This window comes from Streptomyces sp. NPDC058373 (assembly GCF_042723275.1).
Taxonomy (GTDB): domain Bacteria; phylum Actinomycetota; class Actinomycetes; order Streptomycetales; family Streptomycetaceae; genus Streptomyces.
The window spans coordinates 1-57671 of sequence record NZ_JBHXJE010000015.1; the positions used below are offsets into that span (position 1 = coordinate 1).

Annotated in this window: 36 protein-coding genes; 19 read left to right on the forward strand and 17 right to left on the reverse strand. The window is 75.1% G+C overall.

The genetic code is table 11. The features are described from left to right. Window positions 1-54: 54 nt before the first annotated feature. Window positions 55-444 carry a peptidoglycan-binding protein gene (locus ACFWMZ_RS11865; RefSeq protein ID WP_383178889.1) on the reverse strand — a complete coding sequence of 130 codons (390 nt, stop codon included), beginning with the start codon at window positions 442-444 and terminating at the stop codon, window positions 55-57. Between the two features lie 732 nt (window positions 445-1176). Between ACFWMZ_RS11865 and ACFWMZ_RS11870 the strand changes: the two genes are divergently transcribed. From ACFWMZ_RS11870 to pepN, 3 genes are all read left to right on the forward strand, one after another. After that, window positions 1177-4497, forward strand: coding sequence for a S8 family serine peptidase (locus ACFWMZ_RS11870; RefSeq protein ID WP_383178892.1), 3321 nt, complete (start codon window positions 1177-1179; stop codon window positions 4495-4497). A gap of 414 nt (window positions 4498-4911) precedes the next feature. Next, window positions 4912-5940 (forward strand): aspartate-semialdehyde dehydrogenase, encoded by a 1029-nt coding sequence (locus tag ACFWMZ_RS11875; protein WP_383178895.1) that lies wholly within the window; start codon window positions 4912-4914, stop codon window positions 5938-5940. Between the two features lie 149 nt (window positions 5941-6089). Continuing rightward, window positions 6090-8666 (forward strand): aminopeptidase N, encoded by a 2577-nt coding sequence (pepN, locus tag ACFWMZ_RS11880; protein WP_383178898.1) that lies wholly within the window; start codon window positions 6090-6092, stop codon window positions 8664-8666. 87 nt (window positions 8667-8753) lie between these two features. Here pepN and alc read toward each other — a convergent pair whose 3' ends face one another. The 5 genes from alc to ACFWMZ_RS11905 form a co-directional block, all read right to left on the reverse strand. Continuing rightward, on the reverse strand, window positions 8754-9914 hold the full coding sequence (alc, locus tag ACFWMZ_RS11885; protein WP_383201091.1) for an allantoicase: 1161 nt from the start codon (window positions 9912-9914) through the stop codon (window positions 8754-8756). Window positions 9915-10319: 405 nt separating this feature from the next. Next, entirely contained in the window at window positions 10320-11243 is a 924-nt protein-coding gene (locus ACFWMZ_RS11890; protein WP_383178904.1) for a LysR family transcriptional regulator, read from the reverse strand. Between the two features lie 724 nt (window positions 11244-11967). Then, window positions 11968-12198, reverse strand: coding sequence for a hypothetical protein (locus tag ACFWMZ_RS11895; RefSeq protein WP_383178907.1), 231 nt, complete (start codon window positions 12196-12198; stop codon window positions 11968-11970). A gap of 20 nt (window positions 12199-12218) precedes the next feature. Then, complete coding sequence (malQ, locus tag ACFWMZ_RS11900) at window positions 12219-14513, reverse strand: 4-alpha-glucanotransferase (RefSeq protein WP_383178910.1); 2295 nt, start codon at window positions 14511-14513, stop codon at window positions 12219-12221. Window position 14514: 1 nt separating this feature from the next. Further along, complete coding sequence (locus ACFWMZ_RS11905; protein WP_003948082.1) at window positions 14515-14865, reverse strand: hypothetical protein; 351 nt, start codon at window positions 14863-14865, stop codon at window positions 14515-14517. A gap of 352 nt (window positions 14866-15217) precedes the next feature. On the opposite strand from ACFWMZ_RS11905, the gene ACFWMZ_RS11910 reads away from it, so the two are divergent. Next, window positions 15218-18250 carry a beta-N-acetylglucosaminidase domain-containing protein gene (locus tag ACFWMZ_RS11910; protein WP_383201094.1) on the forward strand — a complete coding sequence of 1011 codons (3033 nt, stop codon included), beginning with the start codon at window positions 15218-15220 and terminating at the stop codon, window positions 18248-18250. A 22-nt stretch (window positions 18251-18272) separates the two neighbouring features. Here the strand turns inward: ACFWMZ_RS11910 and ACFWMZ_RS11915 are convergent, their stop codons facing one another. Together ACFWMZ_RS11915 and ACFWMZ_RS11920 are read right to left on the reverse strand one after the other, a co-directional pair. Further along, window positions 18273-19835: an alpha/beta hydrolase family esterase gene (locus ACFWMZ_RS11915; protein ID WP_383201097.1), complete on the reverse strand. Its 1563-nt coding sequence runs from the start codon at window positions 19833-19835 to the stop codon at window positions 18273-18275. Between the two features lie 474 nt (window positions 19836-20309). Further along, window positions 20310-20888 carry an HNH endonuclease gene (locus tag ACFWMZ_RS11920; RefSeq protein ID WP_383178919.1) on the reverse strand — a complete coding sequence of 193 codons (579 nt, stop codon included), beginning with the start codon at window positions 20886-20888 and terminating at the stop codon, window positions 20310-20312. 393 nt (window positions 20889-21281) lie between these two features. Here ACFWMZ_RS11920 and ACFWMZ_RS11925 point away from each other — a divergent pair, with 393 nt between their 5' ends. The 11 genes from ACFWMZ_RS11925 to ACFWMZ_RS11975 all read left to right on the forward strand — a co-directional run bounded on the left by ACFWMZ_RS11925 (window position 21282) and on the right by ACFWMZ_RS11975 (window position 37829). Further along, window positions 21282-22346 carry a mechanosensitive ion channel family protein gene (locus tag ACFWMZ_RS11925; RefSeq protein ID WP_383178922.1) on the forward strand — a complete coding sequence of 355 codons (1065 nt, stop codon included), beginning with the start codon at window positions 21282-21284 and terminating at the stop codon, window positions 22344-22346. Window positions 22347-22517: 171 nt separating this feature from the next. Continuing rightward, the gene (locus ACFWMZ_RS11930) at window positions 22518-23813 is read left to right on the forward strand and encodes an ROK family protein (protein WP_383201210.1); all 1296 of its coding nucleotides are present in this window, start codon (window positions 22518-22520) and stop codon (window positions 23811-23813) included. Between the two features lie 91 nt (window positions 23814-23904). Beyond that, complete coding sequence (locus ACFWMZ_RS11935) at window positions 23905-25170, forward strand: 6-phospho-beta-glucosidase (protein WP_383201100.1); 1266 nt, start codon at window positions 23905-23907, stop codon at window positions 25168-25170. Then, window positions 25161-26138, forward strand: coding sequence for an N-acetylglucosamine kinase (locus ACFWMZ_RS11940; protein ID WP_383201102.1), 978 nt, complete (start codon window positions 25161-25163; stop codon window positions 26136-26138). The genes ACFWMZ_RS11935 and ACFWMZ_RS11940 overlap by 10 nt, the downstream gene beginning before the upstream one ends. A gap of 453 nt (window positions 26139-26591) precedes the next feature. Beyond that, entirely contained in the window at window positions 26592-28064 is a 1473-nt protein-coding gene (locus tag ACFWMZ_RS11945) for a hypothetical protein (protein ID WP_383201105.1), read from the forward strand. An 11-nt stretch (window positions 28065-28075) separates the two neighbouring features. Further along, window positions 28076-29083, forward strand: a complete 1008-nt coding sequence (locus tag ACFWMZ_RS11950) for a glutamate ABC transporter substrate-binding protein (RefSeq protein ID WP_383201107.1) — start codon at window positions 28076-28078, stop codon at window positions 29081-29083. A 111-nt stretch (window positions 29084-29194) separates the two neighbouring features. Beyond that, the gene (locus tag ACFWMZ_RS11955; RefSeq protein ID WP_383201110.1) at window positions 29195-30517 is read left to right on the forward strand and encodes a hypothetical protein; all 1323 of its coding nucleotides are present in this window, start codon (window positions 29195-29197) and stop codon (window positions 30515-30517) included. Further along, window positions 30514-33147, forward strand: coding sequence for a tetratricopeptide repeat protein (locus tag ACFWMZ_RS11960; protein WP_383201113.1), 2634 nt, complete (start codon window positions 30514-30516; stop codon window positions 33145-33147). The genes ACFWMZ_RS11955 and ACFWMZ_RS11960 overlap by 4 nt, the downstream gene beginning before the upstream one ends. Window positions 33148-33150: 3 nt before the next feature. After that, window positions 33151-34836 (forward strand): PP2C family protein-serine/threonine phosphatase, encoded by a 1686-nt coding sequence (locus tag ACFWMZ_RS11965; protein WP_383201116.1) that lies wholly within the window; start codon window positions 33151-33153, stop codon window positions 34834-34836. Between the two features lie 168 nt (window positions 34837-35004). Further along, window positions 35005-36369: a VWA domain-containing protein gene (locus ACFWMZ_RS11970; RefSeq protein WP_383176860.1), complete on the forward strand. Its 1365-nt coding sequence runs from the start codon at window positions 35005-35007 to the stop codon at window positions 36367-36369. A gap of 230 nt (window positions 36370-36599) precedes the next feature. Further along, a complete protein-coding gene (locus ACFWMZ_RS11975) occupies window positions 36600-37829 on the forward strand; it encodes an FHA domain-containing protein (RefSeq protein WP_383201119.1) in 1230 nt (409 codons plus the stop codon). 75 nt (window positions 37830-37904) lie between these two features. Here ACFWMZ_RS11975 and ACFWMZ_RS11980 read toward each other — a convergent pair whose 3' ends face one another. Next, complete coding sequence (locus ACFWMZ_RS11980; RefSeq protein ID WP_383176854.1) at window positions 37905-38849, reverse strand: methyltransferase domain-containing protein; 945 nt, start codon at window positions 38847-38849, stop codon at window positions 37905-37907. A gap of 445 nt (window positions 38850-39294) precedes the next feature. Here ACFWMZ_RS11980 and ACFWMZ_RS11985 point away from each other — a divergent pair, with 445 nt between their 5' ends. The 4 genes from ACFWMZ_RS11985 (at window position 39295) to ACFWMZ_RS12000 (ending at window position 47062) form a co-directional block, all read left to right on the forward strand. Next, a complete protein-coding gene (locus tag ACFWMZ_RS11985) occupies window positions 39295-39702 on the forward strand; it encodes a globin (RefSeq protein ID WP_383176852.1) in 408 nt (135 codons plus the stop codon). A 218-nt stretch (window positions 39703-39920) separates the two neighbouring features. Next, the gene (locus tag ACFWMZ_RS11990) at window positions 39921-43235 is read left to right on the forward strand and encodes an FtsX-like permease family protein (protein WP_383201122.1); all 3315 of its coding nucleotides are present in this window, start codon (window positions 39921-39923) and stop codon (window positions 43233-43235) included. 1 nt (window position 43236) lies between these two features. After that, window positions 43237-45981 (forward strand): ABC transporter permease, encoded by a 2745-nt coding sequence (locus ACFWMZ_RS11995; protein ID WP_383201125.1) that lies wholly within the window; start codon window positions 43237-43239, stop codon window positions 45979-45981. 79 nt (window positions 45982-46060) lie between these two features. Next, window positions 46061-47062: an ATP-binding cassette domain-containing protein gene (locus ACFWMZ_RS12000; protein WP_383176841.1), complete on the forward strand. Its 1002-nt coding sequence runs from the start codon at window positions 46061-46063 to the stop codon at window positions 47060-47062. Between the two features lie 143 nt (window positions 47063-47205). On the opposite strand, the gene ACFWMZ_RS12005 is transcribed toward ACFWMZ_RS12000, so the two are convergent. From ACFWMZ_RS12005 to ACFWMZ_RS12040, 8 genes are all read right to left on the reverse strand, one after another. Continuing rightward, window positions 47206-47346, reverse strand: coding sequence for a hypothetical protein (locus ACFWMZ_RS12005; protein ID WP_383176838.1), 141 nt, complete (start codon window positions 47344-47346; stop codon window positions 47206-47208). Window positions 47347-47467: 121 nt separating this feature from the next. Continuing rightward, window positions 47468-48181 (reverse strand): hypothetical protein, encoded by a 714-nt coding sequence (locus ACFWMZ_RS12010; protein WP_383201127.1) that lies wholly within the window; start codon window positions 48179-48181, stop codon window positions 47468-47470. Further along, entirely contained in the window at window positions 48178-48648 is a 471-nt protein-coding gene (locus ACFWMZ_RS12015; RefSeq protein ID WP_383176832.1) for an acyl-CoA thioesterase, read from the reverse strand. Before ACFWMZ_RS12015 ends, ACFWMZ_RS12010 begins: the two co-directional genes overlap by 4 nt. A gap of 5 nt (window positions 48649-48653) precedes the next feature. Then, window positions 48654-50318, reverse strand: a complete 1665-nt coding sequence (ettA, locus tag ACFWMZ_RS12020) for an energy-dependent translational throttle protein EttA (protein ID WP_383176829.1) — start codon at window positions 50316-50318, stop codon at window positions 48654-48656. Window positions 50319-50627: 309 nt separating this feature from the next. Continuing rightward, window positions 50628-52040 (reverse strand): Cys-Gln thioester bond-forming surface protein, encoded by a 1413-nt coding sequence (locus ACFWMZ_RS12025; RefSeq protein WP_383201130.1) that lies wholly within the window; start codon window positions 52038-52040, stop codon window positions 50628-50630. Window positions 52041-52560: 520 nt separating this feature from the next. Further along, window positions 52561-53451 carry a single-stranded DNA-binding protein gene (locus ACFWMZ_RS12030; protein WP_383201133.1) on the reverse strand — a complete coding sequence of 297 codons (891 nt, stop codon included), beginning with the start codon at window positions 53449-53451 and terminating at the stop codon, window positions 52561-52563. A gap of 151 nt (window positions 53452-53602) precedes the next feature. Next, window positions 53603-55552 carry a GTPase gene (locus tag ACFWMZ_RS12035; protein WP_383201135.1) on the reverse strand — a complete coding sequence of 650 codons (1950 nt, stop codon included), beginning with the start codon at window positions 55550-55552 and terminating at the stop codon, window positions 53603-53605. Window positions 55553-55554: 2 nt separating this feature from the next. Then, the gene (locus tag ACFWMZ_RS12040) at window positions 55555-57183 is read right to left on the reverse strand and encodes a dynamin family protein (RefSeq protein WP_383201138.1); all 1629 of its coding nucleotides are present in this window, start codon (window positions 57181-57183) and stop codon (window positions 55555-55557) included. Between the last annotated feature and the right edge of the window lie 488 nt (window positions 57184-57671).

Genomic DNA, 57671 nt, shown 5'->3' on the forward strand with positions numbered 1-57671 from the left:
CCGCCCCACCCCGTACGGGGTGGGGCGGCGGGCCCGTCGGTCTGCCGGGCGGGATCACTTGCGGTAGCCGCGCAGGGCGTCCCAGGTGCGGGGACCGGCGATGCCGTCGACGGCGGAGGCGCCGATGTACTTCTTCTGGAACCAGCGGACCGCCGACTGCGTCCCCGCGCCGTAGATCCCGTCCACGGCGAGGGCCTTGCCGTGCGTCTGGTAGTAGGTGGTGGTGCCGTTGATGAGGGCCTGGATCTCCTTGACGTGGGCGCCGGTGGAGCCGCGCTCGGCCCAGGTCTTGCCGTAGTGGTAGTGGCAGGTGAGGCCGATGGTGGACTGGGTGTAGCACTTCTTCGGGGCGGCGGCGGTGGCGGCGGGTGCGGCGGTCACGGCCCCCGCGAGGAGGGCGGCGGAGGCGGTCAGCAGGGCGAGGGTGCGGCGGCGGAGCGTCATGGTGTCCCCATCGGATCGGTGTGGCGTGCGGTGACTGCCCCGTCAGACTCCGGGAGGCGGACCTGCGGTGGCCAGCGTTCCGGGCGCGGGTGGGAGATCGTGGGCCGTCCCAGGGGCTGACCTGCGGGGATGCGAGGGGGAGGGAGGGTCCCGGGGGCCGGGTGGGATGGACCGCCGGTGCGGCGCGGGCGATACGGCGTACCGGTGGCTGTGGTGGGTGTCGCGGGTGGCGAGGGCTGTGGTGGCGGAGCCGTGGGTGCCGCCGTCGTGGCCCCCAGACCTCGGTGCCGCAGGGGAGGTTCTGCCACATGCGGTCGTGGCCGTGGCGGAGTGGGGCGGGGGGAGGGGGGAGGGACCGGTGCGAGTGGCCGGGAGACTGCGGGGGCGGCGGGGCCGAGGGGCGGTTTTCAGCCTCGCCCGGCCGTACTCGCGGGGGGCATGACACCACGGCCCGGCCCGGCGGCCCAGCGGTTTCCCGTGACCCCTCCACCCCCCTCACGGAAGCGGCACATGTGGACCGCCGGGACCGTCCGAGGGAGCGGAAGCGACCGTTCCCCCTGACGTGGACCTGTCCATCTATGGGCGGGTAAGGCGTCGATGACGCATGGCGGAATCCCGCCAGCTTCCCCACCAGGCCCGGGCAACTCTCCCCAAACAACGGCCACTTACGCAAAGCTGACCGGTCATCCGGCACCGAAATCCGGACCCTTTCTTCCACATACAGGGATGCTGATGACCTCCGAATCCCCGCAGGTGCCCATATCGGGCGCCAGACGGGCCGCACGCGTCGCCGTGGCGGCCGGCCTGGTGGCCGCCCTCTGCGCCGGCGCACCGCTGCCCATGGCCTTCGCCTCCGACGAGCCGGCCCCCGCGCCGACCGTCAAGAGCGCCGCCGACAAGCTCGGCTCCGCCGACGCCGAACGCCTCGCCGAGGCCAAGGCCGACGGCGACAAGAACGTCACCATGATGATCGCCACCCAGCCGGGGAAGACCACCGAGGTCGCCGGCAAGCTGAAGGCGGTCAAGGGCGGGTCGGTGGGCAAGACCCACGACAAGCTCGGGTACGTCCGGGCGACCGTCCCCACCGGCCAGGCCGACGCCGCCATCAAGGCGGCGGCCAAGCTCTCCGCCGTCCACGGGATCGACCTGAACCAGGAGATCCAGCTGGACGACCCGACGCCCGCGGGCGACCGGGCCAAGGGCGCCAAGAGCGCCGCCGGCGACAGCGACGACTTCTACGGGGCGCCGGGCGCGAAGACCCCGGCGAAGAACCCGTTCAACCCGTCCTTCGAGACGGGCGCGGTCGAGTTCGTCGAGAAGAACCCGAAGGCGGACGGCCGGGGCATCACCATCGGCATCCTCGACTCGGGCATCGACCTGGGCCACCCGGCGCTGCAGAAGACCACCACGGGCGAGCGCAAGATCACCGACTGGGTGACCGCGACGGACCCGATCGTGGACGGCGACAACACGTGGCGCCCGATGGTGGACGCGGTCTCCGGGCCGGCCTTCACCTACAAGGGCCGTACGTACAAGGCCCCGGCCGGTTCGTACAGCGTGAGCCTCTTCGCGGAGGCGGCCTCCAAGGGCGGCGACGCCGACGGCGACCTCAACCGCGACGGCGACACCACGGACACCTGGGGCGTGCTCTACGACGCCAAGACCGGCACGGTCCGCGTCGACCTGAACGACAACGGCGACTTCACCGACGACGAGGTGCTGCGGCCGTACAAGGACAAGTTCCAGGTCGGCTACTTCGGCAAGGACGACCCGAAGACCGACGTGGTCGAGCGGATCCCCTTCGTGGTGGAGCTCCGCAAGGGCGTCCCCATGGACCCGTACGGGGGCAGCTGGGTCGGCAAGAAGGCCGACTTCGTCAACATCGGCATCATCGAGGGCTCGCACGGTACCCACGTCGCGGGCATCACCGCGGCCAACTCGCTCTTCGGCGGCAAGATGAACGGCGCGGCGCCCGGCGCCAAGCTGGTCTCCTCGCGCGCCTGCACCTGGAGCGGCGGCTGCACCTCCGTCGCGCTGACCGAGGGCATGATCGACCTCGCCGCCAACCGCGGCGTGGACATCATCAACATGTCCATCGGCGGCCTCCCGGCGCTCAACGACGGCAACAACGCCCGCGCCGAGCTGTACACCCGCATCATCGACGCGTTCGGCGTGCAGCTCGTCATCTCGGCGGGCAACAGCGGCCCCGGCGCCAACACCATCGGCGACCCCAGCCTCGCCGACAAGGTCATCTCCGTCGGCGCGACCATCTCCAAGGAGACCTGGCTCGCCAACTACGGCTCCGAGGTCCGCAAGCCGTACGCGATGATGCCCTTCTCCTCACGCGGGCCGCGTGAGGACGGCGGCTTCACGCCGACCCTCTCCGCGCCCGGCGCGGCCATCAACACCACCCAGACCTGGGTCCCGGGCGGCCCGACGCTGGAGGCCGGTTACGACCTCCCCGCCGGCTACTCGATGCTCCAGGGCACCTCGATGGCCTCCCCGCAGGCCGCCGGCGCCTCCGCGCTGCTGCTCTCCAAGGCGAAGCAGCAGGGCATCGACCTGACCCCGGCCAAGCTGCGCTCCGCGCTCACCTCGACCGCCACCCAGATCGACGGCGTCCAGGCGTACGAGCAGGGCGCCGGCCTGATCAACATCGTCGACGCCTGGAAGCAGATCAAGAAGCAGGACGGCGACACACACGAGTACACCGTGCGCGCCCCCGTCGACACGGCCATCGACGAGCTGCTGAAGGACCCGGGCCACGGCACCGGCGTCTACGACCGCGAGGGCGGCCTGAAGGTCGGCAAGAAGCGGCTGTACGACATCACCGTGACCCGCACCACCGGTCCCAAGAAGGCCGTCACCCACAAGCTGGGCCTGCTCAACAACCACGACGAGACGTTCAAGCTGGTCGGCGGCAAGAAGGTCGACCTCAAGCTGGACAAGCCGGTCACCCTGACGGTCTCCGCCAAGGCGGCCACCAAGGGCCTGCACTCGGCGATCCTGACCGTGGACGACCCGTCCACCCAGGGCACCGACCAGCAGATCATGACGACCGTGGTCGCCGCGGACGAGCTGGCCAAGCCGTCCTTCACGGTGAAGAAGTCGGGCGAGGTCGACCGCAACGAGACCCGCTCCTACTTCGTGGAGGTGCCCGAGGGCGCCAAGTCGCTGGAGGTCTCCCTCGGCGGCCTCTTCGGCAAGAGCCAGGTCCGGTTCATCGCCATCCACCCCTACGGCGTCCCGGTCGACTCGACCTCGACCCCGGACTGCTACAACAACTACAACGACGGCAACGGCTGCCGCCCCGACCTGCGCTCCTACACCGACCCGGCCCCCGGCGTCTGGGAGATCGAGGTCGAGGCGCGCCGCACCTCGCCGCTGCTGCGCAACCCGTACCAGCTGGAGGTGTCGCTGCTCGGCGTCGCCTTCGACCCGGCGGTCCAGACCGTCCCCGAGGCCAAGGTCGGCACCCCCGCCCCGGTCGAGTGGACGATCACCAACGAGAACGCCGCGCTGGAGGGCAAGCTCAAGGGCGGCCCGCTCGGCTCCTCGCTGAGCAAGCGCCCCGAGATCAAGAACGGCGAGGCCCAGACCAGCGAGATCACCGTCGGTGAGGGCGTCGAGCGCCTCGACATCGCCATCGGCAGCGTCTCCGACGTCGCCGCCGACCTGGACCTGGCCCTCTACGACGAGGAGGGCAACCAGGTCGCGCAGACCGCCGACGGCGACTCCGAGGAGGCCCTGTCGGTCGCCAAGCCGAAGCCGGGCACGTACACCGTCGAGGTCTACGCCTACTCGGTCCCGGCCGGGACCACCGCGTACGACTACCGCGACGTGTACTTCTCCGCCGCCCTCGGCGAGGTGAAGGTCGACACGTCGAAGACGGTGAAGCTCGCCACCGGCGCCTCCGCCCAGATCGCCGCCGAGGTCCTGGTCGCCGCTCCGGCGCCCGAGGGCCGGAAGTTCTTCGGCGAGGTGCAGGTGCTGAACGCCAAGGGCACCGCCGCGGGCAGCGGCAGCGTCGAGATCGGCAAGGTCACCGAGTGACCCCGGGCCGCCGGCGACGCGCCCCCACCCACCCGGGCGCGGCACCGGCGGCCACCGCCCGCACCGCCGGAGAGGCCGCGTGAACGGCTGAGCCCGGTGCACGCGGGCACGGGATCGGGGCGGGTTCCCCCGGGAGCCCGCCCCTTCCGCGTACCCGGCGCCCCTCCCCCTTCGGACTCCTGCGGCCGAGTGGGACATGCGTCACAGAAAATCGGGACGAAAGCGGGCAGGATGGCAGATCGACCCGGCCGTGCCGCCCACCAGGCGGACGATCGCGTCCCATCCCCCGGACAAAGGATTGGACAAGAGTGTCCTGGTCATACGCATCATGGGCAGGCTGTCGCATCATGGGCGGGCTGCCCACTTCGTACGTCCGGCGGGCGCCCGCCGGTGAGCCAGACTGAAGGAGTCACAGTGCGGGTCGGAATCGTCGGAGCCACCGGTCAGGTCGGCACGGTCATGCGCAGAATCCTCGCCGAGCGGAACTTCCCCGTCTCCGAGCTGCGGCTGTTCGCCTCGGCCCGCTCCGCCGGCTCGACGATCGAGTGGCAGGACAGCGAGGTCACCGTCGAGGAGGCCTCCACCGCCGACTACTCGGGCCTGGACATCGTGCTCTTCTCGGCCGGTGGCGCCACCTCCAAGGCGCTCGCCGAGAAGGTCGCCGCCCAGGGCCCGGTCGTGATCGACAACTCCTCCGCCTGGCGCCGCGACCCCGAGGTCCCGCTGGTCGTCTCCGAGGTCAACCCGCACGCGATCGCGGACCGCCCCAAGGGCATCATCGCCAACCCGAACTGCACCACCATGGCGGCCATGCCGGTACTGCGCCCGCTGCACGACGAGGCCGGTCTCGAAGCCCTCGTCGTCGCCACCTACCAGGCCGTCTCCGGCTCCGGCCTGGCCGGCGTCGCCGAGCTGCACGGCCAGGCGCAGAAGGTCGTCGCCGAGGCCGACCAGCTCACCCACGACGGCGCCGCCGTGGACTTCCCGGAGCCGGGCGTGTACACCCGCCCCATCGCCTTCAACGTGCTGCCGCTGGCCGGCGCGATCGTGGACGACGGCTCCTTCGAGACCGACGAGGAGCAGAAGCTCCGCAACGAGTCCCGCAAGATCCTGGAGATCCCCGAGCTGAAGGTCTCCGGCACCTGTGTGCGCGTGCCGGTCTTCTCCGGCCACTCCCTCCAGATCAACGCCCGTTTCGCCCGCCCGCTGAGCGTCGAGCGCGCCACCGAGCTTCTGAAGGGCGCCGAGGGCGTCGAGCTCTCCGAGATCCCCACCCCGCTCCAGGCCGCCGGCCAGGACCCGTCCTACGTGGGCCGCATCCGGGTGGACGAGACCGTGGAGAACGGCCTCTCGCTCTTCGTCTCCAACGACAACCTGCGCAAGGGCGCCGCGCTCAACGCCGTCCAGATCGCCGAACTGGTCGCCGCCGAACTGAAGGGCTGACGCCGCCGCGCGGGCCTGCCGCGCGCCGCGTACCGCTCGCCGGAGGGCGGGCACCGATATCCGGTGCCCGCCCTTCCCCGTACCCGGGCCGCCCGTGGAAGGATGAGCGAAACGTCACCATCGGCGTACCCATCGAAGGAGATGACCGCGTGCCTGGCACGAATCTGACCCGTGAAGAGGCGCAGGAGCGGGCGCGCCTGCTGACCGTGGACGCGTACGAGATCGAGCTGGACCTCTCGGGCGCCCAGGAGGGCGGCACGTTCCGCTCGGTGGCCTCGGTGCGCTTCGACAGCGCCGAGGCCGGTGCCTCGACCTTCGTCGACCTGATCGCCCCGGCCGTGCACGAGGTCGTCCTCAACGGCACCGCGCTCGACGTCGCCGCCGTCTTCCGCGACTCCCGGATCGCCCTCGACGGCCTCCTCCAGGGCCGCAACGAGCTGCGGGTCGTCGCCGACTGCGCCTACACCAACACCGGCGAGGGCCTGCACCGCTTCGTCGACCCGGTGGACGAGCAGGCGTACCTGTACACCCAGTTCGAGGTGCCGGACTCGCGGCGGGTCTTCGCCGTCTTCGAGCAGCCCGACCTCAAGGGCACCTTCCGCTTCACCGTGACGGCGCCCACCGGCTGGACGGTGATCTCCAACTCGCCGACGCCCGAACCCGACGGCGACGTCTGGCGGTTCGAGCCGACCCCGCGCATCTCCTCGTACATCACCGCGCTGATCGCCGGTCCGTACCACGCGGTCCACTCGGTCTACGAGAAGGACGGGCAGCGCGTGCCGCTCGGCATCTACTGCCGCCCCTCGCTCGCCGCGCACCTCGACGCCGACCACATCTTCGACGTCACCCGGCAGGGCTTCGACTGGTTCCAGGAGAAGTTCGACTACGCCTACCCGTTCGCCAAGTACGACCAGCTCTTCGTCCCGGAGTTCAACGCGGGCGCGATGGAGAACGCGGGCGCGGTCACCATCCGCGACCAGTACGTCTTCCGCTCCAAGGTGACCGACGCGGCGTACGAGCGGCGCGCGGAGACCATCCTCCACGAGCTGGCCCACATGTGGTTCGGCGACCTGGTCACCATGGAGTGGTGGAACGACCTGTGGCTGAACGAGTCGTTCGCCACCTTCACCTCGGTCGCCTGCCAGGCCGCCGCGCCCGGCTCGCGCTGGCCGCACTCCTGGACCACCTTCGCCAACGCCGAGAAGACCTGGGCGTACCGGCAGGACCAGTTGCCCTCCACGCACCCGATCATGGCCGAGATCAACGATCTCGACGACGTGCTCGTCAACTTCGACGGCATCACCTACGCCAAGGGCGCCTCGGTCCTCAAGCAGCTCGTCGCCTACGTCGGCGAGGACGAGTTCTTCGCGGGCGTGCAGGCGTACTTCAAGCAGCACGCCTTCGGCAACACCAAGCTCACCGACCTGCTCGGCGCCCTGGAGAAGACCTCCGGCCGCGACCTGTCGACCTGGGCCAGGAAGTGGCTCCAGACCGCCGGGATCAACGTGCTGCGCCCGGAGATCGCCACCGACGCGGACGGCACGGTCACCTCCTTCGCGGTCCGCCAGACCGCGCCCGCGCTGCCCGCCGGCGCCAAGGGCGAGGCCGTGCTGCGTCCGCACCGCATCGCCATCGGCTCCTACGACCTGGACGAGGCGGGCCGCCTGGTGCGCACCGGCCGGACGGAGCTGGACGTCGACGGCGAACTGACCGAGGTCCCGGAGCTGGTGGGCGCCCGCCGCCCGGCCGTCTTCCTCCTCAACGACGACGACCTGTCGTACGCCAAGGTCCGCCTCGACGAGGACTCCCTCGCCGTCGTCACCGCCCACCTGGGCGACTTCGCCGAGTCGCTGCCGCGCGCCCTGTCCTGGGCCTCCGCCTGGGACATGACCCGCGACGGGGAGCTGGCCACCCGCGACTACCTCGACCTGGTGATCTCCGGCATCCCCAAGGAGAGCGACATCGGCGTGGTCCAGTCGCTCCAGCGGCAGGTCCGGATGGCGATCGAGCAGTACGCCGACCCGGCCTGGCGCCCGGACGGCCTGGCCCGCTGGACCGAATTCGCCCTGGAGCAGCTGCGCGCGGCCGCCCCGGGCAGCGACCACCAGCTCGCCTGGGCCCGGGCCTTCGCCGACACCGCCCGTACCGACACCCAGCTCGACCTGCTGGAGGCGCTGCTCGACGGCGGCGAGACCATCGAGGGGCTCGCCGTCGACACCGAGCTGCGCTGGGCGCTGCTGCACCGCCTGGCCGCGACCGGCCGCGCGGACGAGGGCGCGGTCGACGCGGAGCTGGCCCGGGACCGCACGGCCGCCGGTGAGCGGCACGCCGCCTCGGCGCGCTCGGCCCGGCCGACCGAGGAGGCCAAGGCCGCCGCCTGGGCGTCGGTGGTGGAGTCGGACAAGCTGGCCAACGCGGTCCAGGAGGCCGTCATCGGCGGCTTCGTCCAGTACGACCAGCGTGAGCTGCTGGCGCCGTACACCGCGAAGTACTTCGCGGCCGTCAAGGACGTGGCCGCCAGCCGCAGCCACGAGATGGTCCAGCAGATCGTGGTGGGGCTCTACCCGGCGCTCCAGGTCTCCCAGGAGACGCTGGACGCGACCGACGCCTGGATCGCGGCCAACGACCCGACCCCGGGCCTGCGCCGCATGATCACCGAGTGCCGGGCCGGCGTCGAGCGCGCCCTGCGCGCCCGCGAGGCGGACGCGGCGGCCGGCCGCGCCTGACCGCCTCTCCCCCGCCGTACGCGAACGGTCCCGCCCGCCCCTTGTCGCAAGGGGCGGGCGGGATCGTCGTCCGTACGGGGAGCTGCCTCAGCCGGCCAGGCGCCGGAACCGGTCGGCGAGGGCGGCGGCCCCGGCCTCGGTCAACTCGCCGTGCAGCCGCATCCGGGCGACGCCGCCGTCGGGGAAGGCGTCGAGGCGGACGTGGGTCGCGGTGGCCGGGGCGGCCAGGCGGAAGCGGTGCGGGGTGTCGGGCTGGAGCCGGGTGCGCGGCAGGATCTCGTACCACTCGCCGTCCTCACCGTCCCGGGCGCTGAGCGCGACCCAGCCGGCCGAGTTCCCCTTGAGGTAGGCGGTGTCGATCTCCACGGCACGGATCACGCCCTGCGCGGCCAGCCGGAACCGCACCCAGTCGTTGGTCTCGCGGACACGGCGGCGCCGGTTCTCCCAGCCGTCGTCCATCTTCCGCGAGGTGCCCGGGAGGATGATCTGCGTCGGCGAGGAGTAGAACCGGTCGGAGGCGTCCTCGTACACGCCGCCGTTGAGTACGGAGGCGAGGTCCACGGTGCCGAGCAGGCCGAGCCACTCCGGGTCGGGGACGACCTCGCCGTAGACCCGCAGGCGGGCGATGCCGCCGTCGGGGTGCTGGCAGAGGCGGAGGTGGGTGAAGCGGCGCTCCACGCCGAAGGCGAAGCCGTTGGCGGCGTGGCCGAGGACCGGGGTGGGCGGCAGCAGCTCCTCCCACTTCACGTCGGAGGCGAGCAGCTCCTCGGGGCCGGGGTTGCCCTCGACGGCGGTGGCCTGGAGGGAGACGCGCTGCGGGTAGTTGCCCCGGAAGTGCGCGGTGTCGACCACCACACCCTTGACGACGCCGGGCGCGCCGAGCCGGATCAGCGCCCAGTCGTGCTCCTCGGGCGCCGGGAACGGCGTGTCCGGGCCCGCGCCGCGCCGACGCCGGGTCTCCCACCCGTCCATGACCTTGCCCTTGTGCCCGAAGTGCTCCGGGTCGAAGACGGCCCGCTCCCGCACCAGCAGGTTCTCCCGCTGCGCGAAGAACTCGTCGTTGGCCGCGATCACCCCGGCCCCCAGCCGCCGGTCGGCGAGATCGACCAGATCGGTGGCGGAGAAGTCGACTCCGTGGGTGCGGTAGTCGCCGTACGGGTCACCGCCGGGGTACGGGGCGGCGTCGTTGGCGTGCGGGTCGTCGGCTTGGGCGTCCTGGCTGTCCGGGGTGGCGGGGTGTGTGGTCATGCGTCGACTGTGGCAGGGAATGAATGCTCGCGTCCATCGAAACTTTCCGATGGGAATATTCGGCTGAACTGAATGGTCGCGGTGGTCTCTGACGAGCCTCTCGGCGCGCACCCCTCTGACGAGGCTGTCCAGGGCGCGGCCCAGGAAGTAGCCCGCGCCCGAGCGAATACGCCCCTGCCGCCCGAAGCGGATGGCTCGCGACCGGCCCTCATGGGCCCGCCACCTCATCCGCGAGCAGGGCCCTCAAGCGCCTCACCTCCACGACCAGGCGTGGCACGGCCTCCCGCGCCATGGCGATGAAGGACGCGTTCTCGTCCCGACTCCCCCTGCGCGGCGCCCTGCCTGCGCCCCCATACGGTGTGCGGTGCCCGGGTGCCGCCTTCCGGCCGGGGAGCGAACGGAGAGTCAGGCCGCCTCGCCGGTACTCGCGCGCAGCGCGGCCAGGACGCGGGCGACCGCGCCGCCGCCCTGTTCGGCGCCCCGGCGGACGGCGGCGATGACGTGGCGGCGGGGCCGGTCGGCCTCCAGCGGGCGGATGACGACGCTCCCCGGGGTGTGCTCCGAACTGACCATGCGCGGCACCAGGGCGACGCCGAGACCCGCCCCGACCAGCGCCAGGATGGCGGGCCAGCCCGTCGCGGTGTGGGCCTGCTCCGGGCGGAACCCGGCGGCCTCGCAGGCGGCACGGGTGATGTCGGACCAGGGGCCGTCGGCGCCGTAGATCCAGGGTTCGGCCGCCAGGTCGGCGAGGCGGAGGTCCGGTGCGTCGGCCAACGGGTGGGTGCTGGACAGCGCCACGTCCAAGGGGTCGGCGAGCAGCGGGACGCGGGTGAAGCGGGAGTCGCGGACGGTCGGCGCGTGGGCGGCCAGGGAGAGCGCCAGGTCGACCTCACCGGCGGCGAGCAGGTCGTACGCCTCCCCCGCCTCGGCCTCGCGGACGCGGAGTTCCAGGCCAGGGGCCTCCTCGCGCAGGCGCGTGACGAGGGGGACGACGAGGGCGGCGACCGCCGTGGAGAAGGCGCCGACCCGGACCTGGCCCGCGTCGCCGCGGACGTGGGCGGCGAGGTCGGCGTCGGCGCGCTCCAGCTGGGCGAAGACCTCGTCGGCGTGGCGCAGGACCAGGTGGGCGGCGTCCGTGAGGCGGACGCGGCGGCCGTGTGCCTCCAGGAGCGGGACGCCCAGTTGGCGGGCGAAGTTCGACAGCTGCTGGGAGACCGCCGACGGCGCCATCAGCAGGGCTTCGGCTGTCGCCGTGACCGTGCCGTGCTGGTGCAGGGCACGCAGAATTCTCAGTTTGCGGAGGTCCCATTCCGGGGCGGGCGGCGCCATGTCCGGCACCTTACGCCTGGCCTCCCCTGCCGCCGGGCTGCCCTTCTGCCTGGGCGCCGCTCGCCCGTGCCAGTCACCGATTGGCCTCAAACGCCGGCCGGGCTATGAGTCTCGCGGTTCGTCCCCCGCGTGGGGCGGGCGGGGCCGCACCGGGGTACCTCCTCACAAACTGCAAGGTGCGGGGTCAGTCGCCTCAAGGCGGCCGAGTGTGCAGTTTGCTGCGGGGGCACCCCGGCACGACCCCGCCCTCCCGTCTCGTCGGCGTCGTCCCGCCGGTGGGAAGGAAAGACACGGCCGTCACTCATTGATCTCTGTGACCAGCAGGAGCGACGACCGTGGTGACTGTGGAGGACCGAGTTATCGGGGACGGCCCCATCCCTCCTCCGGCGGTTGGCCGCGTACGAGACCGTGGGGTGGGGTCGTGCCGGGGTGCCCCCGCAGCAAACTGCACACACGGCCGCCATACTCCGACTGGCCCCGCACCATGCAGTTTGTGAGGAGGTACCCCGGCGCGGCCCCACCCCACCCAGGCACCGGAGAAACCGCGAACCTGACAGCCCGGCCGGCGCTTGAGGCCATCGGTGACCGGCACGGTCGAGACGGGCAGAAGCCAAAACACAGCCCGGCCGGCGCTTGAGGCCACCGACAGGCGCCGCCGGACGAGGCGCAGCAAAAGACCAGCCCGGCCGGGGCGGAGGCCACCGAGCCGGGCCGGCAAGTGAGGTCAGGAACTCTTGCGGGACTTGTCCGTGACCATGACGAGCCCGGCGATCACCAAGAACAGCACGATCGGCAGGGCGACGTAGAGCCCAAGGGTCTCCACCACGCTCAGACCGGCACCGGGGTCGTCCCCGTCATCGCGCGTCAGCGCGAGCGCGGGGGACGTCATGAGCAGCGTCGTCAGCGTCGTACCGGCGACCACCGCACCGGCGCGCAGAGAGTTCTTCTTGTCCACGGTCCCAACGTAGCGAACGCCTAGACGGGCCGCGCGTCCGGGGGTGCCGTACGGGCCACCGGGGCCGGTGCCTGGTCCTCGGTGGCGACGGTGCGCAGCAGGCGGGCGAGGCGTGGTGAGGCGGTGAGCTGCTCCAGGGTGACGGGGCGCCCCTGGGCGTCGGCGATCGGCAGCCGCCAGTTGGGGTACTGGTCCCAGGTGCCCGGGAGGTTCTGCGGGCGCCGGTCGCCGGTGCCGTCGGGGAGCCAGACGCCGACCATGCGGGCCGGGGTGCGGAGCAGGAAGCGGTGGACGGCGAGGACGGCGGCCTCCTCGTCGGGGGCGGCGCCGGGCGCGTGGGCGCCGGGGGCGGCGCCCATCAGGCCGAGGCCGTCCAGGACGGTGAGCCAGGTGGCGGTGTCGGCGGCGGCCTCGGCCTCCTCCTCGGCGAGGGGCCGGGTGAGCAGCCCGAGCCGGTGGCGGAGGCGGACGTGGTCGCCGGTGAGGCGGGAGGCGGTGGAGGGCAGGTCGTGGGTGGTGGCGGTGGCGACGCAGGAGGCGCGCCACGCCTCGGCGGGCAGCGGCAGACCGGAGCCGTCCCAGTCCCGCTCGAACCAGAGCACGGAGGTGCCGAGCACGCCGCGCCGCTGGAGCGCCTCGCGGACGCCCGGCTCGACGGTGCCGAGGTCCTCGCCGATGACGACGGCGTCGGCGCGGTGGGCCTCCAGGGCGAGGACGGCGAGCATCGCCTCGGCGTCGTAGTGGACGTAGGTGCCGTCGGTGGGCGGGGCGCCGACGGGCACCCACCAGAGCCGGAAGAGGCCCATGACGTGGTCGATGCGCAGGGCGCCGGCGTTCCGCAGCAGGGAGCGGAGCAGGTCGCGGTAGGGGGCGTAGCCGCTCTCGGCGAGGCGGTCGGGGCGCCAGGGTGGCAGGCCCCAGTCCTGGCCGAGGGCGTTGAAGGCGTCGGGGGGCGCGCCGACCGACATGCCCGCGGCGAAGACGTCCTGCTGGGACCAGGCGTCGGAGCCGTCGGGGTGGACGCCGACGGCCAGGTCGTGGACGAGGCCGACGGCCATCCCGGCGTCGCGGGCGGCGCGCTGGGCGTCGGCGAGCTGGGTGTCGGCGTACCAGACGAGGCGGCGGTGGAAGTCGACGCGGGGGGCCAGCTCGGTGCGGGCGGCGGCGGTCTGCGGGGAGCGCGGGTCGGCGAGCGGGGCGGGCCAGTCGGACCAGCGCGGGCCGTGGCGTTCGCTGAGGGCGGCCCAGGTGGCGTGGTCGGTGAGGGCCTGGCCATGGGCGGCGGTGAAGTCGTCGAAGGCGGCCTGGCGGCCCGGCGAGAGCGGTACGGCGCAGAGGTGTTCGAGCGCTTCGCGCTTCAGCTCCCAGACGGCGTCGCGGTCGATGAGGGCCTCGCCGGACAGGACCTGGGCGCGCACCTCGGCGGCGCGGCGCAGCAGCCCGTCGAGGTGCGGGCGGACGTCGGCGGTGAGCGCGGTGTACTCCTCGATCGCCTCGACGCGCAGGTGGACCGGGTCGGGGAAGCGCCGGGAGGACGGACGGTACGGCGAGGGGTCGGTGGGGGCGCCGGGGACGGCCGCGTGCAATGGGTTGACCTGGACGAAACCGGCCCCGTGGACGCGCCCGGCCCAGGCGGCGAGGTCGCCGAGGTCGCCGAGGTCGCCCATGCCCCAGGAGCGGTGCGAGAGCAGCGAGTAGAGCTGGACGAGCAGACCCCAGGTGCGGCCCTCGGGGCCTCGGACGTGGTCCGGGGCGATGACGAGGTGGCTGGTGGCGGTGCGGCCGTCGGGGGTGGTGGCCTCGACGCGGTGGACGCCCAGCGGTACGGCCCACAGGACGTCGGCGGCCGGGGGGAGGGCGCTGTTCGGCGGGGGCGGCGGCGCGGTGGCGGCCGGGACCAGGGGGACGGTCCAGTTCCAGGCGGGCGGTGGCGCGTCTCCGGCGGGGGCGGCGCGGCGGGCCGCCGCGCCCGCGTCCCGGCCGCCCGCGGACGCGGGGCGGGCCGGGACGGGACTCGGGTCGCGGGTGAGGCGGACCCGGGTGCCCGGGGGCAGGGCCGCCAGCTCGGGTGCGGTGCGGGGGTCGGCCGACGGGGCGGCGGACCGGAGCACCACGGTGGGCGGCAGCAGGCGGGCGGCCTGTCCGGCTTCGGCTTCCTCCAGGGCGGTCCGGATCGCTTCGGGGCTGCTCGCGTCGACGCCGAGGGCGGCCAGGGCGGCCACGACGGCGGATTCGGCGGCCGGAACGGTGCGGTCCGGAGAGGGGGAGTAAGAGGTGGCGACACCATGGAGCTCGGCGAGCCGGGACAGGGCCAATTCAGCCTCCTGAGGAAACCGCTCCGAGCAGGGCGTCCTCCGCGACGACGGCGGCGGCCGCGGCCGGCTCGCTGGTCAGCGGGGCGGTGTCGGGCAGGGGTGGTTCGCTGGTGAGCGGCGCGGCGTCGGCCAGCGGCGGCTCACTGGTGAGGGGCGGCTCGGAGAGTCCGTAGGCGCAGGAGCCTTCGAGGCCGGAGTCGGGGTGGGACACCAGGGAGTAGTCGACGGTGTCGGGGTCGAAGGGGTCGTCGGGTCGGCCGGCGAGGGTGGTGGGGCTGGGAATCGCCGGGAGGTCGTGCAGTTCCGGACGTTTGGAAAGGGCGGACAGAAGCAGGTGTGCCGATGCGGCCACGGGGGCCTCCTTGGTCGCGGGTGCGAAGCACGGTCACGGCAGCCCTACCCAACTTGTCCCGACGCAGACGTGCGCGTTCGGCCAACGTGTTCCGGGTCACATTGTGCGCGGTGGGCGGGAGATCGCGAGGGGGCGCGCCCGGGGGACGCACAATGGACGGGCCGCCGGGGCACGCCGGGGGCCGGTTTCGGCCGTTGACACCGTCCGCCGGGAGTGATGGGCTTCCTTGCCGTCCGGTGCTCCGCCGGAACACGCTTCCTGATTACGCGTGCCCCCTCGAGCCCGCGCCACACCTCGCGCGCCATACTCCTTCTGGCCCCGCCCGTCCCCGCCGCCCGTTGGGAGAGGACCCGTGCAGCTCCGCCGCAGGAAGACCGCCGCCGCTCTGGCGGTGGCCGTGATCGCCGGAGCGCTGGGGGGCGCCCCGGGCGCCCTGGCCGCTCCGCCCGCCCCGGACCCGGCCACCGCGGCCGACGAGACCCCGGACGACGCCGAGGGCGAGGCCGCCGGGCTGCCCGCCGTATGGCCGCGCCCGCAGTCCGTGCGGGCCGCCGACGGCCGGGTGGCGCTGGGGACGCGGGTGGTGCTGGTGGCACCGCCGGGCACCGACCCGTCCGCGCTGGACGCGCTGCGGGAAGTGCTGCGCGAGGCCGGTGTCCGCGACATCGCCGAGGCCGGCACCGAGGACGAGGTGCCCGCCGGGGCCACGCCCGTGGTACGGGTCGGCGGCGACGCCTTCGCGAAGCCTGGCGCGAGCGCCCCCGGGCTGGAGAAGTCCCTGCGTGAGCTGGGGGCGAGCGCCCGCGACGATCCGCCGTCCGGCGGCTACCGGCTGGCGGCGGGTCAGGCCGGGGGCAGGCCGACGGTGGCGATGGCCGGGGTGGGCGAAGATGGCCTGTTCCATGCGGTGCAGACGCTGCGTCAGCTCGTCCGCGACGGCGTGGTGCCGGGTGTGGTGGTCCGCGACTGGCCGGGCACGCCGGTGCGTGGCCTCTCCGAGGGCTTCTACGGCACGCCGTGGTCGACCGCCCAGCGGCTGAGCCAGCTGGACTTCCTGGGCCGCACCAAGCAGAACCACTACCTGTACGCGCCGGGCGACGACACCTACCGCCAGGCCCGCTGGCGCGAGCCGTACCCGGCCTCGCAGCGGGCGGCCTTCCGCGCGCTGGCGGAGCGGGCCCGGGCCAACCACGTGACGCTCGGCTGGGCGGTGGCGCCGGGGCAGGCGATGTGCCTCTCCTCCGAGGACGACGTGAAGGCGCTCAACCGGAAGATCGACGCCATGTGGGCGCTGGGGGTGCGCGCCTTCCACCTCCAGTTCCAGGACGTGTCGTACAGCGAGTGGCACTGCGGTGACGACGAGGCGGAGTTCGGCTCGGGCCCGGCCGCCGCGGCCCGCGCCCAGGCGCGGGTGGCCAACGCGGTCGCCGCGCACCTGGCGGAGCGCCACCCGGGTTCGCGGCCGCTGGCGCTGATGCCGACGGAGTACTACCAGAAGGGCGCGACCGAGTACCGGCGCGAGCTCGCCTCCGAGCTGGACGCCGACGTGCAGGTGGCGTGGACCGGGGTCGGCGTGGTGCCCCGCACCATCACCGGCCGGGAGCTGGCGGGCACCCGCGAGGTGCTCGACCACCCGCTGGTCACCCTGGACAACTACCCGGTCAACGACTACGCGCAGGACCGCATCTTCCTCGGCCCCTACACGGGCCGCGAACCGGCGGTCGCGACCGGCTCGGCGGCGCTGATCGCCACCGCGATGGAGCAGCCCGCCGCCTCCCGCATCCCGCTCTTCACCGCGGCGGACTACGCGTGGAACCCGAAGGACTACCGGCCCCAGGAGTCCTGGCAGGCCGCCATGGACACGCTCGCCGGGGACGACCCGAAGACCCGCGAGGCGGTCCGGGCGCTGGCCCGTAACACCGCCTCCTCGGTGCTGGGCGCCGACGAGTCGGCCTACCTGCGGCCGTTGCTGGCGAAGTTCTGGGCGACCCGCGCGGACGCGGCGCGGGCGGCCGGGCGGCCCGGCACCGAGGCCGGGGACGGGGCCGCGCGCGCCGCCAAGGAGCTGCGCGCCGCCTTCTCGGTGATGCGGGCGGCCCCGGACCGGCTCGCCGACGGCGCCCCCGCCGGCCTCGGCGACGAGGTGCGGCCCTGGTCGGAGCAGCTGGCGCGGTACGGGCAGGCCGGGGAACTGGCGGTCGACCTGCTGGCGGCCCAGGCGCGCGGTGACGGCACCGCCGCCTGGCACGCCGAGCGGGCGCTGCGGGCGGTCCGCGCGGACACCGCGCAGAGCAAGGTGACAGTCGGCGAGGGCGTCCTCGACCCCTTTCTCGACCAGGTGGTGAAGACGGCCGACAGCTGGCACGGCACGGTCGGCGGCGACGGCGAGAAGGTCGCGGACACCGGCTCCGCGTACACGGTGGCGCTGCCCCGGGTGCGGCCGCTGGCCGGGGTGACGGTGCGGACCGACCCGGGCGTCTCCGGGGTGGTCGAGGCGCGGGTGCCGGGCAAGGGCTGGCAGCCGGTGACCCGGCTGGAGCCGGGCGGCTGGACCGACGTGGAGAGTTCGGGCCTGCGCGCCGACGCCCTGCGGGTCTCGGGCCCCGAGGCCGAGCGGGTCGACCGGCTGGTGCCCTGGTACGAGGACGGCGCCGAGGCGGGTCTGCGCCTCGGCCGGGGCGAGGCGGACGCCGAGATCGGCGGCCGGGTCAGCGAGGTGACGGCGCGGCTGACGGCCCACCGGCCGGGCACCGTGCGCGGCGCGCTGCGCGCGAAGACCCCGAAGGGCATCGAGGTCTCCGCCCCCGAGGAGTCCGTGCTGCCGCGCGGCACCGAGGTGCGCATCCCGGTGTCGGTGCGGGTCGCCGAAGGGGTGCGCCCGGGGAGCTACGAGGTGCCGGTGGAGTTCGGCGGCCGCTCGGCGACGCTGACGGTCCGGGCGTTCCCGCCCACCGAGGAGACGGACCTGGTCCGCTCCGGCAAGGCGTCCTCGTCGGCCGACGAGACGGAGGACTTCCCGGCCGGGGCGGCGGCCGACGGCGACCCGGAGAGCCGCTGGTCCTCCCCCGCCGAGGACAACGCCTGGTGGCAGACGGAACTGCGCGAACCGGCCCGGGTCGGCCGCGTGGAGCTGCACTGGCAGGACGCGTACGCCGCCGCCTACCGCGTGCAGGTCTCGAAGGACGGCCGGGTCTGGCGGACGGCGGCGACGGTGAAGGATGGCAAGGGCGGCCGCGAACGGGTCGGCCTGGACGCGAAGGACGTGCGGTTCCTGCGCGTCCAGGGCGACAAGCGCGCCACCGAGTACGGCTACTCCCTCTTCTCGGTGGAGGCGTACGCGGTCGCGGAGAAGGAGAAGGAGCAGCAGAAGCCCGGCCGCGGCTAGCAGGTCTCAGGCGGGCCCTCACTCACTCCCACTCGACGGTGAGCTTCGCCTCCGCCCCCGTACGCAGGAAGAGGTACGCGGTCGAGGCGGGCGCGTCGGCGAGGCGCAGCCGGAGCTGGGTCGGGCCGGTGCGGTTGACCTCGGTGAAGGCGGTCGAGTCGGCGCTGCCGGAGGTGAAGCGGGCCAGTTCGGCGGCGCCGGAGGCGGTGGCGGGCGCGGCCCAGTCGTCGGCGGCGGTGGCACAGCTCGCGCCGAAGCATCCGCTGCGCACGTCGATCAGCAGCCGGTTCCCGCCGGCCCACGGGTCACCGCTGCCACTGGCCCTGCTGACGGTGACGTAGGCCCGGGTGACGGTGGCGTCGTCAGGCACGGCGGAGGTGTCGAAGGAGAGCAGCGTCCGGTTGTGCTGCCCGTCGGTCCCCCGCCCGACGGCGGCGCCCATGGTCCCCTCCAACGCCCCGACGGCCGCCCCGGCCCCGCTCGCGGACGCCTTCACGTACCCGTCGTCGGCGGCGGTGCTGGGGATGACGGCCCGCTGGGCAGGGGTGCCCGGGTCGGTGCCGCCGCCGTCCTCGGCCAGGCCCCAGAAGTGCCCGATGTGGTAGGCCGCGCAGATGCCGGCGTCGAGGATGTACGCCCCGGCCGTGCCGCACTGTTCGCCGCCGCTGCCCGGGTCGACGGGCTGCCCGTGCCCCATCCCGGTGATCGTGTACGTCTCGACGACGGCCCGCCCGCCACCGTCCCGGTAGACGGCGTGCGGGAAGCCGCCCACGGTGTCGGTGGCGTCCGGCGTGGTGTCGGTGCCGTGCACGGCGGTCCACTGCTCGACGGTCTCGGTGAGGTTGGCCGGGACCACGGTGGTGTCCGCCGTCCCCTGCCAGACGGAGACCGTGGGCCAGGGCCCGGTGTGGCCCGGGTGGGCGTCGCGCACCTTGGCGGCCCAGGCGGCCGGGGTGAGGTTGCTGCCCGGGTTCATGCAGGAGTACGCGGCGACGACGCTGGTGGCGCAGGCGTAGGGCAGCCCGGCGACAGGGGCGCCGGAGGCGAAGACGTCCGGGTAGGCCGCGAGCATCACGTTGGTCATGGCGGCCCCGGCGGACAGCCCCGTGGCGTGCACCCGCGCCGGGTCGCTCCCCACGTCCGCCTTCATCCGGTCCGTCATCTGCTTGATCGACAGTGCCTCACCGGCATCCCGCCGGATGTCCCCCGCCTCGAACCAGTTGAAGCAGCTGTTCAGGTTGTTGGCCGACTGCTGCTGCGGCAGCACCAGCGCGAACCCCCACTGGTCGGCCCATTTCGTCCACCCGGTCTCGTCGTCGAACCCGCCCGCCGACTGCGTACACCCGTGCATCGCCACCACCAGCGGCCGCCCCGCGGGCAGGCCGTCGGGCACGTACCGGAACATCCGCAGGTTGCCCGGATTGCTCCCGAACCCGGTGACCTCGGTGAGCGAGGCGGCCCGAGCCGACGCACTGAACGAGACGGGCCCCACCACCCCCACCAGAGTGACCAGCAAGGCCCCCGACACCACCCCGACCAGCGACCGCCGGACCTCCCAGCGACCACGCACCCATGACAGCGACATCCCGGCTCCCTCGTCTCCCCCGCATCCCGGTGGGGCGGGTCCCTGCGGCTCTGGAAGTACTGACGAGCGACGCTAGGCCCCACACCACCCCCAGAGGGACAGTGCGGCACCCCATGAGAAGCAGGACCGCACTGGTCCACCACCCCATTTACGCCCGCCCCATCCCACCCACCACCGGCGGACAGCCGCCGACGAGACGGGACGGCGGGGACGTACCGGGGTACCCCCGCCCGCGCCACCCCGCGCACCTAAGAGCCCGGCCGGCGCTTGCGGCCATACCTTGGACCCGCGCGGTCAAAAGACAGCCCGGCCGGCGCTTGAGGCCATCAGTGACCGGCACCGGAAAGCGAGGCCCAGCCAAAAGACAGCCCGGCCGGCGCTTGAGGCCATCCCTGACCGGCACGGTCGAGCCGCGGCCCAGCCAAAAGACAGCCCGGCCGGCGCTTGAGGCCACAGCCAGCCGCCGACCCCAGGTCAGGCCCCGGCCCGAGCAGCCCGCACAGCAACACCCCCACCCTCCCCGCCAGCCCCTTCGATGCGCGCCAGCGCATCATCCCCTCCGAACGGCTGGAGATAAGGCAACCACCGCGGATCCCGGTGCCCGGTCCCGATGATCCGCCACGCCAGCCCGGTGGGCGGCGCCGGCTTGTTGCGCAGGCGCCAGCCCAGCTCCATGAGGTGCCGGTCGGCCTTGACGTGGTTGCACCGCCGGCAGGAGGCGACGACGTTGTCCCACACGTGCCGCCCCCCGCGGCTCCGCGGGATGACATGGTCGACGCTGGTGGCGACACCCCCGCAGTACACGCACCGCCCGCCGTCCCGGGCGAAGAGCGCCCGCCGCGTCAGCGGCACGGGCCCCCGGTACGGCACCTTCACGAAGCGCTTCAGGCGAACGACGCTCGGCGCGGGAACGGTGCAGCTCTCGCTGTGCAGAAAGGCGCCGGATTCCTCCAGGCAGACCGCCTTGTTCTCCAGCACGAGCACGAGTGCGCGGCGGAGCGGTACGACGCCGAGTGGCTCGTAGGACGCGTTGAGGACCAGGACGTGCGGCACGTGTGCCTCCTTGTACGCCGGCGGCGCGTGGCTCGCGCCGGGACGATCTGTTTCAGTTTCCCCTCACGCCTGGTGGAAGCGCCACCATGTCCGGGTAACGGGGTGAGGGGGTTTTTCCGCCACCGGACCCCGCGGGCCCCGGGAGACGGCGGTGACCTGCGGTGCGGGCGCGCGGACGGCCGGAGCGGGGACGCGGTGTGCCGTCGGCCACACCGATGGCGGGGCGCGCGGGCAGCGCCGCAGGCCGGGGGTGGTGCGCGGGCGGCGGAGGCCCGGCGCAGGAGTGAGGGGCCGTTAGTGTGGAGAGGCCGTCCACACCGTCTTCACCCCGCCGCACCACGCGGTGGGGCCGCGTACTCCCGTGGGCGGCCAGTCGTCGCCCGGAGGTACCCCGTGTTCCCATCCGCACCGGCCGCAGGCCGGGAGGACACCGTCACGCTCGAAGAGGCCCAGGAACGGGCCACCGACGCGGCGGGCTGGGTGTCGGAGAACTGGTCGACCTGGCTGGAGACCGGGCTGCGCATCCTGCTGGTCATCGTCGTGGCGGCGGCGCTGCGGGTGATGATCCGCAAGACGATCACCAACCTCATAGACCGGATGAACCGGACCGCCTCGGCGGTGGACGGCACGGCGCTCGGCGGGCTGCTGGTCAACGCGGAGCGGCGGCGGCAGCGGTCGCAGGCGATCGGCTCGGTGCTGCGGTCGGTGGCCTCGTTCCTCATCGTGGGCACGGCCGCGCTGATGATCCTCGACACCTTCAAGATCAACCTGGCGCCGTTGCTCGCCTCGGCCGGTGTCGCCGGTGTCGCGATCGGTTTCGGCGCGCGCAACCTCGTCACCGACTTCCTCTCCGGCGTCTTCATGATCCTGGAGGACCAGTACGGGGTCGGCGACACCATCGACGCGGGCGTCGCCTCCGGCGAGGTGGTCGAGGTCGGCCTGCGCGTCACCAAGCTGCGCGGCGACAACGGCGCCATCTGGTACGTCCGCAACGGCGAGGTCAAGCGGATCGGCAACCTCAGCCAGGGCTGGTCCACGGCCGCCGTCGAGGTCACCGTCCGCGCCGACGAGGACCTCGACAAGGTCCGGGAGACGCTGACCGAGGTGGGCGCGCAGATCGCCAAGGACGAGCCGTGGAACGAGCGGCTCTGGGGCCCGGTCGAGGTGCTGGGCCTGGACTCGGTCCTGCTGGACTCGATGGTGGTGGGCGTCTCCGCCAAGACCATGCCCGGCCAGGGTGTCTCCGTCGAGCGCGAGCTGCGCTGGCGGATCAAGAAGGCCTTCGACGCGGCGGGCATCTCCATCGTCGGCGGCCCCCTGGAGGCGTCCGAGGAGGCGGCGGCCGACCTGGCGGCCGGTGTCGCCGCGCCCTCCGCCTACGCCTCGGCGACCTCGCCCCAGTCGCTGGCCGCCTCCCCGATCCCGCCGCCCGTGGCGGGTCCGAAGCTCGGGAAGTAGTCCACCGCGCCCGCCCCGTCCCCGGTCTGGGGGCGGGGCGGCGGCATGTGCGGAGGGTTGCCCGGCGGGGCGCGGATCGGTAGGTTCCCCGACTGGCAGGAAAGTTTCCTGTCAGTCTTCCGGGTCGTGGACGGCCCGGCTCGGCGGACGGTTCCGGAGGCGGGCGGGCGGATGGTGGCGGGGACTCCCCGGGTACTGCGGGTGATGAACGAGCGGGCCGCGCTGGAGCTGCTGACCGAGCACGGCGCCCTCTCCCGGGCCCGGCTCGGCGCCCTGACAGGCCTCTCCAAGCCGACCGTCTCGCAGCTCCTGGCCCGCCTGGAGGCGGCCGGCCTGGTCGGCCCCGCGGGCACGGACGAAGGCAGGCCGGGCCCCGGCGCGCGGCTGTACGCGCTGCGCGGCGAGGTGGCGTACGTGGCGGCGCTCGACGTGCGCCCCGGACGGATCCGGGCGGCGGTCGCCGACGTCACCGGCACCGTCCTGGCCACCCACACGCTGGCGACCCCCGCCCGCCCCGGCCCCGGCGGCGTCGCGGCCCAGCTCACCGAGGCCCTGGACGGCGCGTCGGACGCCGCCGGGGTGGCGCGGGCGGCCCTGCGCCGGGTGGTGGTCGGCACGCCGGGCGCCTTCGACCCGCGCACCGGACGGCTGCGGTACGCGGGACACCTGGCCGGCTGGCACTCCCCGGGGCTGCTGCCCGAGGTGGCCGCCGCCCTGCATCCCGTACCGGTCGAGTACGAGAACGACGTGAACCTCGCCGCCGTCGCCGAGCGGCGCCTCGGCGCGGCCCGCGGCCACGAGGACTTCGTCCTGCTCTGGAACGGCACGGGACTGGGCGCCGCCCTGGTCATCGGCGGCCGCCTGCACCGGGGCTGGACCGGCGGCGCGGGCGAGATCGGCTTCCTGCCCGTCGCGGGGACGCCGCTGGTGCGCGGGGTGGCCCGGTCGGGCAGCGGCGGCTTCCAGGAGCTGGCCGGAGCGCAGGCGCTGGCCGGGCTGGCGCGAGAGCTGGGGGTACCGGTGCCCGAGGTGCCGGAGGGCCCCGACGGCGGCGGGCCGGACGGTGAGGCCGTCGCGGCGGCGCTGCTGCGGGCGGCCGCCGAGGCGTACGCGCGGCCCGGCGGCGGCCCGGTACCGGGTGGGGCCGGGGGCGATCCGGCCCCGGAGGCGTTCTCGGTGCATGTCGGCCCGGCGGCGCTGCTGCGGGCGTACGCCGTGCGGCTGGCCACCGGGATCGCCTCGCTCGTGGCGGTGCTGGACCCGGCGGTGATCGTGCTGACCGGCCGGGTGCTGGCCGCCGGGGGCGAGCCGCTGCTGCGGATGACCGAGGAGGAGCTGGCGGAGCTGGCGCCGTCCCGGCCCCGGCTGCTGGCGGGCGAGGTGACCGGCGACCCGGTGGTGCGTGGGGGCCTGGAGGTGGCGCTGGCCGCCGTCCGCGACGAGGTCTTCGACACCGGGGCGCTCTGAGCCCGCCGGGTCCCTGCCGTGGCGTACCCGGCGCGCGCCGTTCTCCCGATTCCCCGAGCTGGTTCACCGACGTACCGAAGGAGCGACAGCGATGAAGCTGACCGTCGTGGGTGGCGGGTCCACCTACACCCCCGAACTGATCGACGGGTTCGCCCGGCTGCGGGACACCCTCCCGCTCACCGAGCTGGTCCTGGTCGACCCGGACGCCGGACGGCTGGAGCTGGTCGGCTCCCTGGCCCGGCGGATCTTCGCCCGGCAGGGCCACCCCGGCACCATCACCACCACCGGCGACCTGGACGCGGGGGTGGAGGGCGCCGACGCCGTGCTGCTCCAGCTCCGGGTGGGCGGCCAGGCCGCCCGGCAGCGGGACGAGAGCTGGCCGCTGGAGTGCGGCTGCGTCGGCCAGGAGACCACCGGCGCGGGCGGGCTCGCCAAGGCGCTGCGGACCGTCCCCGTCGTCCTGGACATGGCCGGGCGGGTACGGCGTACCAACCCGGACGCGTGGATCATCGACTTCACCAACCCGGTCGGCATCGTCACCCGCGCCCTCCTCCAGGCCGGTCACAAGGCGGTCGGGCTGTGCAACGTCGCCATCGGCTTCCAGCGGAAGTTCGCCCGGCTCCTCGACGTGGCGCCCGCCGACGTCCACCTCGGCCACGTCGGTCTCAACCACCTCTCCTGGGAGACCTCGGTCCGCATCGGCGGCCCGGCGGGCGAGGACGTCCTGCCGCGCCTGCTCGCCGACCACGGCGACGCCGTCGCCGCCGACCTCCACCTGCCGCGCCCGCTCCTGGACCGGCTCGGCGTCGTCCCCTCCTACTACCTCCGGTACTTCTACGCCCACGACGAGGTGGTGAACGAGCTGCGCACCGGCCCGTCGCGCGCCGAGAAGGTCGCGGCGATGGAGCGGGAGCTGCTGGAGCTGTACGCCGACCCGGCACTCGACGAGAAGCCCGAGCTGCTGTCCCAGCGGGGCGGCGCCTTCTACTCGGAGGCCGCCGTCGACCTGGCCGCCGCCCTGCTCGGCCGCGGCGGCAGCCCCCTCCAGGTGGTCAACGCCCGCAACGACGGCACGCTCCCCTTCCTCCCCGACGACGCGGTGATCGAGGTCCAGGCCGAGGTCGGCCCCGAGGGTGCCCGCCCGCTCGCCGTCCCGGCCCTCGACCCGCTGCACGCCGGACTGGTCTCGCACGTCACCGCGTACGAGGACCTGGCCTTGCGGGCAGCGCTGGAGGGCGGCCGCGACCGCGTCTTCGCCGCGCTCCTCGCCCACCCGCTGATCGGCCAGTACGACCGCGCCGACACCCTCACCGACCTGCTGCTCGCCAACAACCGGGAGCACCTGCCGTGGGCGTGAACGGGGCGGTGCTCGCCATCGACGCGGGCAACAGCAAGACCGACGTGGCCGTGGTGACGGCCGACGGCGAGGTGGCGGGCACCGCGCGGGGCGGCGGCTTCCGGCCACCCGCGACCGGCGTCGAGCGTGCCGTGGACACGCTGGCCGAGGCGGTCGGGCGGGCACAGGAGGCCGCCGGGCACCTGCCGGTCGGGCAGGTGTCGGCGTGCCTCGCCAACGCCGATCTGCCGGTGGAGGAGGAGCAGCTTGCCGCCGCGATAGCCGAGCGCGGCTGGGGGGCGGCGGTCGAGGTCCGCAACGACACCTTCGCGGTGCTCCGCGCCGGCCTGCTGGAGGACGCCGAGCCGCGCGGCGTCGCCGTCGTCTGCGGCGCGGGCATCAACTGCGCCGGCATGCTCCCCGACGGCCGGACCGCCCGCTTCCCCGCCCTCGGCCGGATCTCCGGCGACTGGGGCGGCGGCGGTGGCCTCGCCGAGGAGGCCCTGTGGCACGCGGCCCGCGCCGAGGACGGCCGCGGCGAGCCGACCGCCCTGGCGAAGGCGCTGCCCGCGCACTTCGGACTGGGCTCGATGTACGCCCTGATCGAGGCGCTGCACCTGGGGCGCGTACCGGCGGCCCGTCAGCAGGAGCTGACCCCCGTGCTGTTCACCGTCGCCGAGGCGGGGGACGCGGTGGCGGCGGGGCTCGTCGGGCGGCTGGCGGAGGAGGTGGCCACCATGGCGACGGTCGCCCTGGACCGCCTCGACCTGCTCGGCACCCCGGCGCCGGTCCTGCTGGGCGGCAGCGTGCTGGCCGCGCGCAGGCCGGGGCTGGACGCCGGGGTGCGTGACGCGCTGGCCCGCCGCGCCCCGCACGCCGAGCCGCGTGTGGTGACGGCGGCGCCGGTGCTGGGGGCGGCGTTGCTGGGGTTGGACGCGGTGGGGGCCGGGGCGGGGGCTTATGAGCGGGTGCGGGAGCGGTTCGGGTGAGAGGGGAGGCCCCCTGGCGGCTGGTTGGGCTTCCCTCAGGGGAGTTGAGACTCCGGATGACAGGGGCCCATGGGACTTCCGGCCACCTTGCCGGACTCTCGGCAGCTGGCGGGAAGCGGTAGTTGGGCAGGGTGAATCCGCAGGTGAGGGAGGCTGCTCCCCCCGCGAGCCGGGACGCCCCCAGCCTCTCCCCCGACGCCCCCGCGTCGGTCAGCGCACCCGCCTGTGCGGCCCCCTGCCGCACCCTCGGGAACCGATCCCCCGCCCGGCGCGTATTGCAGGAGAAGCCCGTCAGCGCGCGACGCCTCACCGGGGCTGTGGGGGCAGGTGGGCCGACAAGATCGGGTGAACGCCGGTGTGGCCGGAGGGGAGTGCGGCCATACTGGCGGCCGAGCACTACGTTCCCCGGGGCAGGGGAAGGGTGTTCACCGACAGGACCGAGGGGGAGGTCGCGTGAGCAGTCAGCCGACGGGCGGTGCGCCGCCGGGCCCCGCCCTGCCCGCGCCCGCCGTCCCTGTGCCCCGCGCCCCCGCACCGGCCGGTCAGGCGGCCGGCCCGCCCGGTGAGCCGCCCGAGGAGAGCGGGCCCGGCCTCCCGGCGCGGCTGCGGGCGCAGGCGCGGACGGTGCCCGGTGGGCTGCGGGTGGTGGCGGGGCTGCTGACGGTGCTGATCGGGGCGTTCGGGGTGGTCGCCTCCTTCCAGATGGCGGAGCGGTCGGCCGCCGCCGAGGACGTGCTGCGCCGGTCGCAGCCGTTGAGTGCCGACGCCGCCGCCGTCTACCGCTCCCTCGCCGACGCCAACACGGCCGCGTCCAGCGGGTTCCTGGCGGGCGGTCTGGAGCCGGCGGAGGTGCGCGAGCGGTACGACCGGGACATCGCGACGGCCTCCCGGAAGCTGGTCACCGCCGCCGCGGCCACGGACGGCTCGGCCGAGTCGGCGGCCGAGATCGCCGAACTCAGCCGCCTGTTGCCGGTCTACACCGCCCGGATCGAGGCGGCCCGGGCCAACAACCGGCAGGGCCTGCCGCTGGGCGGTGCCTGGCTGCGCAACGCCAACGACCTCATGCAGGAGAAGATGCTGCCCGCCGCCGAACGGCTCTACCAGGCGGAGAAGGAGCGGCTGCGCACCGACTACGCCACCGCGCAGGGCTTCCCGTGGGCGGCGGTCGGGCTCGGGGTGCTGACGGTCGGCGCGCTGGGCGGAGTGCAGCACGCCCTGTACCGGCGCACCAACCGCCGTTTCAACGTGGGCCTGCTCGGCGCCACCGCCGCCTGCGGAACCCTGCTCCTGTGGGTGGCGGCCGGTCACACGCTGGCCTCCGGCGCGCTCTCCCAGTCGTACGAGGGCGGGGTGCGGTCGCTGAACGTCCTCAACGACGCGCGGATCAGCGCGCTGAAGGCGCGTGGCGGGGAGAACCTCACGCTGGTGGCGCGCGGCGCGGTGACGGTCCCGCAGGGGCGGAAGTTCGCGGGGCAGGACAGTTACGACGTGGCGTACCGGGCGGAGATGGCGCGGTTGCTCGGTCCGGCCGACACGGGCGAGAAGCGGGGCGGGCTGCTCGGGCAGGCGCTGGAGCTGGCCGACGACCCGCGGGGGCGCGACCCGGTGCGGGATGCCGCGGACCAGGCGGCCGAGTGGCGCGAACGCCACCTGAAGGCCCGTGAGTACGACGAGGCGGGCGACTACGACCAGGCCCTGAAGCGGGTGATCGGCGCCGAGCGGGACGAGGCGACCGGCGCCTCCTTCGACCGGCTGGACGCGGCGCTGGAGAAGGCCCTCGCCCACGAGCAGGGCGAGTTCGAGCGGGCGGCGGGGGACGGCGGGGGTGCGCTGACCGGCCTGGTGGCGGGCCCCCTGGTGCTCGCCGTGCTGGGCGCGGCGGGGGCCGGGACCGGCATCGCCCGCAGACTGGCGGAGTACCGGTGACAGGAGGCGCCATGAACCGTAGCGACCGTGAGCGGCGGCGCCGCGGCCCCCGGCTGCGCGGCTGGGGCGGGGTGACCGCCATGGCGGTGGCCTGCGTGCTGACGGCGGCGCTGGCGCTGCTGCCGCTCCAGCGGGTGACCGAGCTGGCGCTCGGCATCCCCGAGGGTGTGCCGCGCGGCCCGGCGGCCGCCGAGCCCGCCCGGGCGGAGGCGTGCGAGCGGCCGGAGGCGTCGAAGGCGCGGCCCTCGCGGGCGGAGGGCGCGACGCTCAAACGCATCAAGTCCCGTACCGACAAGCCGCGGAAGCTGATCGTCGGCATCGACCAGAACAGCTACCGGTGGGGTTACCGCGACCCGGCCACCGGCTCGCTGGAGGGGTTCGACATCGACCTGGTGCGGGCGATAGCGGCGGAGCTGATGGGTGATCCGGAGGCCGTGGTCCTCCGGGCGATACCCACCAACCAGCGGGTCCAGGCGATCGACAGCGGCGAGGTGGACATGGTGGTGCGCACCATGACCATCACCTGCGACCGGGTCAAGGAGGTGGCGTTCTCCACCGCCTACTTCGAGACCGGACAGCAGCTGCTGGTGCCCAAGGGTTCCGACATCACCGGGCACGACGCGTCGCTCAAGGGCCGCAAGGTCTGCGCGGCGGCCGGGTCGACGGCGCTGGCGGAGCTGGAGGCCGAGTCGCACGGCGCGGACATCTCCACCACCGTCCCCAACCAGCTCGACTGCCTGGTGCGGCTCCAGCTCGGCGAGGTCGACGCGGTCGTCACCGACAGCGCGCTGGCAGCCGGGCAGGCGGCGCAGGACCCGATGGTGGAGCTGGTGGGCGAGCCGTTCACCGAGGAGTTCTACGGCGTCGCGATGCACAAGGACGCCGACGACCTGGTGGCCCGGGTCAACCAGGTGCTGGTGGAGTACCGCAAGAGCGGCTGGGAGCAGTCGTACGACAAGTGGCTGGAGGCCGGCATGGGGAAGTCTCCCGGTCCGCCGCCCGCCACCTACCGGGACTGACCCGGCCCCGGCCCCGGCCGGGCGGCGGGACGGGGAGCGTACGGCGCGGGACGGGAAGCGGCAGCACGCCGCCGGGCACGCGCCCGGTGGCGCCACGGTGAAAGGGGAGCGATGGGTGTCGCGCGAGCGGACCCCGGGTCCGAGGGGCCCGGTGGTACGGCCGGTGGACCGGTGCTCGACAGGGACGAGGCGGACCGCGCGCTGGCGCGGCTCGACGCGGAGCGGGAGGCCGTCGAGAGTTCGCTGCTGGCCCTTCAGGACCACGCCGGGCGGCGGCTGCTGGAGGGCGCCGGGCTGACCGGTACGACGGCCGAGCGGTGGCGCGCCACGGAGGCGGACATCACCCGGCTGTGGGCGTACTTCGACGCGTACACGGCCGCCTTGGCCGAGGCCCGCCAGGTGCGGTCGCGGCGCCGCTGGCCGGGCCGGGAGGAACTGACGGCACTGACCGACCTGCTGTGCGGCCCCTCGGTGGCGGTGCCGGGCACGCCGGGTGGCGGCCCGGGCTCGGCGGTGCTGGCCGAACGGCTGTCGCTAGCCGAGCTGGTGGACCGGATGAACACGCTGTACGCCGACTCGCTGGCGGTGGTGGTGGCGGCCGACGCGGTCTGGTCGGCGCTGCCCGCCCGGATCGACCTGCTCGCCGCCGAGCAGCGCCGTACGCGGTCGCTGGCACGGTCGGTGGGGGTGCTGCCGGGCGAGCATCCGGCCGGGGGCGACCTGGAGCGGATCGGGCGGGTGCTGACGGTGCTGCGCGAGCAGGTGGTGTCGGACCCGCTCTCCTTCTGGGTGCCCGCCGACGGCGGCGGCACACCCGGCGCGGGGCGACCGGACACCCGGCGCTACGACCGGGAGGCGCGGGCTCTGGAGGAGGTCCGCCGGGAGATCGGGGCGGTCCTCCAGGTGCGCCAGGACGCGGAGGCGCGCCTGGCCCGGCTGCGGGACGTGCTGTCGCGGGCCGACCGGACGCTGGCGGAGGCGCGGACGGCACGGGGCGAGGTGCTGGCGAGGATCGCCGCGTCGGAGGTCCCGGCGGTCAGCGGTCCGCCGAGCGCCCTGAAGGAGCAGCTGTCGGCGGCCGCGGACCATCGCAGGCACGGCCGGTGGCACCGCCTCTCCCCGCTGCTGGACACGCTGGAGCGGCGGGCCGACGACGAGCTGGAACGGGCCCGCGCGTCGTTGACGGCGGTGACGGCCCCGCTGGCGGTCCGCGCGGAGTTGCGCGGGCGGCTGGACGCGTACCGGGCGAAGGTGTCCCGGCTGGGGATGGCGGAGGACCCGGTGCTGGCGGAGCGGTACGACGCGGCGCGGCGGGTGCTGTGGAGCGCCCCGTGCGATCTGCGGGTGGCCGAGGAGGCCGTTCTCAGGTTCCAGCGTGCGGCCGCCGAGGCGCCGGCGCCGGGCGGGACGGACGACGGGAGGGACGGGGCATGAGACGGAGCTGTCAGCGGCCGGGGTGCACCGGCGCGTACGAGGACGTGGGCGGGGGCGAGCTGTACTGCGACGAGTGCGGGATGGCGCCGGTGGTCGCGGCCGACGGCTCGCTCTCCTCGCCGCCGACCGGGGTGGCGGCGGGCGGCTCGGCGCGCTCGGGCCGCTCGGGGCGCGGCTCGGTGGGGCCCGGGGCGACGGGCGGCCCGGGGGCGGCGGGTTCGCGTTCCTCGCGCCGGTCGGTGTCGGGGCTGCTGTCGCGGTCGTCGCTGTCGGGCCGGGCTACCTCGCGGTCGGTGTCGGTGCGCAGTTCGGCCTCGGGCAGCTCCTCGCAGCGGGGACGGCTGGGGGCGGGGCTGGTGACGGTCCCGGAGGTGCCGCGGCCCGATCCGCGGACGGCGGTGGCGGCGGACCCGCGGGTGCCCGAGCGCAAGCGGTTCTGCAGCCGGTCGGAGTGCGGGGCGCCGGTGGGGCGTTCGCGCGGGGAGCGGCCGGGCCGCACGGAGGGGTTCTGCACCAAGTGCGGCCACCCGTACTCCTTCGTGCCGAAGCTGCGGGCCGGTGAGGTGGTGCACGGCCAGTACGAGGTGGTGGGCTGCCTGGCGCACGGCGGGCTCGGCTGGGTCTACCTGGCGGTGGACCGGGCGGTCTCGGACCGGTGGGTGGTGCTGAAGGGCCTGCTGGACACCGGCGACCAGGACGCCATGGAGGCGGCCATCTCCGAGCGGCGCTTCCTCGCCGAGATCGAGCACGCCAACATCGTGCGGATCTACAACTTCGTGGAGCACCTGGACCAGCGCACCGGCTCTCTCGACGGCTACATCGTGATGGAGTACGTCGGCGGCAAGTCCCTGAAGGAGCTGGCCAACGAGCGGCGCACCCCGGACGGCCGGCGCGACCCGCTGCCGGTGGAGCAGGCGTGCGCGTACGGCATCGAGGCGCTGGAGGCCCTGGGCCACCTGCACAGCCGGAACCTGCTGTACTGCGACTTCAAGGTCGACAACGCCATCCAGACCGAGGGCCAGCTCAAACTGATCGACATGGGCGCGGTCCGCCGGATGGACGACGAGGAGTCGGCGATCTACGGCACGGTCGGCTACCAGGCCCCCGAGGTCGCCACCCACGGCCCGTCGGTCGCCTCGGACCTGTACACGGTGGCGCGCACCCTGGCCGTCCTCACCTTCGACTTCCAGGGCTACACCAACGTCTACGCCGACAGCCTCCCCGACCCGCGCGACGTCCCGGTCCTCTGGACGTACGAGTCGTTCTACCGGCTGCTGATCCGGGCCACCGACCCCGATCCGACGCGGCGGTTCGCGACGGCGCAGGAGATGGCGGAGCAACTGACCGGGGTGCTGCGGGAGGTGGTGGCGCTCCAGTCGGGGCGGCCGCGTCCGGCGGTCTCCACGCTCTTCGGGCCGGAGCTGCGGGTGACCGACACCGAGGTGGTGCCGGACGACGGGGTGGTGTCGCGGCTCGGCGAGCGGCCGGCCCCGGTCGCCAGGCGGCGCAGGCGGGCCCCGGCCGAGGCGCCGGTGGCGGCTTCCGCGCCGGGTGCGGTCCCGGCGCTGCCCGGGCAGGCGCCGCCGGTGCGGGTGCCGGGGGTGGCGGCCTCGGCGGCCGTACCCTCGCCCCGGACTCCGCCGCTCGCCCCGGGCGCCTCCGTCCCGGCGGGCGCGCCGGACCCGGCGGCGGCCGCGCTGGCCCTGCCGATGCCCCGGGTCGACCCGGGCGACCCGAACGCCGGGTTCCTCGCGGGGCTGGCGGCCGCCGCCCCCGGCGAGCTGCTGGCCGCGCTCGGCCTGGCCACCGTCGACTCGCCGGAGCTGCGGCTGCGCAGGCTGCGGGCCGAGCTGGAGCGGGGCCGGGTGGCGGCCGCCGAGGAGGGGCTGCGGGAGCTGGAGGCGTATGTCCCGGACGACTGGCGGCTGGTCTGGTACCGGGGTGTCACCAGCCTCGCCTCGCGCGACTTCGAGGGGGCGGCGCTCTCCTTCGACGCGCTGTACGACGCCTTCCCCGGCGAACCGGCGCCCAAGCTGGCGCTGGGCCTGTGCGCCGAGGTGCTGGGCCAGTGGGACAACGCCGCCGAGTACTACCGCCTGGTGTGGACGACCGACCCGAGCTTCGTCAGCGCGGCCTTCTCGCTGGCGCGCGTGCGGTGGGCGGCGGGGCTGCGCCAGGAGGCCGCGCGGACCCTGGAGTCGGTTCCGGAAGCCTCCATCCACTACACCGCCGCGCGGGCCGCGGCGATCCGCGCGCGGCTGCGCAGACGCGATCCGACCGAGCCGCTGCTGTCCGACCTGACGGCGTGCGCGGCCCAGTTGGAGGCGTTGGAAGGGCTCGGTCTGGACGCGGTGCGCCGGGAGCGGCTGGCCACCGAGGTGCTGGGAACGGCCCTCGACTGGGTACTCTCGGGTAGCCCGGGGCAGACGCCTGACGGAGCTTCCGGTTCCGGGCCGCGGGCCGGTGGCACGGCCCGTACGGTGCTGCTGGGCAGCGAACTGGACGAGCGCGGCCTCAGATTCGGTCTGGAGCGCGCCTACCGGACCCTGGCCAGACTCGCCCGGCGGGGCGAGGAGCGGATCGAACTGGTGGAGCGGGCCAACCGCTTCCGCCCCCGGACGATGGTGTGATTGATGTCGCGGATTCCCCAACTCTCCGCCTGCCCCAGCTGCGAGGAGCCGCTGGAGCCGGCCGACCACTTCTGCGGGGCGTGCGGGTTCGACCTGTCGTCCGTGCCCGAGCCGCCCCGGGGCCGCCCCGGCGCGGTCTCGCCCGACGGGCCGCCCGCCCAGGGCGTCACGGGCACACCGGTGGCGTGGCCGCCCGCGCCACCGGTCCCGCCGTCGGCCGCGCCCGGCGAGGCCTCGCTGCTGCACCGGGCGGAGGAGCTGCCGGACACGGACGCGGCCGAGGCGCCGCCGGCGGGCGGGCCTGAGGGCTCCTCCGCCGACGCCGTAGTCCCGGCTGCCTCGGCCGACCCGTCCGCCGGGCCCACGTCGCCGGCCGCGCCGGCGCCCGCCGCCCCGGCCGGCCCGCCGGCTCCGGCCGTCCCCGCGGGCACCCCGCCGCCGTCGGCTCCGGCGCCCGCGCCCGGGCCCTGGGGGGCGCCGCCCGCCGCCGGTACGCGGGTTCCCGGCGCCCGGAGCGGCGGGGTCGAGGCCGCCGGGGAGCAGGGCGACTTCGCGCTCCCCGAGCCCGGAGCCGTACCGCCCGCGCCGCCCGTACCGCCCACCCCGCCGGCGCCCGCCGCTCCTCCCGCGCCGCCCAGCGAGGGGCCCCCGACCCTGGTCGACCCGGCGCCCGCTGGCGAGCCCGGGCCCGCCGAGGCGGAGACCGCCGCGGATGCGCCGCTCACCGGGGGCGACACGCCGGCCGACCCGCGGACCACCGTGGCCGGCGGGGCTCCCTCCGGGCGGAAGACCTGTGTGGCGTGCCGGGCCGGGCAGGTGGACGCGGACGGGTACTGCGAGAACTGCGGGCACGCGCAGCCGCGCGAGCGGGACCACATGGAGGAGGAGATCGCGGGGGTCGCGGCGGTCAGCGACCGGGGGCTGCGCCACCACCGCAACGAGGACGCGTTCGCGCTGGCCTCGGCGGCGCTGCCGGACGGTTCGCCCGCCGTGGTGGCGATCGTCTGCGACGGGGTGTCGTCCGCGACCCGCCCCGACGAGGCGTCCCTGGCCGCCTCCCGCGCCGCCAGTGAGTCGCTGGTGACCGCGCTCGGGCAGGGCACGCACCCGCAGACGGCGATGCACGAGGCGATCGTCGCGGCCGCCCGCGCCGTGGACGACCTGGCCGACGAGCGCCCGGCCGACGGGGAGGCGCCCCGTCAGAACGCCCCGGCCTGCACCATCGTCGGCGCCGTCGCGGCGGGCGGGCTGCTGGTGGTCGGGTGGATCGGCGACAGCCGCGTCTACTGGGTGCCGGTGGACCGCGAGGGCCCGGTCGCGCGGCTCACCGAGGATGACTCGTGGGCGGCGCAGATGGTCGCCGCCGGGCTGATGACCGAGGCCGAGGCCCACGCCGACGCGCGGGCTCACGCCATCACCGGCTGGCTCGGCGCCGACGCCTACGAACTCGACCCGCACACCGCCTCGTTCAAGCCGGACCGGCCGGGCGTGGTCGTGGTCTGCAGCGACGGCCTGTGGAACTACGCCGAGTCCGCCGAGGAGATGGCGGCCGCGGTCCCGGCCGACGCCCTCACCCGCCCGCTGCACAGCGCCCAGGTCCTGGTGGGCCACGCGCTGGACGGCGGCGGCCACGACAACGTCACGGTGGCGGTGGTCCCCTTCGACGTGCGGCCCCCGGGGGACGCCTGACAGATCCCGGGCGTGCCGGACATCACGGGCGCCGTACAGGATTCACCTGCCACCCCCTGAGGGCAGGATCGGCCTGACCGGGCCGGGACCGACGGCTCCCGGTGTACGTCATCGACGCTGTCCGCGCGGCCGGGCCGACTCCGGCCGCGCGGTCCCAGGGGGAGACAGATGGCCAACTTCGCCAAACCGGACGTGCCGCGGTTCACCGTGGAGGTCTACCAGAACGAGTTCCTGCCGGCGGGCGGGCGGGACGTCAACGCGATCGTCACCGCCACCGCGACCGGCGGCGGCACCCTCGGCGCCGCGCCCGGGCTCGCCGCCGGGGCGGGGGCGGCCTCGGCGGTGGCGCTGATGGTGGACTGCTCGGGCTCGATGGAGTACCCGTCCTCGAAGATGCGGCACGCCCGGGACGCCACCCGGGCCGCCGTTGACGCCCTGCGCGACGGGACGCGGTTCGCGGTGATCGCCGGGACCCACGTCGCCGAGGAGGTCTACCCGGGCGGCGACCGGCTCGCCACCGCCGACGACCGGACGCGGGCGGAGGCCAAGGAGTCGCTGCTGAATCTGCGGGCGGGCGGCGGCACCGCCATCGGCACCTGGCTGCGGCTGGCCGAGCGGCTCCTCGCCTCGGTCCCCGTCGCCATCCGGCACGGCATCCTCCTCACCGACGGGCGCAACGAGCACGAGGCGCCCGAGGAGCTGCGGGCCGCGCTGGACGCCTGCGCCGGGCGGTTCACCTGTGACGCGCGCGGTGTCGGCACCGACTGGGAAGTGAAAGAGGTCACAGGGATCGCCTCCGCGCTGCTCGGTTCGGCCGACATCGTCGCCGACCCGGCCGGGCTCGCCCCGGACTTCCGGCGGATGATGGAGGCGGCGATGGGCAAGGAGGTCGCCGACGTCTCGCTGCGGCTGTGGACGCCGCAGGGCGCGGAGATCACCTTCGTCAAGCAAGTCGCCCCGACCGTCGCCGACCTGACGGCCCGCCGGACGGACACCGGGCCGCGCGCCGGGGACTACCCGACCGGTTCGTGGGGCGACGAGTCCCGCGACTACCACGTCTGCGTACGGGTGCCCGCGGCCGACGTGGGCCGCGAGATGCTGGCCGCCCGCGTCTCATTGGTCGTGCCGCGGGGCGACGGCGGTGCCACGCCGCTCGCCCAGGGCCTGGTACGGGCGGTGTGGACCGACGACACGGCCGCCTCCACCTCGCTGAACCCGCAGGTCGCGCACTACACCGGACAGGCCGAACTGGCCGAGGCGATCCAGGACGGGCTGGCCGCGCGGAAGGCCGGGGACGTCGACGGGGCGACCGCGAAACTCGGCCGGGCGGTGCAGCTCGCGGGCGCCTCCGGCCACGCCGATACCGCGAAGCTGCTGGCCAAGGTGGTGGACGTGATCGACGAGGCGAACGGTACTGTGCGGCTGAAGGCACGGGTCGAGGACGCCGACGAGATGACCTTGGACACCCGCTCGACGAAGACGGCCCGCCTCCACCAACAGCACCCGCCGGCGCCCCGGCCCGGGACCGGGTGACGTCCCCGGGCCGCCTGAGGGTCCCGGCCGGGCGCCGCCGGTCCCGTCCACCCGGGACGTGACGGCGGGCATTGCCGTCTCCGCGGTCACAGCGGACACTGACGACTGCGGTCGCCGTGCCCGGCGCCCGCGGTGGGCGGCGGTGCCGCGCACACCGAACCACGACGACGACGTGCCCGAGGGCACGGACGCGGCCCCGCGGCCGCCGAAGGAGAGGGGAAAGGCCCGACATGCCGACCTGCCCCAACGGACACCAGTCGGACGCCGACGACTGGTGCGAGGTCTGCGGCCACCGCATGGCCGGCCCGGGTGTGCCTCCGGGGCCGGGCGGTCCCGGAGGCAACGTTCCCCCGCCGCCCCCGCCACCGCCCGCCCCCGGTTACGGCTACCCGCCGCCGGGCCCGGGCCACCAGCCTGGCGGCCCCGGCCCCGGTGGTCCCGGCGGCCCCGGCCCCGGTGGTCCCGGCGGCCCGCAGAGCGGCCCCGGTGGCCCCGGAGGACTGGGCGGCTTCGGCGGCCAGGGCGCTTCTGGCGGCCAGCCGCAGCTCTGCCCCCAGTGCCACACCCCGCGCGTAGCCGCCGAGCCGTTCTGCGAGGAGTGCCGGTGGAACTTCATCACCAACACCGCCACCTCGTACACGCCCGCAGCGCCCCGGCCCCCGGCCGGCGGCCCGCCCGGCGGCTTCGGCACGCCCCCGCAGTCGTACGACTACCAGGGCTCGCGCCCCTCGCAGATGAACCGCCCCGCCGAGCCGCTCAGCCCCGGCTCCCAGCAGGGCCCGCCGCCGGTGATGCCGAGCCAGCCGGGCGTACCGACCGCGTACCCGGCGCCGCCGTACGCGGGCGGGCCCGCTCAGGGTCCGCCGCCGCCTCCGCCGGCGACCGGTGGCGGGGCCTTCCCCGCGCAGGCGCCGCCCGGCGCCGGGCGGACCGGTGCCGGGCAGGACGACGACTGGGTGCTCCCCCCGCCGTCGGCCCCGGCGGGCGGGCCGTCCGGACCGCAGAGTTCCGGGCCGCAGGGGCCGGCGCCGCAGAGACCCGGGGCTTCGGCTCCGGCGACCTGGTCGGTGTCGGTGGGCCCGGACCGCTCCTACTTCATGGCGATGATGCAGCGCAGTGGCCCGGAGGCGTCCGGGCTGAACCTGCCCGCGTACTCGCCGGAGCAGCGCCACAGCCTGGTGGGCAACCAGCTCTCCATCGGGCGGCGGCGCCACTCCACCGGTGACACCCCGGACATCGACCTGTCGGTGCCGCCGGAGGACCCGGGCGTCTCGCACCAGCACGCCATGCTGGTCAAGCAGCCGGACGGCGGCTGGGCGGTGGTGGACCAGAACTCCACCAACGGCACCACCGTCAACGGCGGCGAGGAGCCGATCCAGCCGTACGTCCCGGTTCCGCTCTCCGACGGCGACCGGGTGCACGTCGGCGCCTGGACCACGGTGACCCTGCACCGCGACTGACCGACGCCGCCTCCGGTCCGAAGGCCGCGTCCGCCCCCGCACGGGGGTGGGCGCGGCCTTCGCGTGCGCCGGGCGTCAGACCAGCTCCCAGCGGTACGGCCCCTCGGGGTCGTCGAGCCAGGCGGTCAGGGTGGAGGAGCTGGCGGTGAGGCCGAACCGTTCGCGGACGGGGTGGTTCTCGCGCTGCCACACGTCGAGCGCCTCGGCGGGGCTGAGCCGCCCGGCGGTCAGCGTCAGCAGGAAGCGGAACCGCTCGTTGTTGAGCAGGTGCCGGGCGACGCCTTCGGCCGGGGGGAGCCGGTGTGCGGTGCGGGGCTCGGTGCCGCGCAGGGGGACGAAGTAGGCGGGGGTGGGCAGGAAGCGGCCCTCGGCGTGGTCGGGACCGTGCACGGTGAGGCGGACCAGGCCGGTCCCGAACGGCGTGAGGATCAGCCCGCCGGGCCGGGTCTGCGCCAGCCAGGCGCTGGGCACGGTGTCCAGCGCGCAGGTGGCGAGGACGCGGTCGTACGGCGCGTCGGCGCGGCAGCCGCGGGCGCCGTCGCCGGTGACGACGTGCGGGTGGAGCCCGGCCGCGTCGAGGTGGCGGCGGGCGGAGTCGGTGATGTCCGGGTCGAGGTCGACGGTGGTGACGTGGTCGGAGCCGAGCCGGTGGGCGAGGAGGGCGGCGTTCCAGCCGGTGCCCGCGCCGATCTCCAGGACCTTGTCGCCGTCGCGGACCCGCAGGTCGGCGAGCATCCTGGCCATCAGGGAGGGCTGACTGCTGGAGGAGAGGAGTTCGCCGTCGCGCAGCCGGGTGGCGAGCGGGGTGTCGGTGTAGACCCCGTCGAGCCAGCGCTGCCGCCGCCCGGGGTCGGGGTCCTCCCCCCACATACGCCGCCAGCCGCCCGCCGACGGCGCGTGATAGGTCGGCACGAAGAGATGCCGCGGAACGGCCGTGAACGCCTCCCGCCACTCCGGTTCCCCGTCGAACACCCCCTGATTGGCGATGTCCTGCAACAGCCCGGCCCGAGCCAGGGCCACCGCCTCCTCCCATCTCCCACCGGTCCCCCCACCCTCAGGAGCCTTACGCGGCCCCGGCGGCCCACCACCACCCTGCGTTCCTTGCTGTCCACGCGGATCGGTCATACCCCCACTGTGCTGCGCAGAACAACCAGAGGCCAACACATGCCCCCCACCCCCCCCGACCCCCAGCCCCAGACTCCAGGCCCCAGCCCCCAGGCCGCCACCGACAGCCCACCCCAGACCCCAGGCTCCACCGACAGCCCACCCCAGACCCGCCCCCGGCCCACCCCAAGCCCAGCCGGCGCTTGAGGCCACCCCACCCCAAGCCCGGCCGGCGCTTGAGGCCATCAGTGACCGCACCGGCCAACCGGCGCCACAGCAAAAGACAGCCCGGCCGGCGCGTGAGGCCCCCGGGAGACCTAAGTCCCCAGCCCTCCGCCGGCTCGTCTGCGACGATGGAACCGTGACTAACGACCCGCAGCACGACACGCTTCAGGAGCAGACCTTCTACGAGCAGGTCGGCGGCGAGAAGACCTTCCGGCGCCTGGTGCACCGCTTCTACCAGGGCGTCGCGGAGGACCCGCTGCTGCGGCCGATGTACCCGGAGGAGGACCTCGGGCCGGCCGAGGAGCGGTTCGCCCTCTTCCTGATGCAGTACTGGGGCGGCCCCCGCACCTACAGCGACCAGCGCGGCCACCCCCGGCTGCGGATGCGGCACGCCCCGTTCAAGGTCGACCGGGCCGCGCACGACGCGTGGCTGCGGCACATGCGGGTCGCCCTGGACGAGCTGGGACTCCCCGAGGAGCAGGAGCGGCTCCTGTGGAACTACCTGACGTACGCCGCGGCGTCGATGGTCAACACCGAGGGCTGACCCGCCCTCCGAACGCGTCCCCCCGCATCCCCTCCCCCTGCGTGGGGGATGCTCACATTCCGGCACTCCGTGAACGCATTACGGTCACGATCTGATCAAGTCGTCTGCCGGAGCGTTGTCGCGGCCGCCCCGCGCCGGAGAGGCTTCCCGGCAGACGTGCGGGACGGCAGCGGGGTGCGGGGGCGGCCTCCCCACGCAGGGGATTCGGGGGACGGTTCGTGACCAGGTTCGTACTGCTGCGGCTGCGCGCGCACCGGCTGCTGCTGTCCGCGGCACTGCTCGCCGTCCTGCTCACCGCCTCCGTACTGGCCGCCCTCACCGCTTTCTCCGGATCGGTCGGCGAGGCAGCCCTGCGCCACACCCTCGATCACCGGGCCGCCGCCGACGCGGCCCTGGTCGTCCACGGCGAGCCGGAGCCCGAGGCCCGCGAGGCCGCCGATCGGGCCGTCGCCGAGGGGGCCCGCCGCACCTTCGGCGGGCTGCCGGTGACCGTACGCACCCTGCCGCGCTCGGCCACGTACGCGCTGCCCGGGGCGCGGGCGGGCGAGGAGCCGTCGCTCACCCATCTCGCCGCTCTCGACCGCTCGCAGCTGCGGCTCGCCGCCGGGAGCTGGCCCGCCGACGGCGGCGCCGGGACCAAGGCCGACCCGCTGCGGGTGGCGCTGCCGGAGAGTGCCGCCGCCGCGCTGAAGCTGGCGCCGGGCGGCGAGCCGCTGACGCTGGCCGACCGGACCGCCGACCGCACCCTGACCGTCGAGATCACCGGCCTGTACCGGCCCGCCGACACCTCGGCGCCGTACTGGCTCCTGGACGAGCTGGGCGGGCGCGGCCTGCGCACCGTCGACTTCACCACCTACGGGCCGCTGCTGACCGGGCCGAAGGCGCTCGCCGCGCCCCGGGTCGCGCCCGGCCCCACCGGCTGGCTCGCCACCGCCGACCACTCCACCCTCGACACCGACCGCTCCGCCGTCCTGGCCAGGACGGCGACCGCCGAGGCCGCCCGCCTCGCGAAGAACCCCGCGCTCGGGGCCGGCGCCTCGGCCGAGACGGGGCTGCCGCAGGTGCTGGAGCGCTCCGAGCGGGCCCTGACCGTCTCGCGCACCACGCTGCTGGTCGTCGCCCTCCAACTGGTCCTGCTCGCCGGGTACGCGCTGCTGCTGGTCGCCCGGCTGCTGAGCACCGAACGCGCCGGGGAGACCGGGCTGCTGCTGGCCCGCGGCGCCTCGCGCCGCCGGGTCGCCGCGCTCGCCGCCGTGGAGGCGCTGCTGCTGGCGCTGCCCGCCGTCGTCCTCGCGCCGCTGCTCGCCGGGCCCCTCACCGACCTGATGGCCGGGCAGGGCGCGCTGGAGCGGATCGGACTGCGGCTGGACACCTCGCCGACCCCGGCCGTCTGGCTGGTGGCCGCCGCGACCGCGCTGGGCTGCGCCCTCGCCGTCGTCGCCCCGGCGCTCTCCGCCGCCTCCGGCCAGGACGCGGCCGGCGGCCGCACCGGCGCGCTGCCGGGCTGGGTCAAGGCGGGCGCGGACGTGGCGCTGCTGGCCGTCGCGGGCGCGGCGTACTGGCAGTTGGACCGTCGGACCGCCCCGGACGAAGGAGCGTCGGGCGTCGACCCGCTGCTGGTCGCGGCCCCCGCCCTCGCCCTGCTCGCCGGAACCGTCCTCACCCTGCGCCTGCTGCCGCCGGTGGCCGGGCTCGCCGAGCGCCGCGCCGCCAAGGGCCGGGGTCTGCCGGGCGCGCTCGCCGGGTGGCAGCTCAGCCGCCGCCCGCTGCGCGGCGCGGGCCCGGTGCTGCTGCTGGTCCTCGCCATGGCGATGGGCATGCTCGCCATCGGCCAGGGCGCCACCTGGGAACGGTCCCAGCGCGACCAGGCCGACTTCGCCGCGGGCGCCCAGGTCCGGGTGGCGGGCGGCCGGATACCGGAGGCCGACCGCGGCTGGGTGTACGGCGGCCTGGACGGCGTACGCGACACCGCACCGGTGCTGCGCTCCACCATGGACCTGGCCGCCGACCGGACGGCGTCCGTCCTCGCGGTCGACGCCGAGTTCGCCGGGGAGGCGCTGCTGCTCCGCGAGGACCTCGGCGACCGGGAGAAGGTCGCCCGGCTGCTCCGCCCGGCGCCGGTCGCCCCGGCCGGGGTGCCGCTGCCCGAGGAGACCGGACGGGCGGTGCTGACGACGCGGCTCAAGGCGGCCGGCGGGGACCACGGGGAGCCGCTGGCGCCGCGGCTGACGGTGGTGGTCGAGGACCGGTTCGGCTCCCGCCACCTGGTCCACACCGGGCCGCTGCCCGCCGACGGGGAACGCCGCGAGGTGGCGGTACCGCTCGCCACGGAGGCCCGGGGCAAGGGTGCGCGGAGCGCCGCCGCGCCCTTCACCGTCACCGAGGTGCGGCTCCAGGTCGACCAGCCCGCCGAGCGCGGGCAGGACCACGAACTGACCGTCGAGGAGATCCGTGCCGTGCCCGTGGGCGCGGACGGGCGGGGCACGGCGGTGCCGCTGCCGGACGGCTTCGCCTGGGAGGGCCACCGCGACACCGGCGGGACGGAACCGGAGGACGGCGACGGACCCCCGCCGCTCACCCCGCTCGCCCCCGCCACCACCGCGGACACCCCGCTGCGCGTCACCTACGAAACGGGCGTGGCCCCGGCGGCCTCGGACTCCTACTTCGCACGGGAGGAGGCGGGCGGCGTCGACATCACGGTCGGCGCGAAGCGGCCGGAACCACCGCCGCTGACCGCCGTGGCCACCCCGCGCTTCCTCGCCTCCAGCGGCGCGCGGACCGGGTCCGTGGTCGACGTCCCCCTGGGCGCCGAGACAGTGAGCGCCAAGATCACGGGGACCGTCGAGGCGCTGCCCACCACGGGCGCGGGCGACCGTACGTCCGGCGGCGGCGACGGCGGCGCGCTCCTGCTGGACCTGGCGGCGGTCAACGCCGCCCTGCACGACACCGGCGCCACCGCCCCCGTCCCCGGGGAGTGGTGGCTGCGGACCGCGCCCGGTGACGCGGCGAAGGCCGCCGCCGCCCTCGCCGCCCGGCCCGACACCGACCCGGAGCAGATCACCGACCGGCAGGCCATCGGCGAGCGGCTCCGCGACGACCCGCTCGGCGCCGGGCCGCAGGCCGCGCTGCTCGCCGTCGCCGTGGTCGCGGCCGCCCTCGCCGCCGTCGGCTTCGCCGTCAGCGCCGCCGGGTCGCTGCGCGAACGCGGCGCCGAACTCTCCGTGCTGCGGGCACTCGGCGCGCCCCGCCGCCAGCTCGCCCGGCTGATCGCCATCGAGCAGGCGGTGCTGATCGGCATCGCCCTGCTGGTGGGCCCCCTGCTGGGCGCGGTCCTGGCCCGCGCCGTGGTGCCCCTGGTCGTCCTCACCGGGGAGGCGACCCGCCCCCTCCCCGAGGTCCTGGTCGAGCTCCCCGTCGGCCGGCTCATCGCCCTGCTCGCCGGAGTCGTCGCCGTCCCCCTGCTGATCGTCGCCGCGCTCGCCCTCCGCCGGGGCGACCCGACCGTGACCCTGCGCCACGAGGGAGGCCGCTGACATGGCCGCACGATCAGCCGCCCCCTGGATACGCACCCGGCTGCGCGCCGCCCCGCTCCAGGCGCTCTCCCTCGCCGTCCTGGTCCTCGTCACGGCGTTCCTCGCCGGGGTCCTGCCGCGTGCCGTGGAGGACGCCGAGTCCGCCGGGCTGCGGCACGCGCTGCTCGGCGCCGGGCCGAACGGCGGGGCCGTCGAGGTGGTGGGCAGCCCGCCCGGCCCCCACCGGGCGACCGAGCTGCGCGAGGAGGCGGCCCGGGTGGAGACCCTGCGCGAAGTCGGCGAGGAGATCGACGCGCTCCTCCCGGCACCGCTGACCGCCGCGCCGGACCAGGGGTCGCTGGGGCTCCAGCTCTCCGGCTCGCTCCCCTCGGAGGACCCCGGCCTCCCCCGGCCCGACGGGCTCCCGCCGCGCTTCCTGGTCGCCGCCCAGGACGGCCTGGAATCCCACGCCCGGCTGGTCGCCGGGGCCTGGCCCCGGGGCGAGGACGTTCGCGCAGCCGACCGGAGCGCCGAGGCCGCGGTCACCCGCGCCACCGCCGAGGCCCTGCGGCTGAAGCCGGGCTCGGTCGTGCACCTGCCCGCGGTGCAGGGCCCGGACCGCGCCGTGCGGATCACCGGGATCGTGGAGCCCCGCGCCCCGCAGACCCCGTACTGGGCGCACACCGAGGTCCTGCGCACCCCCGGACTCCTCGAAGCCCCCGGCGGCAGCCCCTTCAGCACCCAGTACTACTGGCACGCCGCCCTGCTGCTGGCCCCCGACGCGGGCCCGTTCCTGTACGGCCTGGACCCGCTCCCCCAGGCGTACTGGCGGATCAGCCCCGACACCACCGGGCTCACCGCGCGGGACATACCGGCGCTCCAGGCGGGGCTGGCCTCGCTCGAGGGCGGGCCGCTCCTGTCCCGGCTGCGGACCGTGGTCTCCTCCGACGCCGAGGTCAGCACCGGTCTCGACGGAGCGGTGGACGGCCACGCCCGGCTCAGCCGGGCGGTCTCCTCGGTGACCGCCGTCGCCGTCGTCGGGGCCGGCGCGGTCGCCGGGGTGGTGCTGCTGATGGCGCAGGCGCTGACCGCCACCCGACGGCGCGCCGAGCTGACCCTGCTGCGCGCCCGGGGCGCCTCGGTCGCCGGACTGGCGGGCCGACTGCTCGCCGAGACCGCCGTGGTGGCGCTCCCGGCGGCCGCCGCCGGGCAGGCGCTGGCCTGGCTGCTGCTCCCCGAGGCCCGCGCCTGGCCCTCGCTGGCCGCCTCCGCGGCGGTCGCCGCGACCGCCTGCCTGGCCCTGCCGGTCCGCGCCGCCCTCGCCCACCGCACGTCCCGTGTCCACGAGGTTCGCGGTGACCTCGTCCTCACCCGCCCCTCCCGGCGCCGCACCGTCGCGGAACTCTCCCTGCTGGTGCTCGCCGCCGGCGCGGTGCTCGCGCTGCGCGGCGGGGGTACGGAGGCGGGCGGGCCGCTGGTCGCCGCCGCGCCGGTGCTGGTCGCGGTGATCGCCGCGCTGGTCCTGGCCCGGCTCTACCCGCTGCCGCTGCGGCTCGCGTTGCGCCCGCTCGCCCGGATGCGGGGCGCCCTCGGCTTCCTCGCCGTGGCCCGCACCGGGCGCGGCTCACCGGCGCAGGTGCTGCCGCTGCTCGCGGTACTCGTCGCGCTGACCACGGCGGCCTTCGGCGGGGCGGTGCTCGCCGGGATCGGCGACGCCCGGGACCGGGTCGCGCTCCTCGCCACCGGCGCCGACGCCCGCGTCGAACGGAGCCGGGCGCCCCTGCCCGACGGGTTCGCCGACAAGGTCGCCGACATGGACGGCGTACGCCACGTGGCCACCGCCCACCTCGACTACAGCATGGCCCTGCCCGACGGGACGACGGCGGCGATGGCCGTGGTCGAGCCCGACGCGTACGCGCGGCTGGCGCGGGAGACCGGGCTCGGCGCCTTCGACCCGGAGGTGCTGCGCACGGCGCCGCCCGGCGCGGCCCCCACCGAGAGGTCCGGGCCGGTCCTCTCGGCCATCGCCTCGCCGAAGACGGCCGAGCTGCTGGGGAAGGAACGGCACCGTTGGGGCGGGCCGCTCGGCCGGTTCACCCTCCAGGTCACCGCGGTGCGCGACACCACGCCCGCCCTGCCCGACCAGGAGTTCCTGCTGGTCGACGGGGAGAGCCTGCCGAAGGCGCTGCCGACCGTCGTCCTCGCCACCGGCTCCGGCCTGGACGAGGCCGCGCTGAAGAAGGCGGCGGGCTCCGCCGGCGAGCACACCGAGCTGACCCTGCGTGCCGCCGAACGCGCCGCGCTCACCGACTCGCCGCTCCAGTCCGGCGCCGAACGCCTCTACCTGGGCGCGGTGGTGGCCGGGGTCGGCTTCGCCGCCCTCGCCGTGCTGCTGGCGCTGCTCCAGTCCGCGTCCGAGCGGACGGCGCTGCTGGCCCGGCTACGCACGATGGGACTGAGCGCGCGGCAGGGCAGGCGGCTGCTGATCCTGGAGTCGCTGCCGCAGGCGGTGCCGGCGGCGGTCGGCTGCGTGCTGGTCGGCCGGGCCGCCGTCGCGCTGATGGCCGACGGGGTGAGCCTGGAGCTGCTCGCCCTGCCCCCCGGGACGGACGCGGCGCAGGCCGTGCAGCTGCGGGCCGACGCCTGGTCGCTGCTGCTGCCGGCCGCCGGGAGCGTCCTGCTGACCGTGGCGGTGGCCGCCGCCCAGGCCTGGTGGACCGCGCGCCGCACGGCGGCGACCGAGCTGCGGGCGGGGGACGGCCGGTGACGGCCCGCCCCGGCCTCGCGGCCCCTTCGCACCGGGCCCTCCCTTCACTCCGTACGGCACCCAAGGCGGGAGTTCGACCATGACCCACTCCACGGAAACCGGGCCCGGCGACGGCGGTGCGCGGCAGGGGGCCGGGGGCGACGTGTCGCTGGCCGACCTGGAGGCGCGGGCCGCGGCGCGGCGCGACCGTCCGGCGTACGGGCACGACGCGCTGATCACCTGCGACCGGCTGGTGCGGATCTTCTCCGCCGACGGCGTGGAGGTGCAGGCGCTCCAGGGGCTGGACCTGCTGGTGCGCGAGGGCGAGCTGATGGCACTGGTGGGTGCCTCGGGCAGCGGCAAGTCGACGCTGATGAACATCCTCGCCGGGCTGGACGAGCCGAGCGCCGGGGCGGCATCCGTGGCCGGGTGCGACCTGCTGGCGATGGGCGCGAAGGAGCGGCTGCGCTACCGCAGGGAAGTGGTCGGCTTCGTCTGGCAGCAGACCGGCCGGAACCTGCTGCCGTACCTGACGGCGGCGCAGAACGTGTCGTTGCCGATGCAGTTGCGCGGCGGCGCCCGCAAGCGCGCGGGCCGCGCCCAGGAGCTGCTGGACCTGCTCGGCGTCGGGCAGTGCCGGGACCGGCGTCCGCACCAGATGTCCGGGGGCCAGCAGCAGCGGGTGGCGCTCGCCGTGGCCCTCGCCAACGAACCCGCGGTCCTCCTCGCCGACGAGCCGACCGGCGAACTCGACTCGCACACCGCCGAGGAGATCTTCGCCGCGTTCCGCACCGCCAACGAGGAGCTGGGCACCACCATCGTCATCGTCACCCACGACCAGGCGGTCGCCTCGGAGGTGCGCCGGACCGTCGCCATCCGCGACGGCCGGACCTCCACGGAGGTGCTGCGCCGCACCGAGGTGGACGCGGCCACCGGCCAGGAGGCGGTGGTGGCCCGGGAGTACGCGATGCTCGACCGGGCCGGGCGGCTCCAGCTGCCCGCCGACCACGTCGCGGAGCTGGGCCTGCGCGACCGGGTGCTGCTGGAGCTGGAGAGCGACCACCTCGGGGTGTGGCCGGACCCGGAGCAGCGGGAGGGCTGACGGGGCCCGGCCCCGGTCGCCCCGGCCGTCGCCCGCTCAGGTGCCGGTGGACTCGACCGGCTGGCGCAGGATGGTGCGCAGACGGGAAGGGGCGGTGCGGCGGGCGTCCGAGAGGTGGATCTCGTGGTGGGTACCGCGGGGTCTCAGGCTGTGGCCGGGCAGGTACTCGTCGTGCGTGCGGGCGATGGTGGGGGCCTCTTCATGGCGGGCACGTCGACCCGCTCGAAACTCTGCTTCGCGGTGCAGAGGTTCCGCAGTTCCCGCTTCACGTCGTAGTTCTGCATGGAGAAGCGGCTCCCGGGAGGGGACGGGCGGCGGTGAGCGGGCGGGCGTCACCGCGCGGGCCCTCAGGATGCCACGCGTCCGTCCTCTGCGAGGTGAGCCGAGGGGCCGCCCTGCCGGGCGTCAGCGGACGCTGACCCCGAAGGCGCCGAGGCCGGCGCGGCGGACCGCGACCGAGCCGTAGGGCGTGCGCAGCCGCAGCCACGCGCCCGCCGACCGCAGGGCGAACGGCTCCGGGGAGTCGTCCCCGGCGGCGGAACCGGCGGAGACGCGGACCGGGGCGGGACGCAGGAAGCCCATGGCGTGGGCGGCGTGCGCGGCGCGGACCGGCAGGGCGGTGTCGCCGAGCGGCCGGGACCAGATGTCGTGGCCGATCGCGTCGAGGGCGCTTCGGGTCCGCTCCTGGGGCGCCAGCGCCTCGGTGCGGGCGCGGAACTCGGCGACGACGCCCGCGACCACCGACCGGACCGCGTCGGGGGCGGGCAGGCCCGGCTCGGGCCGCCAGCCGGTGCGGGGCGGCAGCACCCCGGCCCAGGGCGGGCCGGTGACCGCCGCCGGGACGCCGAAGGGCGCGCCGGGCTCGGGCTCGGCGTGGACCAGTTCCAGCAGCTCACCGGCGGAGACGGTGCGGTCCAGGCTCTGCGGGGCGTCGTCCAGCAGGACGGTGCGGACCGCCAGCACCTCGAAGGAGGCGGGGCGGCCGAAGACCGCCAGCCGCTCCCCGGTGAGCTGGAGGCGGACGGCGGCGGCCTTGTCGTAGTGGACCAGGCGGCGCAGGAAGGCGGCCAGGTCGGCCGCCTCCCCGCGGTCCGCCGGGCGCAGGGGTGCCGTACTCACGCGGTACGCGCCCCCGGCACGCCCGCCTCCTCGGCGCCGGGCTCCTCCGGGAGGTACTTCTCCAGGAAGTGGCGCTCCTCTTCGGTGATGCGGCGCGGGCGCTGCGTCCGGAAGTCGTAGGGGACGACGACGGTCGAGGCGCGGACGTAGACGGTGCCCGGTCCTTCCTCGGTGTCGGGGTCCTTGACCTCGTAGGCGATGGTCAGCGAGGCGCCGCGGATGCTGGTCACCCACGATTCGACCAGCACCGGTTCGTGCCGGTGGACGAGGGGGCGCTTGTAGTCGATCTCGTGGCGAGCGACGACGGAGCCGCCGGAGAACGACGTGCTGCCGTTCCCCGGCGCCAGCCGGAACATGAAGTCGATCCGCGCCTCTTCCAGGTACCGCAGGAAGACGACGTTGTTGACGTGCCCGAAGGCGTCCATGTCCGACCAGCGCAGGGGGCAGCGGTAGAGGTGGCGGGCCACGCTGGTCAGCTCCGGGTCAGCTTCTTGTAGGTGGCACGGTGCGGACGGGCCGCGTCGGCACCGAGCCGCTCCACCTTGTTCTTCTCGTACGACTCGAAGTTGCCCTCAAACCAGAACCACTTGGAGTTGCCCTCGTACGCCAGGATGTGCGTGGCGACGCGGTCCAGGAACCACCGGTCGTGGGAGACGACCACGGCGCAGCCGGGGAACTCCAGCAGGGCGTTCTCCAGCGAGGAGAGGGTCTCGACGTCCAGGTCGTTGGTGGGCTCGTCGAGGAGGAGGAGGTTGCCGCCCTGCTTGAGGGTGAGCGCGAGGTTGAGGCGGTTGCGCTCACCGCCGGAGAGGACGCCGGCGGGCTTCTGCTGGTCCGGGCCCTTGAAGCCGAAGGCGGAGACGTAGGCGCGGGAGGGCATCTCGACCTGGCCGACGTTGATGTAGTCGAGCTCGTCGGAGACGACGGCCCACAGCGTCTTCTTCGGGTCGATGCTGGCGCGGCTCTGGTCGACGTAGCTGATCTTGACGCTGTCGCCGACCTTGATGGAACCGGAGTCCGCTTCCTCCAGGCCCTGGATCATCTTGAAGAGCGTGGTCTTGCCGGCGCCGTTCGGGCCGATGACGCCGACGATGCCGTTGCGCGGGAGGGTGAAGGAGAGGTCGTCGATGAGGACCTTGTCACCGAAGGCCTTGCTGAGGTGCTCGACCTCCACCACGACGCTGCCCAGGCGGGGGCCCGGCGGGATCTGGATCTCCTCGAAGTCCAGCTTCCGCATCTTGTCGGCCTCGGCCGCCATCTCCTCGTACCGGGCGAGGCGGGCCTTGGACTTGGCCTGGCGGCCCTTGGCGTTGGAGCGGACCCACTCCAGTTCGTCCTTGAGGCGCTTGGCGCGCTTGGCGTCCTTCTGCCCCTCGACCTTGAGACGGGTCTGCTTGGTCTCCAGATACGTGGAGTAGTTGCCCTCGTAGCCGATGGCGCGGCCGCGGTCGAGCTCCATGATCCAGCCCGCGACGTTGTCCAGGAAGTACCGGTCGTGGGTGATGGCGACGACGGTGCCCGGGTACTGGGCGAGGTGCTGCTCCAGCCAGTTCACCGACTCGGCGTCCAGGTGGTTGGTGGGCTCGTCGAGGAGGAGCAGGTCGGGCGCCTCCAGGAGGAGCTTGCAGAGCGCCACACGGCGCTTCTCGCCACCGGAGAGGTTGGTGACGGCCGAGTCGCCGGGCGGGCAGCCCAGGGCGTCCATGGCCTGCTCCAGCTGGGCGTCGAGGTCCCAGGCGTTGGCGTGGTCGAGCTCCTCCTGGAGCTTGCCCATCTCCTCCAGCAGCGCGTCGGAGTAGTCCGTCGCCATCTGCTCGGCGATCTCGTTGAACCGGTCGAGCTTGCCCTTGGTCTCGGCGACGCCCTGCTGGACGTTCTCCATGACCGTCTTGGTCTCGTCGAGCGGCGGCTCCTGGAGGAGGATGCCGACGGTGTATCCGGGGGAGAGGAACGCGTCGCCGTTCGACGGCTGCTCCAGGCCGGCCATGATCTTCAGCACCGTGGACTTACCGGCACCGTTGGGCCCGACGACGCCGATCTTCGCGCCGGGGATGAAACTCAGCGTGACGTCGTCGAGGATCACCTTGTCGCCGTGCGCTTTACGCGCCTTGCGCATGGTGTAGATGTACTCAGCCAAGAGAAACCGTCCGGCAGTCTGGATCAGGCGTGTGGGTGGTCAGCTCCGCCGTGTGGGCAGATACACCCATCTTGCCGCACGGGCGCCGCACGGCGAAAACGGGTATCACAGGGGGCTCGCGGTACGACGGCGGCCCGGGGCACCGGTGGGCCGCCGGAGGGCGGCCCGGACGTGCGGAACGCCGGGGCCCGTCGGGTGGACGGGCCCCGGCGCCGGGGCGCGGAACCCAGGTCAGGGCAGGGTCCCGCGATGTCCGCCGGTCGCCGGGGCGCCGGCGGACACCAGGTGGCGCTGGCGCGCCGGGATCGGTCAGCTCTCGGCGGAGACCTTCTTACGGCGGAGCAGGAAGACGGTCGCGCCACCGATCACCACGAGGGCGACGGCGATGCCGCCGATGACCGGGGTGGCGCTGGAGCCGCCGGTGGCGGCCAGGTCCTGGCCGTCGCCGCCGGCCGGGGTGCTGCCCGCCGAGGCGGGGCTGGGCTCGCTGGACGGCTGGGCGCCACCACCGGCTCCGGTCTCACCGGCGGTCTTGCAGTCGAGGACCCCGGTGACGCGCTTCTCGAAGCCGTTCGGACCCGTGATGGTGAAGTCGTACGCCTGGTCCTCCTTGAGGGGAACCGTGACGGTCTGCGTCTTGCCCGCGGCGATGGTGTGCTTGGCGCCCATCAGCTCGAAGGTGAAGTCCTCGTCACCCTGGTTGGAGGCGGTGAGGTCGATGCCCGAGGCGGAGCAGTTCTTCTCGGCGGAGAGCGCCGGGATCGGGCCCTTGCCCGCCCAGTGCGCGGTGGCCGTCGCGGAGACGGTCGACTCGCTGGAGCCGGCCAGGATCTGGGTCTGGCTCTTGGTCTCCGAGGCGAAGGCGCGGCCGACCGGGACGGTCGTGGAGGCCTGCACGGTCAGGGCGGCGCTGCCGCTCTGCTCGGCCCCCTCCTCGGCGGCGGGCACGTCGAAGAAGAGGCGGCTGCCGTCGGCGGCCTCGGTGACGGGCTTGCCCGCCTCGTCGACGACGGTGACCCCGGCGGCGGCGTCGGCCGGGCCGGTGACGCTCACGCTGTCGGCGTCGGTGTGGACGGTGACCGGGCCGAGCTTCTCCCCGGCCTTGCCGGAGACGGCCGGCGGGTCGAGCGTGAGGGAGGCCTTCGGCTCAGCCAGCGCCTGGGCGCTCTTCTCCAGGTAGTCGGCGAGCTTCTCGGCGGCCGGGTCGAGCGCCTCGACGTCGGCGCCGTCCGAGTAGCGCCAGATGGCCACCTGGGTGCCGGCGGCGGCGGTCTTCTCGGTCAGCGACCCCGCGCCGGCCTTGGCGGCCAGGTCCGCGAGGTCGTTGACCTGCGGGTAGGAGTTCTGGAGGATCCAGCGGATCTTCCCGGCGTCCTGGTTGGAGTTGAGGGAGGTCGCGTCCCAGCCGGTCTCCCGGTACTTGGCCTCCTTCTGCGTGGGGTTGTGTATGTCGATGCAGTACGTCTGGAGCGAGCCGCCGCCGTCGACCACCATCTCGAAGAGTCCGGCGGACACCTTCTGGTCGCCACCCTGGCCGTGGATGACGGCCTGGTCGTAGGTCTTCAGTCCGCTCAGCGTGGCCGACGCGCCACCGGGGTGCCCGGCCGCCGCCTCATCGGCCACCGCGGTGCCGGCTCCGGTCAGGACACCCGCCGCGACCAGGCCCGACGCCAGGGTCGCCGCCGTCAGGCGTGAAACAGCCCGACTTCTAACAGAAAACATGCAATTCCCCTCCGGGCAGGACGCGTTCACGAGGGGGGAAGTCGTCCCGCCAGCAGAATCAAGTGCCCCGTGAGCTATGCCGGGCATCTTATGGAGGCGAAAGCGGGCCCTTGCCCACGAGAGCGCTCGGCCAATCGATCCGCGTCGTAATCGTTATTGCCGGGCCGTCAGAAGTCGGCGGAATGACGCGCAATGAAGGCATAGACGGCTCTTGGGGAGGGGGCGGGGGTTGTTGGGTGTATGGGGCAGCGACGGGGGTGGCGGGGCTGCCGTCCCGGGGGCCCTCCCCCCTCCCCCCTGCCCTCCCCCCCTCCCCTCCCCGAGCCACCGGCACCGCCACCCGCCACCCACCACCCGCCACCCGGCACGCCCGTCATCCTGTTCCCGTACACCGCCGACAGGCTGAGTGACGGGGTCAGGCGCGGCGGCGTCAGAAGCACCATGTGCCAGGTGCCAGGTGCCAGGCGGCAGGTGTCAGAGGCGAGTGTCAGAAACGACGGGTATCAGAGGGCGACCGACATCACGCACCCCCGGTATCAGAAACACCCGGCGCCGGAGGAAGCGCACCAACGTCAGGCCCGGTCTCCCCGTCACTCCGGACACCGGTGTCCGGCTCAGCTTTCGCCCTGCCTCGCTTCCTGGTGCCCGCCTGGCCCTTCGACGTGGCCCGCCCCCGCCGGCGCCCCTCGACCTCCGCTTCGGCTCCTGCCACCACCATCGGGCCGACGTCAGCCTGATCTCTCGTAGCCGTAGCCGTAGCCGTAGCCGTGGCCGTGTCCACGCCTCCGCCCTCGCCCCCATCCGCTTCCCCGTCCCCGTCCGCCCCCGCCGAGGCAGTCCCCCCGCCCCGCGCACCCCATTCCCCTCCGGCCGCCACCCCGCTCGCGCTCCAGTCGGGCTCGGTCACGGGCCGCGTCGACTCTGTCGCGCCTCCCTCGTCAGGCGCCCCTCCCCCGTCAGGAAAGCCGCTGTCCCCGCCTCCCGCCGCCCGCTGCGCCGCCGAGGCCGAGCGGGTGTCCTGGGTCCCGTTGGTGGCGGGCCAGGTGCCGGTGGGCCTGCGGACGCGGCGGAAGGCGGCCGTGCCCCGGTTCAGGTCGTGGCCGACCGAGGCGGCGTCGATCTCGGCGGTGGTCCACTGCTGCCCGCCGCGCTCGGTCTCGCGGACCCGCAGGCGGCCCTGGACGATGACGGGCTCCCCCACGGTGATCGAGGCCGTGACGTTGGAGGCGAGCTGCCGGGTGGTCCAGACGGTGAAGAAGCTGGTCGGCCCGTCGGACCAGCCCTGCCGCTGCCGGTCCCAGCGGCGCGGGGTGGCCGCCATCCGGAAACGGGCCATCGGGCCCTGGGCCGATTCCCGGTAGACCGGGGTGGTCGCCACGTTGCCGACCACGGTCACCATCGTCTCGTTCATGCTCATCCACTCCCCGCCAGGTGTGGCGGGAGGCCGCGCGGACCGCCCGCGCCGTCACCTGCCCACCGGTGCGCGGAGCCGCCCCGGAAGGGGGCCGCCCGCGCACCGCCCACTCTGGCCGGGCCGCGAGCACCCCGCCCCGGCCTGTGGGTTACCGGCCGGTTGTGGACAACTCCGCCACCCGGCCCACGCCCCGGCTCCCCGCCGGCCCCCGCGCACTGCCGAGCGCGGACGTCCCGCCCCCGGAACGCGCCGCTCCCCCTGCCCCGCCCACCGGATCGAGCACCCGCGCGTACTGCTCCCGTACCTCCCGGTACCGCAGCAGCTCCGCCGCCACCGGGTCGAGCACCCGGGCGCGCCCGCACCCGGCCGCCGCGTCCCGCAGCACCCGTTCGGCCTCCGCCCCGTACCGCCGGGCCGGTCCCCGGGCGGCCAGCCTGCTGCCGTACTCGACGCACGGACCGCCGACGATGCCGGCCAGCATCAGCAGGACCGGCGGGAGGAGGTCGGGGGTGAACAGCCCCAGGACCTGGCCCAGCAGCCAGATCCCGCCGACCACCTGGAGGAGCGTCATCGACACCTGGGCGAGCACCGCCACGGGCCACCACCCCGGCCGGGGCGGGCGGGTCAGTGCCGCCTCGGGCGCGACCAGCCCGTCCAGCGCCTCGGGCAGCCCCTCGGCGCCCCGCCCTGCGGCCTCCCGCACGGCGCACGCCCACGGGGCGGGCAGCCCCCACGCGGCCTCGTCGGCGACGACGCGGACCGCCTGCTCGACGCGCTGGCGCGCCGTGGTCGCCTCGTCCTCGGGGGCGTCGCCGGGCGGCCGCTCCCCGGGCTGGGGCGCGCGGCGGGTCTCGTACCAGCGCCATAGGCGCAGCCACGGGGTGCCGCAGGCGCGTCCGGCGTTGCGGCGCCAAGCGCGTTCGGCGGCCTGGCCGGCGGCGGCGGCGCCGACGGCCTCGGCGAGGCGGTCGGCGAACTGTTCGCGGGCCTCCTCGCTGAGGCCGACCCGGCCGGTCGGGACGTAGACGGGGCGGAGCCGGTCGGCGGCCGCGTCGAGGTCGGCGCCGATGCGGCGGGCGGCGGCGCGGCGCTCGGAGGTGAGCTGGCCGAGGCAGTCGCGGAGTTCGCCGACGCCGTCGCCGGTGAGGGCGGAGAGCGCGAGGACGGTGGCGCCCGGTTCGCCGTGCTCGCCGAGGGCGATGCCGTCCTCGTCCAGGAGGCGGCGCAGGTCGTCCAGGACCTGGTCGGTGGCGTCCTCGGGGAGCCGGTCGACCTGGTTGAGGACGACGAGGGTGACCTCGGCGTACCCGGCCATCGGCCGCAGGTATCGCTCGTGGAGGAGGGCGTCCCCGTACTTCTCCGGGTCGACCACCCAGATCACCGCGTCCACGTGGGCGAGGATGCGGTCGACGTGGGCGCGGTGCTCGACGGCGGCCGAGTCGTGGTCGGGCAGGTCGATGAGGACCAGGCCGTCGAGGGCGCCGGGGCCGTCGGGGCCCTGGACGGGGCGGCGGCGCAGGCGGCCGGGGATCTCCAGGCGGTCCAGGAGCCCGGCGGCGCCGTCGGCCCAACTGCACGCCAGCGCCGCCGAGGTGGTGGGGCGGCGGACGCCGGTGTCCGAGATGGTCACTCCGGCGAGGGCGTTGAAGAGTGTGGACTTGCCGCTTCCGGTGGCTCCGGCGAGGGCGACGACGGTGTGCCGGCGGGAGAGGCGGCGCCGTGCGGCGGCGTCGTCCAGGACCCGCCCGGCCTCGGCCAGGGTCTCGGCGTCGACGCGTGGCCGGGAGAGCCCGGTCAGCTCGCGCAGGGCGTCCAGACGCGCCGTCAGGTCGTCGTCGCCGTCGCTGTCACCCGCCGTTCCCGAGGTGTACGGCCCGGGGAAGGCGGACCTCACCGGCTGCCCGGGCCCGGCCGCCGCGGCGGCACGCCGGGCGATGAGCCCGTCGTCCCAGGCGCCGGCCCCGGCGGCGGGGGCCGTCTCGGGCCGGGGCGGGACCGCGTGGGGCGGGGTCGCGGGCGCGGCCTTCTCTGCGCGCCCGGCGCGCTCTGCCTTCTTGGCGTCCGCTGCGTTCCTGACGTTCTCGGCGGTGCTGGTCACCGTCACCTCTCCTTCTGAAGGACCGACAGTGCGGCGATGAGTTCGGCCTGTGGCTCGGGATGGACGCCGAGGCTCTCGACGGCGGCCAGGCGCCGCTCCCGTTCGGCGTGCACGGCCCGGTCGAGGTACTGGTCCAGCAGCCGCCCCGCCCGGTCGCGCAGCCGGGCCGCGCCCTGGGCTCCGATGCGTTCGGCGAGGTCCTCCCCGGCGGCGCGGCCCCGGCGTCCGCCGAGCAGGACGGTGCCGAGGAGCCCGGCGACGGCTTCGGGGTCGGGGACGGCGGCCCGCTCGTGGCCGCGCAGTTCGTCCTCGACGTACTCGTCCACCTCGCGCCGCCAGCGCCGTACGGCCATGCCGATCCGGTGTTCGGCGGCCACGTGGTCGGGCGCGGCGGTGGCGAGCCGTTCGGCGCGGGCGGCGGGCTCGGGCCGCCACGCCTCGGCGACGGCGGCGTCGGCGGCGGTGACGGCGCACAGGACGAGGGAGACGAGGCCTTCCACGAGGGAGTCGAGGAGTTCGGTGCCGGTGCAGTCCAGGGGGAAGCTGCGCCAGCGGGTGACGGCGTCGCCGGTCAGGACCTCCCCGTCGGCCAGGCGGGCGCGCAGCCGGTCGTACTGGTCCGCGTACGCGTCCTCGACCGCGCCGCCGAGACGTAGCGCCGCGGCGTACTGGGCGGCGACGGCGGAGGCCAGTTCCGGCATCCGGGCGCGCAGCGAGTCGAGGGCGCCCTCGGCGGTGCGGGACATGGCGTGCTGCCGGGCGTCGGGGTCCTGGGCCCGGTGGGTGAGCCAGGCGCGCAGCGGGGCGACGGCGGTGGCGGGCAGCAGGCCGCCGCCGCCCGCGGACTCGGGGAGTTCGGGGACGGTGAAGCGTGGTACGTCGCCGAGCCCGGCCTTGGTGAGCAGCGCGGCGTAGTGGCGGGAGACCTCGGCGACGAGCTGGTGCGGGACCCGGTCGAGGACGCTGACGAGGGTGGCGTCGTGCTCCTTGGCGGTCCGCAGCAGGTGCCAGGGGACGGCGTCGGCGTAGCGGGCGGCGGTGGTGACCATCACCCAGATGTCGGCGGCGGCGATGAGTTCGGCGGCGAGCAGGCGGTTGCCGGTGACCAGGGAGTCGATGTCAGGGGCGTCGAGGAGGGCGAGGCCGCGGGGCAGGGTGGCGGCGGTCTCGACGCGCAGGACCGGGGCGCCCGCCTCCTCGGTCTGCTCGTCGTCCTCGTCGGGGTCGGGGTCGGGTCCGCTCGCGTGCCGGGTGGGGCGCGGGACCCGGGCGAGCCCCGGGAGGACGCGGTCGGTGCCGAACCAGTGGTGGTCGTCCGGGTGGCAGACCAGGACCGGGGTGCGGGTGGTGGGGCGCAGCACGCCCGCCTCGCTGACCCGGCGCCCGATCAGGGAGTTGACCAGGGTGGACTTGCCCGCGCCGGTGGAGCCGCCGATGACCGCGAGGAGGGGGGCCTCGGGGGCGCGGAGCCGGGGCAGCAGGTAGTCGTCGAGCTGGGCGAGGAGTTCGTCGCGGCTCACCCGGGCCCGGGGGGCGCCGGGCACGGGTAGAGGGAAGCGCGCGGCGGCGACACGGTCGCGCAGGGCGGAGAGAGCGTCCAGGAGCTGAGGCTGTACGTCCAAGGTCACCACAAGCGAAGAATGCCCAATTTTGGAGCGATTTTGAAGCGTATGAGTCGTTTCTGCGTGGCTGTCGCCTGGGCGGCGGGGCTCGAGGACCGACCGCGGGCGCCGGCCGGGCTCGGCGGGGAAGGCCGGCGCCCGGTTGCTCGCGCCGGTTCAGGAGGACCTCAGACGCCGACAGGGGTGAGGGGATGGCCTGCCCTGGAGGCCCCGCAAAGAAAAACGCCTTGCCGTCGCAGCGGACCAACGCACACCAGAACGGACCCGCAACCCCACCCCACGTCGTCGACAACGACGCCCGGGCCACCGACGACGACAGCGTCGCGCTCTTACCCCTTCGGCCACCCGGTGAACGACTCCGGGACCGAGCCGGCGCCCGGACCAACCACCTCGGCGGGCAGCCCCGGTTCCCGGCCTAAGGCGCCGTGCCCACCGACATCTCGGGGCCGGCATCGACCCTCGGCCGGCCCCGGCAAAACACCAACGGGCCCGCGCTC

Excerpts from the sequence above, each read along its gene's own strand:
- ACFWMZ_RS11865 (WP_383178889.1), bottom strand. The coding sequence starts at position 444 with ATGACGCTCCGCCGCCGCACCCTCGCCCTGCTGACCGCCTCCGCCGCC.
- ACFWMZ_RS11870 (WP_383178892.1), top strand. The coding sequence starts at position 1,177 with ATGACCTCCGAATCCCCGCAGGTGCCCATATCGGGCGCCAGACGGGCC.
- alc (WP_383201091.1), bottom strand. The coding sequence starts at position 9,914 with ATGACCACACACCCCGCCACCCCGGACAGCCAGGACGCCCAAGCCGAC.
- ACFWMZ_RS11890 (WP_383178904.1), bottom strand. The coding sequence starts at position 11,243 with ATGGCGCCGCCCGCCCCGGAATGGGACCTCCGCAAACTGAGAATTCTG.
- ACFWMZ_RS11915 (WP_383201097.1), bottom strand. The coding sequence starts at position 19,835 with ATGTCGCTGTCATGGGTGCGTGGTCGCTGGGAGGTCCGGCGGTCGCTG.
- ACFWMZ_RS11930 (WP_383201210.1), top strand. The coding sequence starts at position 22,518 with ATGGTGGCGGGGACTCCCCGGGTACTGCGGGTGATGAACGAGCGGGCC.
- ACFWMZ_RS11935 (WP_383201100.1), top strand. The coding sequence starts at position 23,905 with ATGAAGCTGACCGTCGTGGGTGGCGGGTCCACCTACACCCCCGAACTG.
- ACFWMZ_RS11950 (WP_383201107.1), top strand. The coding sequence starts at position 28,076 with ATGAACCGTAGCGACCGTGAGCGGCGGCGCCGCGGCCCCCGGCTGCGC.
- ACFWMZ_RS11955 (WP_383201110.1), top strand. The coding sequence starts at position 29,195 with ATGGGTGTCGCGCGAGCGGACCCCGGGTCCGAGGGGCCCGGTGGTACG.
- ACFWMZ_RS11960 (WP_383201113.1), top strand. The coding sequence starts at position 30,514 with ATGAGACGGAGCTGTCAGCGGCCGGGGTGCACCGGCGCGTACGAGGAC.
- ACFWMZ_RS11965 (WP_383201116.1), top strand. The coding sequence starts at position 33,151 with ATGTCGCGGATTCCCCAACTCTCCGCCTGCCCCAGCTGCGAGGAGCCG.
- ACFWMZ_RS11970 (WP_383176860.1), top strand. The coding sequence starts at position 35,005 with ATGGCCAACTTCGCCAAACCGGACGTGCCGCGGTTCACCGTGGAGGTC.
- ACFWMZ_RS11975 (WP_383201119.1), top strand. The coding sequence starts at position 36,600 with ATGCCGACCTGCCCCAACGGACACCAGTCGGACGCCGACGACTGGTGC.
- ACFWMZ_RS11995 (WP_383201125.1), top strand. The coding sequence starts at position 43,237 with ATGGCCGCACGATCAGCCGCCCCCTGGATACGCACCCGGCTGCGCGCC.
- ACFWMZ_RS12000 (WP_383176841.1), top strand. The coding sequence starts at position 46,061 with ATGACCCACTCCACGGAAACCGGGCCCGGCGACGGCGGTGCGCGGCAG.
- ACFWMZ_RS12005 (WP_383176838.1), bottom strand. The coding sequence starts at position 47,346 with ATGCAGAACTACGACGTGAAGCGGGAACTGCGGAACCTCTGCACCGCG.
- ACFWMZ_RS12025 (WP_383201130.1), bottom strand. The coding sequence starts at position 52,040 with ATGTTTTCTGTTAGAAGTCGGGCTGTTTCACGCCTGACGGCGGCGACC.
- ACFWMZ_RS12030 (WP_383201133.1), bottom strand. The coding sequence starts at position 53,451 with ATGAACGAGACGATGGTGACCGTGGTCGGCAACGTGGCGACCACCCCG.